The organism is Streptococcus sp. HMSC076H09 (assembly GCF_001811765.1).
Lineage (GTDB): Bacteria > Bacillota > Bacilli > Lactobacillales > Streptococcaceae > Streptococcus > Streptococcus agalactiae.
Map to the genome: position 1 here is coordinate 1 of NZ_KV806603.1, position 57,671 is coordinate 57,671.

Sequence of the window (57,671 nt, forward strand, 5' to 3'; positions counted from 1 at the left end):
TGAACTAGGATTTTAGTTTCGCAGGAAGTCTATTTTAGCAAGGAGAGTGACTAAATCGAATTATTATCATTTTCTTACTAGACAGCAACTGTACAAGGTTCTGAAAGTTAGTTGATTATTAATGATAGTTAGCATTTTTTAAGAATTGGAATACTTTTAAAAGGTGATTGTTTTAATTAGTTATAGTTGTTATTAAAAATCGTCTAACAGCAAGCATAGTTATCGGTGTAATTTACTGAATTTTTATTCAAAAAAACTTGACTTATGTATAAAGATGATTTATACTTGTTCCTATCATAATAAAAGGAAGATAGTTTATGTCAAAAAAAATAATATTAGGAATTTTATCTCTTTTATCTGTCGTTACTTTGGTGGCGTGTGGTTCATCAGACAAACAGCTACAAGATAAAGTTGAGAAAAAAGGGAAGTTAGTTTTAGCGGTGAGTCCAGATTATGCTCCCTTTGAGTTTAAAGCGCTTGTTAATGGGAAAGATAAAGTTGTCGGCGCAGATATTGAGTTAGCTCAAGCTATTGCTGATGAGCTTCATGTCAAACTAGAGGTATCTCCTATGAGTTTTGACAATGTTTTATCAAGTTTACAAACAGGTAAGGCTGATATGGCTATTTCTGGATTATCATATACTAAAGAGCGTGCTAAAGTCTATGATTTTTCAAAACCTTATTACACTACAGAAAATGCGGTTCTTGTTAGGAAGTCTGATTTAGGAAAATATACTTCAATCGAAAGCCTTAAAGGTAAAAAAATAGCAGTACAAAAAGGAAGTATCGAAGAGGGAGTTTCTAAGAAATCATTCAAAAATTCTCACGTCGTGTCACTGACAGCGATGGGAGAAGCGATTAGTGAGTTAAAATCAGGCAAGGTAGAAGCTGTTGATTTAGAAAAACCCGTAGCTGAAGGTTACTTGGCCCAGAATCCAGACCTTGTTCTTGCTAAGTTTGCCCTTAAAACAGGAGAAGGGGATGCTAAGGCTGTAGCTTTACCTAAAGACAGTGGAAAAATGTTGAAGACTGTTAACAAAGTGATAAAGAGACTTGAAAAAGAAGATAAATATAAAGTTTATATTTCAGATGCGGCTAAATTAACTGGCAATCAAGTTGAATAATATTAAAAAGCCTAGTCATAGGCTTTTTTGGATGTTATAATATGGCTTGACTAAGAATAATAGCATAAAGGCAGAGGAATATATGGTTCAGGGTTCAATTAATATTGAAAAATATAAAGATTTGGCGCTCCAAAAACAAGGCGAGCATCGTAAATTTTTAGCAAGTTTAAAAAAGAAAGCTCCTAAAAACTTAGATAAAATAGTCCAACAGATACATCAAGAGGTTTTTCAAGAAATTGATTGTACAGCATGTGCTAATTGTTGTAAAACTTTGGGTCCTCTATTTACAGAAGCTGATATTTCTAGGATTTCTAAACATTTCCGGATGAAGTTATCGGCTTTTGAAGATTTATTTTTAGAAGTAGATGAAGATGGAGATAAAGTATTTAAAGCGATGCCTTGTCCGTTTTTAGGCGATGATAACTTATGTAGTATATACGATGTCAGACCTAAAGCTTGTCGTGAATTTCCACATACTGATCGTAAGAAAATCTATCAAATTAATAACTTAACGATAAAAAATACTCTTACTTGTCCAGCGGCATACCTTTTTGTGGAAAAATTGAAATCACGTATAGGGAAATAATAACCCAGAGAAAGTATCATAAAAATATTGACAATCTGCTTTTATTTGGGTATCCTAGTAAGTGAACGTGAAAATGTTACAATATCTTGAGGAGGTGAAACATATGTCAAAAACAGTAGTACGTAAAAACGAATCACTTGACGATGCACTTCGTCGTTTCAAACGTTCTGTGACTAAAGCTGGTACTCTTCAAGAATCACGTAAACGTGAATTCTACGAAAAACCTTCTGTAAAACGTAAACGTAAATCAGAAGCAGCTCGCAAACGTAAAAAATTCTAATTAGATAGAATATGAAAAAACAGTTCAGAATTGAGCTGTTTTTTCATATATTATAACTATAAGTTAATAAAAAAACTCGGTAATCCGAGTCTTTTATTATTTGTTAGCGAGTAAGTCGCGGATTTCAGCAAGTAATTGCTCTTGTGTTGGTTCAACAACTTCAATAATTTCTTCTTCAGCAGGTTTCTTAGCCATAACCTTGTTAGCAGCTTTAACGATGAAGAATAAAGTAGTACCAACGATTAAGAAATTAATAACTGCACTTAAGAAATTACCGTAAGCAACACCATTCCATGAAAGCTGTGCGATATTTGAAACGCCAGCAGCTTTTAATACAGGATTAAGGATAAGCGGTGTAATAACGTCTTTAACAAGTGAAGTGATGATAGCATTAAAAGCTGCACCTAAAATAACAGCAACAGCAAGGTCTAAAACATTACCCTTAAATAAAAATTCTTTTAGTTCTTTAATCATGTGAACAAGCTCCTTAATATTATTTAATTCACGTTCATTATAGCAGATTTCTTTTGAGAAATCCAAGTAATAGGTTTCAAATTATCTGTAAATTTTTATATTAAATCAGTGAAGAAGAAATCCTTGAAAAAGCTTTTGAAAAAATTTACACAGAAAAGAAAAAATGATATAATCAAATGTAAAACTATAATGGGTTATTTCTGTGGAGGTCATGACTTGGCAATTGATAAAGAAAAAATTTCTGAAATCAAGAACAGTGTTAACATTGTTGATGTCATCGGTGAAGTTGTCGGTTTGACAAAAACAGGACGCAATCATCTTGGTTTATGCCCATTTCATAAAGAAAAAACGCCATCTTTTAATGTTATCGAAGATAGGCAGTTTTTTCATTGTTTTGGTTGTGGTCGCTCTGGTGATGTCTTTAAATTTGTGGAAGATTACCAACATATTAGTTTTTTAGATAGTGTACAAGTTCTAGCTGAACGTTCAGGAATACCTCTAGATACTAATTTTAAGGGGCAAGTTCCTAAAAAACCTAAAGCTAATCAGTCGCTTTTAGATATTCATAGAGTTGCTTCGGGATTTTACCATGCCTATTTAATGACAACTAATGATGGTGAACGCGCTAGACAATACCTTGCCGAGCGCGGAGTGACAGAGGACTTAATTAAACATTTTCAAATAGGATTATCGCCGGGAGGGCAGGATTTTCTATATCGTCGTCTGGCAAAAGAGTTTGATGAAAAAACTTTGATGTCTTCTGGTTTGTTCAATTATTCAGAAAATAGCAATCAGTTTTACGATTCATTTAATAATAGAATTATGTTTCCGTTAACTAATGATATTGGTGAAGTCATTGCGTTTTCAGGACGAGTTTGGACTCAAGAGGACATTGATAGAAAACAAGCTAAATATAAAAATTCTCGTGCCACCCCTATTTTTAATAAGTCTTACGAGCTTTACCATTTAGATAAAGCGCGTGCTGTAATTAATAAAGCACACGAAGTTTACCTAATGGAAGGCTTTATGGATGTTATTGCAGCTTATCGTGCAGGAATTGAGAATGTTGTTGCTTCTATGGGGACCGCTTTAACCAATGAACACGTTAGACACCTTAAAAGATTTACTAAGAAAGTTGTTCTGACTTATGATGGTGATAGAGCTGGTCAAAACGCAATTGACAAGTCTTTAGAACTGCTATCAGATATGACTGTTGATATCGTTAGGATACCTAATAAAATGGACCCTGATGAATTTCTACAAGCAAATTCAGCAGAAGATTTTAAACAACTCTTAGAAAATGGGCGCATCAGTAATACAGAGTTTTATATCCACTACTTAAAGCCTGAAAACACCGATAATTTACAATCTGAAATTGCTTATGTTGAAAAAATAGCGAAATTAATTGCTAAATCTCCATCGATAACAGCACAAAATTCATATATTACAAAAGTGGCTGAACTCTTGCCAGATTTTGATTATTTTCAAGTAGAACAATCGGTTAATAACGAACGATTGCATCATAGAAGTCAACAGCAAGCTTCATCTTCAGTACAAACAAGTGCTACAGTGCAATTACCACAGACAGGTAAGTTATCAGCTATCACTAAAACAGAAATGCAATTGTTTCATCGATTATTGAATCATCCCTACCTGTTAAATGAATTCCGTAATAGGGATAATTTTTATTTTGATACAACAGAAATACAAGTTTTATATGAGTTGCTAAAAGAAAGTGGTGAGATCACGTCTTATGATTTATCACAAGAAAGTGACAAAGTTAATCGTACTTATTATATAATTTTAGAGGAACAATTACCTGTAGAAGTATCTATTGGAGAGATTGAAGCCGTCGAAAAGGCACGTGACCGTTTATTGAAAGAACGTGATTTAAGAAAACAAAGCCAGTTAATTAGACAATCTAGTAATCAAGGTGATGAAGAAGGAGCCTTGGCTGCATTAGAAAATTTAATTGCTCAAAAAAGAAATATGGAATGAGGAACCTATGGCAGAGAAAAAAGGAAATACAACTTTTAATGTTCAAGTTGCGGATTTTATTCGCAATCATAAAAAACAAGGTACTGCAATTGATGATGAGGTAACAGAAAAACTTGTTATTCCTTTTGTTTTAGATGCAGATCAAATTGATGATTTGTTAGAACGATTGACAGACGGTGGCATTTCAATCACAGATAAAGAAGGCAATCCTTCAACAAAGTATGTGGTAGAAGGGCCAAAACCTGAAGAATTGACTGATGAAGAGCTCATAGGAAGTAATTCTGCTAAAGTCAATGACCCAGTACGTATGTACTTGAAGGAAATTGGTGTTGTTCCTCTTTTAACGAATGAAGAAGAAAAAGAATTGGCTGTTGCGGTTGCTGAGGGAGATTTAATGGCTAAACAACGTTTAGCTGAAGCAAACCTTCGTCTTGTTGTCTCAATTGCAAAACGTTATGTTGGACGTGGAATGCAATTTCTTGATTTAATTCAAGAGGGTAACATGGGGCTCATGAAAGCTGTTGATAAATTTGATTATTCAAAGGGATTCAAATTTTCAACTTATGCAACATGGTGGATTCGTCAAGCTATAACACGTGCAATTGCAGATCAAGCACGTACGATTCGTATTCCTGTTCATATGGTTGAAACGATTAATAAATTGGTCCGTGAACAACGTAATCTTCTTCAAGAACTTGGTCAAGATCCAACTCCTGAGCAAATCGCAGAACGCATGGATATGACACCAGATAAAGTACGTGAAATCCTAAAAATTGCTCAAGAGCCGGTATCGCTAGAAACGCCAATCGGTGAGGAAGATGATAGCCATTTGGGTGATTTCATTGAAGACGAAGTTATTGAAAATCCAGTAGATTATACTACACGTGTTGTTCTTCGTGAGCAATTAGATGAGGTTTTAGATACTCTTACTGACCGTGAAGAGAATGTTCTTCGTTTACGCTTTGGTCTTGACGATGGTAAAATGCGTACGTTAGAGGACGTAGGTAAAGTATTTAATGTTACTCGTGAGCGCATTCGTCAGATTGAAGCTAAAGCCCTTAGAAAACTTCGCCATCCTAGTCGTAGCAAGCAACTTAAAGATTTCATGGAAGATTGATTGCTTCTCGATAATCGTTTTTAGAATAGGAAGTTTAGTTTCTAATAAAAATGATTTGCAAAGGAGTTATCTTAAAGACGGTATTAATATTTTCAGAGAGGTATTATAATGTCAGAAGTAAAGCAATATAGCGAAGAAGAAGTTGGAAAAATAAAAGATCGTATCCTAGAAGCTTTGGAGATGGTTATCGATCCTGAATTGGGAATAGATATTGTTAACCTTGGGTTAATTTATGAGATTCGCTTTGAAGATAACGGTCGAACTGAAATTGATATGACTTTAACGACTATGGGATGCCCGTTAGCAGATTTATTGACAGATCAAATTCATGATGTTATGAAAACAGTCCCAGAGGTAACTGAAACCGAGGTGAAATTGGTATGGTACCCAGCCTGGTCTGTTGATAAGATGAGTCGTTATGCTCGTATCGCTTTGGGAATTCGTTCATAAGATAAAGAGTAAAGGGATGAAATATTCCCTTTTTTAGTGTACAATAAACGAAGAATTAAAAGTTAAACTTATTTTTAAAGGAGCAAGGAATGATTTTAATTACAGGGGCAAACGGGCAATTAGGTAGTGAATTACGTCACCTTTTAGACGAACGAACTCAAGAGTATGTTGCTGTTGATGTAGCTGAAATGGATATTACAAATGCCGAGATGGTGGACAAAGTCTTTGAAGAGGTGAAGCCATCTTTAGTTTACCATTGTGCAGCTTACACAGCTGTTGATGCGGCAGAAGATGAAGGAAAAGAGCTAGACTTTGCAATCAATGTCACTGGTACAGAGAATGTCGCTAAGGCTGCTGCTAAACATGATGCAACACTTGTTTACATTTCGACGGACTACGTGTTTGATGGTGAAAAACCAGTGGGGCAAGAATGGGAAGTAGATGATCTGCCTGATCCCAAAACAGAGTACGGTCGTACAAAACGTATGGGTGAAGAGTTAGTTGAAAAATATACTTCAAAATTCTATACCATTCGCACAGCGTGGGTATTTGGTAACTATGGTAAAAACTTTGTCTTTACGATGCAAAACCTTGCAAAAACACACAAAACTCTAACTGTTGTTAACGACCAACATGGACGACCAACATGGACACGTACTTTGGCTGAGTTTATGACTTATTTAGCTGAAAATCAAAAAGATTTTGGTTACTATCATTTATCAAATGATGCTAAAGAAGATACAACATGGTATGATTTTGCGGTTGAAATCTTAAAAGACACAGATGTGGAGGTTAAGCCTGTTGATTCTAGTCAATTCCCAGCAAAAGCAAAACGTCCTTTAAATTCAACTATGAGTTTGGAAAAAGCGAAAGCAACAGGATTTGTGATTCCTACTTGGCAAGATGCTTTAAAAGAGTTCTACAAGCAGGAAGTTAAAAAATAAGATCAAAACAAAGAGTAGTAAGGCTAGAGAATCCTTTTAGCTTACTGCTCTTTTTAGCTAACTTTTCTAATTTATGGTATAATTGTATGGATTGTTTAGCTAGAATGGAGAAGATGATGCAAGATGTTTTCATTATAGGAAGTAGAGGGTTGCCAGCTCGTTACGGTGGTTTTGAAACTTTTGTTTCAGAATTGATTAATCATCAAAAAAGTTTCGACATAAAATACCATGTTGCATGCCTTAGTGATAAAGAACATCATACTCATTTTAACTTTGCTGACGCTGATTGTTTTACTATAAATCCTCCCCAATTAGGGCCAGCACGTGTGATTGCTTATGATATTATGGCCATTAATTATGCCCTTGACTTGGTTAAGACACATGATTTAAAAGAGCCTATTTTTTATATTTTAGGAAATACAATTGGTGCCTTTATTTGGCATTTTGCCAATAAAATACATAAAGTCGGTGGCTTATTGTATGTTAATCCGGATGGTTTAGAGTGGAAGCGATCAAAGTGGTCTCGTCCCACACAGCGTTATTTAAAATACGCCGAAAAATGTATGACTAAAAATGCAGACCTAATTATTTCTGATAATATTGGTATTGAAAATTACATTCAATCTACCTACTCTAATGTGAAGACAAGGTTCATTGCTTACGGTACAGAGATTAATTCTAGGAAATTATCGTCAGATGATCCACGTGTCAAACAGTTGTTTAAAAAATGGAATATTAAGTCTAAGGGTTACTATCTAATCGTTGGTCGATTTGTCCCTGAAAACAATTATGAAACGGCTATTAGGGAGTTCATGGCTTCAGATACTAAGCGTGATTTAGTTATTATCTGTAACCATCAAAATAACCCCTACTTTGAAAAGTTGTCCTTAAAGACAAACCTTCAACAAGATAAAAGAGTTAAGTTTGTAGGTACGCTCTATGAAAAAGATCTGCTGGATTATGTTCGTCAACAAGCCTTTGCTTATATTCATGGGCATGAAGTTGGCGGTACTAATCCAGGACTGCTTGAGGCTTTAGCTAATACTGATTTGAATCTTGTTCTAGATGTTGATTTCAACAAATCAGTAGCAGGTCTCTCAAGTTTTTACTGGGCTAAAAAAGAGGGGGATTTAGCTAAGCTTATTAACGATAGTGATCAACAACAGGATTTATCTACTTACGGTGATCGAGCAAAAGCCATTATTCAAGAAAACTATACTTGGAAAAAAATTGTTGAAGAATATGAGGATTTGTTTTTAAATGAAAGTTAATATTTTAATGGCCACCTACAATGGAGAGAAGTTTCTGGCGCAGCAAATCGAAAGTATCCAAAAGCAAACCTTTAAAGAGTGGAACCTCCTAATCAGAGATGATGGTTCAAGTGACAAGACATGTGATATTATTAGAAACTTTACTGCTAAAGATTCTCGAATTCGTTTCATTAATGAAAATGAGCACCATAATTTAGGAGTTATTAAATCATTTTTTATGCTAGTTAATTACGAAGTTGCAGATTTCTATTTTTTTAGTGATCAAGATGATGTATGGTTGCCAGAAAAGTTATCTGTAAGTTTAGAGGCAGCAAAGCATAAAGCATCTGATGTACCATTACTTGTTTATACTGATTTGAAAGTTGTTAATCAAGAATTAAATATTTTACAAGACAGCATGATTCGGGCTCAATCGCACCATGCCAATACGACATTATTACCAGAACTAACTGAGAATACTGTTACTGGTGGGACTATGATGATAAATCATGCATTAGCTGAGAAGTGGTTTACTCCTAATGATATCTTAATGCATGATTGGTTTTTAGCACTCTTAGCAGCAAGTTTAGGAGAAATCATTTATTTGGATTTACCAACTCAACTATACCGTCAACATGACAATAATGTTTTGGGGGCGAGGACAATGGATAAGAGATTTAAGATACTTCGTGAAGGTCCTAAATCTATATTTACAAGGTATTGGAAACTTATCCATGACTCACAAAAGCAAGCTTCCTTAATTGTTGATAAGTATGGTGATATTATGACAGCTAATGATCTTGAGCTCATTAAATGTTTTATAAAAATTGACAAACAGCCTTTTATGACAAGATTAAGGTGGTTATGGAAATATGGTTATAGCAAAAATCAATTTAAGCATCAAGTTGTGTTTAAATGGTTGATTGCAACAAATTATTACAATAAGAGATAAGATGATGAAAAAAATTTTACTAGTGATACCTGCTTATAATGAAGAAGGTAGTATTGCAAAGACAGTCCAGACTATTGTAGATTTTAAGGCGTCTCGCTCACTACCTTTTGAGCTGGATTATATTGTTATTAACGATGGGTCAACCGATGGTACTCCAGAGTTATTAGATAGATTGGGTTTAAATCATATTGACCTTGTTCAAAATCTAGGTATTGGTGGCTGTGTGCAGACAGGATACTTATACGCTAATCGTAATCATTACGATGTTGCCGTTCAATTTGATGGTGATGGTCAACATGATATTAGAAGCATTGAAGATGTTGTTATGCCAATCTTAAATGACGAAGCAGATTTTGTTATTGGTTCTCGCTTTGTTGATAAAAAACATCAAAATTTTCAATCGACAGCAATGAGGCGTCTTGGCATAAATTTAATATCTGCTGCTATAAAATTAACGACGGGACACAAAGTCTATGATACAACAAGTGGTTATAGGGCAGCCAACGCGGCGCTAATAGCTTATTTATCGTGTCATTATCCAGTACAATACCCAGAGCCTGAATCAACTGCTCGGATTTTGAAAAAAGGCTATCGTTTGAAGGAAGTCACAGCTAATATGTTTGAACGTGAGGCAGGTACTTCAAGTATAAGTTCCCTAAAATCGATTTTTTATATGACGGATGTTTTAACATCAATTATTATTGCAGGGTTTATTAAGGAGGATGATAAATGAGTTTAGCATTGCAAATTGAAATGTTTATTTTAGCCATTGTCCTACTTTATATGATTATAAGAATGGTTAATAAAAACACATTTTCTGTTAAACGTTCTTTACCTTGGCTATTAGTTGGTTTAATTCTAGTCTTTATTAGTGTATTTCCTGGGGTGGTCTCATTTATCGCTCATCACCTTGGATTCGCTTTAACGATGAATTTCTTGTTATTTGGTGCTATTTTATTTCTGTTTTGTTTAGAATTATTTGATACTAGTAGCAATACCAAAAGAGATGAGCAAATTAAACGCCTGATTCAAGAGGTTTCTTTGTTGAAAAAAGAGATAGAGGATAGCACTTTAGATGAGTAAAAAACATATTTTTATTTGTCTGTTTTTCATGCTTTTTTTAGTAGGTTGCCAAAATAATAAAAAAGTAAAAACAGATAAAAAAGTAGATATTACAGCTTATTATTATCATAATAATACCCCGCAATACAGTGTTCAGATTAATGCTATTCATTTACAAACAGCATTGGATAAAGTGAGGACGGGGGAGTTTGAGAGCAAAGACTTTACACACTATACTTTTGATAGTATCAAGCGGAAGTACCAAGTTAGTGGTAAAAAAGTCCTTATGGATAATAACTATAGATTTGGTTCTGGTATAAAAAATACTAGACAGGATGCTATTGCTATTGTAAGGTTACTGCTTGAAAAGAATAAAGATTATTTAATTTACATGAATGGCTTAGAAGAGCCAAGTGTTTTATATAATCCAGAAAATAAACGTTATAAGTTCACAAATAACAAAGGAAAAGCAATTGGTAATATTCCAGTTGGTTTAACTGCTTTTGAAAACAGCGCAGAAACTCAAGAATATGTGTTGAAAAATATTCAGAAAAACGAAACGATTTATCTTGGTAATACCCGAGTAGATAATCCTCGAGTAACTGTTAATAACAAAAAAAGAGATACTATAGGAGTTGAATACGGTAAACGTATTACTTATAGGATTCCAATTTATTCAAAGCAGCTGACTGTCAGAGTTAGCCCTAATTTTGTAGTAGATAGTACTAATTATAATTACCGACTTTCTCAAGCGCCTATTATTGCGGAAGAAGGTAAAGAGGGACGTTTGTATCCAATAGATAGCAGTATTAGTGTCGATGGTGATAAAATTGTTTTAAATAGTAGTGGTGATGAAACAGAGCAAAAAGAATTATTACAAAATAGCCTGTATAAACTTCACTCTATTGATAAGTTAGACTTTGATTTGACAAATGCTGATATTAAAGAGTTAGAGATTACAGGACATGTTGCTTCAAAAAGAGATTATAATTTGTCTGTTGCTCAGGAAAAGAAAGGCGTCATAGAGACTAAACGGAGTCTAATTTCTGTTGATAATCAAAAACAAGATCAAGGGATTTTTGTCGAGGATTCTAAAGGCTATATAAAGACACCTAGTTTGAGCAGTTATGGTATAAATTTTGCCATGTATGACGACAATCAAAATAGATTATTGCAAGGTTCAGAGTATATTTTAGGAAGATTGAATGCAGATAAAAAAGTATCTCTATATCAACCTAATGGCTTTTGGATAAATACTCAAAAAACGATTAAGAGTTTAAATAAAGAATATCTTAACCAAAATGCTTACCATATTAGAGGAAATAACATTATAGGTATTGATGGCTATTCAAATGACATAGACTTGAATCCTAGGTTATGGGCTTATAACTATAAAAAACAAGTGAAAAGTAACCAATCATTATTTAAATTACGAGGTTTGTCTAATAAGTATAAGTATTTCTTAATACAGACAAAATCTCCAAAAGGCTACTTACAAAGCAATAAACCATTTTATTTTACAGTAAATAAAGATAGTGTTTCTAAAGCACAATTTGGTAACTATAATATAAATGGTTATATAATGGACATGCAGTACAACAAACAAGAATACAATGCACTTGCAAACACTCCAAAAGGTCAAAAAACAAAGAAAACTTTCAAACCCATGACCCTAGTGATTCTTTTTGCAGTAGCTTTATTTATTTTCTATATTACAGCTATAAGATTTGTATTTAAAAGAATGTGAGTTAACTGTTAGACAGAGGTAATTATGAAAGAAATGACGGTCTCAGAAATAAGAGAAGTTCAACTTGAAATGTTAGCTTATATTGATAAAGTTGCGCGTGATAATAAAATTGAATATTCTTTAGGCGGAGGCAGCCTACTGGGAGCAATGAGACATAAAGGATTCATTCCATGGGATGACGATATTGATTTGATGCTAGAAAGAAGCCAGTATGAGCGTTTGATGAAAGCATTAGCTGATGCTAATAATAGCGATTTTAAATTGCTACATCATTCTGTTGAAAAAAATCTATGGCCATTTGCCAAGCTGTATCACACAAAGTCAATGTACTTAAGTAAAACAGATAGAATTCATCCTTGGACAGGGATTTTTATTGATATCTTCCCACTTGACCGATTACCAGAGAGTGCAGAAGAACGTCAAAGATTCTTTAAAAAAGTTCACTCTGCTGCTGCAAATTTGATGTGTACGACTTACCCCAATTTTGCTAGCGGTTCCCGAAAGCTTTATGCAAATGCAAGGCTAATTTTGGGGCTACCCCGATTCATCGCTTATCACGGCCAAGCTAAAAAACGTGCTGAAATTGTTGATCAAGTGATGGAAACATATAATAATCAAGAGGTTCCTTACATGGGTTATACCGATTCAAGATATCGCTTGAAAGAATATTTTCCAAGAGAAATTTTTTCTGAGTATGAAGATGTTATGTTTGAAAACATTAAAACCCGAAAAATTAAAAATGAGCATGCTTATCTGAATCAATTATATGGGGGTAGTTATATGGAATTACCTCCAGAAAGTAAGAGAGAAAGTCATAGTTATTACACTTGGTACTGGAAAGAAGGTTAATGATGAATATTGGAGTTATTTTTGCAGGTGGTGTTGGTCGTCGCATGAATACCAAAGGTAAACCAAAGCAATTCCTAGAAGTGCATGGTAAACCCATTATTGTACACACAATTGATATTTTCCAAAATACAGAAGCTATTGATGCTGTAGTAGTTGTCTGTGTATCAGACTGGCTAGATTATATGAATAATCTGGTAGAGCGTTTCAACCTTACGAAAGTAAAAGCAGTTGTTGCAGGTGGAGAAACTGGCCAAATGTCAATTTTTAAGGGGCTTGAAGCCGCTGAACAGCTGGCTACAGATGATGCCGTTGTTTTAATTCATGACGGAGTACGTCCATTGATTAATGAAGAAGTTATTAATGCTAATATACAGTCAGTAAAAGAAACAGGAAGTGCGGTAACTTCAGTTCGTGCTAAAGAGACAGTTGTTCTAGTCAATGATTCTTCTAAAATATCTGAAGTTGTTGATCGTACTCGTTCCTTCATTGCTAAAGCGCCACAAAGTTTTTATCTATCAGATATCCTTTCTGTTGAACGTGATGCCATTAGCAAAGGGATTACTGATGCAATTGATTCTAGTACTTTGATGGGTATGTACAATCGTGAACTCACTATTGTTGAGGGACCATATGAAAATATCAAGATAACAACACCAGATGATTTTTATATGTTTAAAGCTTTGTATGATGCTAGAGAAAATGAACAAATTTATGGGATGTAATGATGATTAAATTTAGTAATAAAATTGTACAAGAAGATTTAGCACTTATTAGTAACCAAAATTATATTAATTGGGAAAGAATTGCTAATAAAGGCGTTTTAATAAGTGGTTCTAATAGTATGTTAGCGAGTTATATGGTATTTTTACTAGCCTATCTCAATGAGACAAGAAATTACCAAACGCAAATTATTGCGACAGCTAGAAACATTGAAAAAGCCCGTGATAAATTTTCAGATTTAGTTGGGAAAGATTATTTCACCTTAATTCCTTATGATGTAGAAGAACGCCTAGAGTATGATGGAAAAGTGGATTACATTATCCATGCAGCAAGCAATGCTAGTCCAACTGCTATTTTGAGTAATCCTGTTAGCATCATAAAAGCTAATACAATTGGTACATTGAATTTATTAGACTTTGCAAAGGAAAAAACAATTGAAAACTTCTTGTTCTTATCAACGCGTGAAGTATATGGAACATCTATTAAAGAAGTGATTGATGAAGAAGCTTATGGTGGATTTGATATTTTAGCTACTAGAGCTTGTTACCCAGAAAGCAAACGTATGGCTGAAACTCTACTGCAAAGTTACTATGATCAATATAAGGTACCCTTTACTATTGCTCGTATTGCACATTCATTTGGTCCTGGTATGGAGCTTGGTAACGATGGTCGTATTATGAATGATCTTTTATCGAATGTCATTGATGGCAAAGATATCGTTTTAAAAAGTAGTGGTACAGCAGAGCGTGCTTTCTGTTATTTAGCAGATGCTGTATCAGGGTTATTTACTATTTTATTAAATGGTGAAGTTGGTCAAGCTTACAATGTAGCAAATGAAGATCAACCCATTATGATTAAGGATTTGGCACAAAAGTTAGTTGATCTCTTTTCTGATAAAAATATTTCAGTAGTATTCGATATTCCTAAAACTATGAGTGCAGGTTATAGCAAAATGGGGAGAACACGTCTCACTATGGCCAAATTAGAAGCGTTGGGATGGAAGCGAGAAGTTTCTCTTGAATCTGGAATATTAAAAACAGTACAAGCATTTGAGGAGTAATATGGTAAAGACAGCAGTTTTAATGGCGACATACAATGGCGAAAAATTTATATCTGAACAACTTGATTCAATTCGCCAACAGACATTAAAACCAGATTATGTATTATTGAGGGATGATTGTTCAACGGATGAAACAGTCAATGTCGTCAATAACTATATCGCAAAACATGAGTTAGAAGGCTGGAAAATTGTTAAAAACGACAAAAACTTAGGCTGGCGTTTAAATTTTCGTCAATTACTTATTGATGTGTTAGCCTATGAGGTTGACTATGTCTTTTTTAGTGATCAAGATGATATTTGGTATCTTGATAAAAACGAACGACAGTTTGCCATTATGTCAGATAAACCTCAAATTGAGGTTTTGAGTGCAGACGTTGATATCAAAACGATGTCTACAGAAGCCAGTGTTCCACATTTTCTAACTTTTTCTTCTAGTGATAGAATCAGTCAGTATCCTAAAGTATATGATTATCAAACATTCCGTCCCGGATGGACCATTGCTATGAAGAGAGATTTTGCGCAAGCTATCGCTGATAATTGGACTTTTGGAGCTAATATTTCGCACGATAATCTTATCGAGACAACTGCCAGTATTATTGGAAATGGTTATAACCTTAACGAAAGCGTAGGAGTTCATATTCGATATGGAGGAAACGCAAGTGGTAATAGCAAATTTGTTTTGAATTGGAAGTCGCCTAAAACACAACATATCACAGGATTAAAAACATTTGTTGATTTTTACGAAACCATGCAGAAGGTTGTCAACAAATATCAAAATGATGTCGCTTTAAATCAACGCTTAGCCTTTGAAAAAGAAAGATTGGAAGCTTCTAAATTGTCATTAATTCATAATAGTGCTTTTGTGATTAAAAATTGGCGACTCTATAACTCTAATAGTGGACGTATGAGAGATTTATTATTTGCGTTTAAAAAGTAAGGAATAATATGGTAAAAACAGCAGTTTTGATGGCAACATATAATGGTCAAGGTTTCATCCACGATCAGCTAGATTCAATTAGAAATCAAACGTTGAGACCAGACTATGTCTTAATGAGGGACGATGGCTCTACTGATGATACTGTAAAGGTGGTTGAAGACTATATAAAAGAGCACCGTTTAGATGGTTGGTCAATAACTAGTAATGATAAAAATTTAGGTTGGCGTTTAAATTTTCGTCAATTACTTATTGATGTGTTAGCCTATGAGGTTGACTATGTCTTTTTTAGTGATCAAGATGACACATGGTATCATCATAAAAATAAGATGCAAGTTGATATTATGGAAGAACGCCAAGATATAAACCTTCTTAGCGCCGATATTGATATCAAAAAGTTATCAGAAGAGGCTACTATTCCCAATAATTTTAAGTTCAATGGTGAGGAAACAATTTCTAAGTATCCATTAGACTTTTCATATCATAACTATCGTCAAGGTTGGACTTTTTGTTTACGCAAGTCGTTTGTTGATCAAGTAATGACTTTTTACAGTGATAATTTAATTTTGTCACATGATAATCTTTTTGCAGGGGTATCTGGTGTCATTGGTTCAGGTTACAATTTAAACAGAAGTGTTGGTGAACATAAGCGACATGCTGAGAATGCAAGTGGGAATATCTTGAATATGAGCTCAAGTTACGAAAGGCATTTACAAGAACTGTATTTTGTTTTGAGTTACTATATCATCCTTGTACCATTTTTAGAAAAAAGTAGCTCTAGTCAATTAAGGGAAGCTAAAGCTTATCTGGATTTTAATCAGCAACGTTATAAAAATGCTCAAAATAAAGATTTTGTAGCAATACTTAAACAAATGATGACTAAAAAACGGTTCTATGATAGCTTTTCAAATCGCATTCGTGACTTGGTGTTTTTATTAAAAGATATAAAAAGGAGTTAATATGAACCTCAAAAAAGTTCGTCTATTTGAAAAGTTTTTTCTAGACAAGAACTTGCATAAAACATATTTTATATTAGGCTTAACGATTACTATTGTATTGAGCCTATTAATGCCATTTTTCAATGAACCTGATGGACAATACCATTTAGCTGTGTCTGGTCGTATTTCAAATAACATTATTGATACTTCTTACTATGGAGAATATAATATTGATTCAGGTATGAGACGACAATCGACCTCCTATAGAGATGGTACTAGATTTGAAAAATACTATTTAAATAAAGCCAATTTTGTTGATGGTAATCATTTGCCTCGTGAGATAAACTATTCTAAACATAACTTTGTTTTTTGGGGTCATCTTGTGCCAGCAGTTGGCTTATTTTTAGGCAAATTTGTGTATCCTTCTATGGGGGTAATGATTACAGTAGCAAGGTTATTTAGTTCCTTTGTCTCAATCACCTTGGTTGCCCTCATTATCCGGTATGTGAAAAAAGGAAAGTTAATCTACTTTGCTATTTTCCTCAGTCCCGTAGTTCTAAATTCATTTGCTAGTCTATCTTATGACTCGACTGGATATATTGTATTTGGAGCATTTTTATCGCTTTTGATAAATCTTTTAGTTGATAAATCGTTGACTAAAAATCGTAGTATTGCTCTTATAGGATTGATTCTTTTAGTCATTGTTGCATGTAAGCAGAATTACTGGCTGTTTTTATTGCTAGTAATACCGGTATTATTGCAGGTTAACAATCCTAAATTAATGGGCTATAATCAGAAGCTATCACATTTATTTCAAGGTCTTAAATCTAAAAAGCTATTTTGGCTATGTCTAACCTTTTTGTCACTTGCTATAGTTTATGTTCTGACCGCAAGACATGGTGGTGTCCTTGCTGTTTTAAGACGTTATGTAATGACATTTGGCTATAATTATGCTGGTATCAATATTTTAAGTAATGACATTACTTCCTGGCTTGCCTCTCCATATCCAAGTCAGAATTTTATTCCCACTTGGGTATCATCAGTATGGTATCTCATGGTCTTTCTAGTATGGTTTTCTGAAGAAAAATTTGTTAAGTCAAAAAATATGGGATTTCTTTTCTTAGCTAGTTTCTTTGTGGGAATTCTTGGTGTCTTTTTTATCATGTTAGAATATCGTGGAGCGCCAACAAGCTACATTGAAGGAGTTCAAGGACGTTACTTTACTGTTACATTGCTTTTGGTACAAGTTTTTGCATCAAGTATTCCAGCGCGTCTAAATGAGGCAGGAAGGAAAGTGGTGCCGTATGCGTTAACTGGCTTGGTAATTGTATCAAATGCCTTATTGTTATTTGATACTGTTATTAGTTTAATTATGAGGAGAAACTAATGAAACTTTTGAAAAATATGTTTTATAATACCTCATACCAGTTATTGACTTTGTTGTTACCTTTAGTAACAGTTCCTTATGTTTCCCGTGTACTATCTCCTCAAGGCATCGGTATTAATGCCTATACGAGCTCCATTGTCATGTACTTTACTTTATTTGGTGCTTTAGGGATATCTTTGTACGGTAATCGTGAGATAGCTTTTGTGCAGTCAAATAAGTATAAGAGAAGTAAGATATTTTGGGAATTAGTTGTATTAAAACTTGCCTCTGTATCTATAGCAACGTTATTATTCTTTGGATTTGTCTTACTTACAAACGAATGGCAATTATTCTATTTAATTCAAGGTATTAATTTATTAGCGACTGCAACTGATATTTCGTGGTATTTTATTGGAGTTGAAGACTTTAAGATAATTGTCATTCGTAATACCATTGTTAAGCTTATTACAGTTGTTTTGACCTTCTTAGTTGTGAAGACGCCAGATGACCTAGCACTTTATATGTTTTTAATTGCATTTGCATCATTACTCGGAAATTTAACAGTCTGGCATCATTTAAAGCATGAAATCATCAAGATACCATTTAGTAGATTAGATATCTTAATACATCTAAGACCAACTTTAATGTTATTTTTACCCCAAATCACCATGCAGATTTATCTCTCTCTTAACAAGAGTATGCTGGGAGCAATGGATAGTGTGGTCAGTGCTGGATATTTTGATCAATCTGATAAAATTATTCGTATTTTATTTACCATTGTTTCAGCAATCGGAGGAGTTTTCTTACCAAGGCTCTCCAGTCTATTTTCTTCAGGAAAAGAAAAGCAAGCTAAGGCTTTACTTTTGAAACTTGTTGATTTAAGCAATGCTATCTCAATGTTAATGATTGCGGGAGTGGTAGGAGTTTCGTCGACATTTGCTGTCTTCTTTTTTGGGAAAGGGTATGAAGCTGTCGGTCCGCTAATGGCTGTTGAGTCTTTGATGATCATTTGCATTTCTTATGGTAACGCTTTAGGGACACAGTATCTACTGGCTTCAAGACGTACAAAAGCTTACACAATGTCTGCAGTTATTGGACTTGTGGCAAATGTTGTGCTTAATATACTTTTAATACCAATTTTAGGTGCTATGGGAGCTATTATCTCTACAGTTATTACTGAATTTATTGTCTCCCTATATCAAGCTATCTCTTTAAGAGATGTATTTACTTTTAAAGAATTAACAAGAGGAATGCTGCGCTATTTAATTGCTGCTACTCTTAGTGGAGCTGTACTCTATTATATCAATACTCAAATGTCAGTATCATTGGTAAATTATGTCATTCAAAGTTTAGTAGCAGTAACTATCTATGTCGGTATCGTTTTTATAACCAAAGCACCAGTCATTCAGTTATTTAGAGATTTTAGAAAAGAGCATAGAACATGAAATATTTAGCGGGTATTGTCACCTTTAACCCCAATATTGAACGCTTAGATCAGAACATTCGAGCAATTTATCCTCAAGTAAGCCACATCTATATCGTAGATAATGGCTCGAAAAATAAGGAAGAAATTTCTCAATTAGTAGCCGATTATAATGAAGAGGGGCACCTAACTGTTGATTATTTAACAGAAAATAAAGGGATTGCATATGCTTTGAACTGTATCGGTCAATTTGCAGTAGCACAAGAATTTGATTGGTTCTTGACTTTAGATCAAGATTCGGTTGTCCTAGGTGATTTGATAGATAATTATGAAAATTACCTTCATTTACCTAAGGTCGGTATGTTATCTTGTTTGTATCAAGATATGAACCGTGAAAATTTAGTGATGCAAGAATTTGACTATAAAGAAATTGAAGAGTGTATTACTTCGGCTGCTTTAATGAAAACGAGCGTTTTCGAAGAAACATCTGGCTTTGCAGAAGAGATGTTTATTGATTTTGTTGACTCTGAAATGAATTATCGTCTGTCAGAGATGGGATATAAGACTTATCAGGTTAATTTTATTGGTCTGTTACACGAAATTGGACACTCTTCACGAGTTAAAAAATTTGGCCATGTTTTTCATGTATTGAATCATTCACCATTTCGAAAATATTACATGATACGCAATGCGATCTATATTATAAAAAAATATGGTAAGAAGAAGCGATACAAATATTTAGTATTTATGCGAAATGAATTTGTTCGAGTGTTGGTAGCAGAAGAGCAAAAGAGCAAAAAAATAGTTGCTATGATTAAAGGCTTAAAAGATGGCTTATTGATGAAAGTGGATAAATATGGAAAATAAGGTAAAAACAGTTGCTGTTTTCTCAGGATATTATCTACCCTTCCTCGGAGGTATTGAACGTTATACAGATAAAATGACAGCAGATTTGGTTAAGCGTGGCTACCGTGTTGTTATTGTAACAACTAATCATGGTGATTTACCGATTATAGATGAAGACAAGGGTAGAAAAATTTACCGTTTACCGACCAAAAATATTGTCAAGCAGCGCTATCCTATTATTAACAAAAATCGAGAATACAACACGCTGATGAAATATGTTTCAGATGAAAATATTGATTTTGTGATTTGTAATACACGTTTTCAGTTAACAACGTTAGAAGGGCTATCTTTTGCAAAGAAGCACCATTTACCTAGTATTGTTTTAGACCATGGGTCAAGTCATTTTTCTGTCAATAATCGTTTTTTAGATTTCTTTGGAGCTATCTATGAACATCTTCTCACAGCGCGTGTTAAGCATTATCGTCCAGATTTTTATGCGGTATCCAAGAGAAGCGTTGAATGGTTAAAACATTTTAATATAGAAGCTAAAGGAGTTATTTATAATTCGGTATCTGAAAGTCTAGGCTCTGATTTTGCTGACACGGCTTACCTTGAAAAATCTGCTGATGATATTTTCATCACTTATGCTGGTAGAATTATTAAAGAAAAAGGCATTGAATTGCTCTTAGAAGCATTTTTGATGTCACAGTACTCTGAAAATGTTTATTTACAGATTGCAGGAGACGGACCTGAATTAGCACATTTGAAAGAGAAATATCAGTCCAAACAGATTAACTTTTTGGGGAAATTAAACTTTGAACAGACTATGTCTTTAATGGCACAGACTGATATCTTTGTTTACCCATCAATGTATCCAGAGGGATTACCAACCTCTATTTTAGAAGCTGGTCTACTTTCAAGTGCTATTATTGCAACAGATCGCGGTGGAACAGTTGAAGTTATCGATAGCCCTGAGTTAGGAATCATCATGGAAGAAAATACTCAGTCACTCCATGAATCTCTTGATTTATTAGTAAAAGATAAGGCATTAAGAGAGAAACTACAACAGAATATTGCTAAAAGAATTAAAGAACATTTCACCTGGGAAAAAACAGTTGAAAAGTTGGATTATATTATTCAAAAAAATTAACATTAAAAAGCTAGAGCATTGTGTAATGCTCTAGCTTTTTAATGTTAATTTTTAAGAGTTATAGGAGCTACGGGTAGTTATTTCATTGTTCTTTGCAAAAAGTTTACAATATTTTTCTTCTTGTATTGATGAAATAATTTCTTGGATTTGATTGATCTGGTCTGGAGTATGAATCAAATCAATATATGTAATTAAACTCTCTGAAGAAATCTCATGTTTTATAAAGGAAGAAAGCTTTGGGTTGGTAATAATAATATCTGGATTAAGATTAGTAATATTGGAAAGATCATCAGTTAATAAATAGTAAGGGTGGAAATGAATCTGTTTAGAAGAAAACCTCTGTGATAAACATTCTGTTAAAATTTTGTTATTAATAAAGTCTGTAGTTAGTACGGCTATTTGTATCGGAGGAATATGATTTTTGATAATTCTTTCTAGGTGAGCACAAAGGAGAAGAAAATGTTGTTCCTTAAACGTGTATTCTCCAATTTCACTTAACCAATTTGTAATTATCGGTCGGAGAATAGTAGTTAATTTATCATGTCTATGATAGTTCCATGAAGGAAATGAAATTGTTTCAGGGATTAATTGATTTAATCCTAAAATAAATGTTCGGGAAAAAATGATAGCAACTTTTACCAACTCGTCATGATAGGAGTCAGATAAGGGAAGGGCATCTTTGAGTGGCTGTAATAATTTTTGGAATTTGGGATAATTTTCGAAAATAGCTATTACATTATCGATACGCTTCTCAGTCCAATTTGGATTAGAAAAAGAGTTATGGGAAGTAAGGTAAGCAAGAAAAATATAGTCTATATCGTCTTTTTTAAATTAATTTTAAAGGAATCTATAATAACATTTTTGACACAATATTGTAATGTATCATAGATAAATATATTTTGTAGTTCAATGAAAAGGGGTGAGTAAGGGACAACTACATTATAATTAATACGTTTCCATGATAGAGACAATAATGTATCAAATAAAAAGAAAAATCATTCAAAAATTGGGAAAAAACTTTAAAATTCCATACCTTATAATAAGAAATTATTGATATCATAATAAGTGATAGTTTTTATATTCTAGGATATTCTGTATCTGATCTTAGATTTAGAAACGACATTTCGGCACAATAGGAGTTGTAAAATGAGAAAATACCAAAAATTTTCTAAAATATTGACGTTAAGTCTTTTTTGTTTGTCGCAAATACCGCTTAATACCAATGTTTTAGGGGAAAGTACCGTACCGGAAAATGGTGCTAAAGGAAAGTTAGTTGTTAAAAAGACAGATGACCAGAACAAACCACTTTCAAAAGCTACCTTTGTTTTAAAAACTACTGCTCATCCAGAAAGTAAAATAGAAAAAGTAACTGCTGAGCTAACAGGTGAAGCTACTTTTGATAATCTCATACCTGGAGATTATACTTTATCAGAAGAAACAGCGCCCGAAGGTTATAAAAAGACTAACCAGACTTGGCAAGTTAAGGTTGAGAGTAATGGAAAAACTACGATACAAAATAGTGGTGATAAAAATTCCACAATTGGACAAAATCAGGAAGAACTAGATAAGCAGTATCCCCCCACAGGAATTTATGAAGATACAAAGGAATCTTATAAACTTGAGCATGTTAAAGGTTCAGTTCCAAATGGAAAGTCAGAGGCAAAAGCAGTTAACCCATATTCAAGTGAAGGTGAGCATATAAGAGAAATTCCAGAGGGAACATTATCTAAACGTATTTCAGAAGTAGGTGATTTAGCTCATAATAAATATAAAATTGAGTTAACTGTCAGTGGAAAAACCATAGTAAAACCAGTGGACAAACAAAAGCCGTTAGATGTTGTCTTCGTACTCGATAATTCTAACTCAATGAATAACGATGGCCCAAATTTTCAAAGGCATAATAAAGCCAAGAAAGCTGCCGAAGCTCTTGGGACCGCAGTAAAAGATATTTTAGGAGCAAACAGTGATAATAGGGTTGCATTAGTTACCTATGGTTCAGATATTTTTGATGGTAGGAGTGTAGATGTCGTAAAAGGATTTAAAGAAGATGATAAATATTATGGCCTTCAAACTAAGTTCACAATTCAGACAGAGAATTATAGTCATAAACAATTAACAAATAATGCTGAAGAGATTATAAAAAGGATTCCGACAGAAGCTCCTAAAGCTAAGTGGGGATCTACTACCAATGGATTAACTCCAGAGCAACAAAAGGAGTACTATCTTAGTAAAGTAGGAGAAACATTTACTATGAAAGCCTTCATGGAGGCAGATGATATTTTGAGTCAAGTAAATCGAAATAGTCAAAAAATTATTGTTCATGTAACTGATGGTGTTCCTACGAGATCATATGCTATTAATAATTTTAAACTGGGTGCATCATATGAAAGCCAATTTGAACAAATGAAAAAAAATGGATATCTAAATAAAAGTAATTTTCTACTTACTGATAAGCCCGATGATATAAAAGGAAATGGGGAGAGTTACTTTTTGTTTCCCTTAGATAGTTATCAAACACAGATAATCTCTGGAAACTTACAAAAACTTCATTATTTAGATTTAAATCTTAATTACCCTAAAGGTACAATTTATCGAAATGGACCAGTGAAAGAACATGGAACACCAACCAAACTTTATATAAATAGTTTAAAACAGAAAAATTATGACATTTTTAATTTTGGTATCGATATATCTGGTTTTAGACAAGTTTATAATGAGGAGTATAAGAAAAATCAAGATGGTACTTTTCAAAAATTGAAAGAGGAAGCTTTTAAACTTTCAGATGGAGAAATCACAGAACTAATGAGGTCGTTCTCTTCCAAACCTGAGTACTACACCCCTATCGTAACTTCAGCCGATACATCTAACAATGAAATTTTATCTAAAATTCAGCAACAATTTGAAACGATTTTAACAAAAGAAAACTCAATTGTTAATGGAACTATCGAAGATCCTATGGGTGATAAAATCAATTTACAGCTTGGTAATGGACAAATATTACAGCCAAGTGATTATACTTTACAGGGAAATGATGGAAGTGTAATGAAGGATGGTATTGCAACTGGTGGGCCTAATAATGATGGTGGAATACTTAAGGGGGTTAAATTAGAATACATCGGAAATAAACTCTATGTTAGAGGTTTGAATTTAGGAGAAGGTCAAAAAGTAACACTCACATATGATGTGAAACTAGATGACAGTTTTATAAGTAACAAATTCTATGACACTAATGGTAGAACAACATTGAATCCTAAGTCAGAGGATCCTAATACACTTAGAGATTTTCCAATCCCTAAAATTCGTGATGTGAGAGAATATCCTACAATAACGATTAAAAACGAGAAGAAGTTAGGTGAAATTGAATTTATAAAAGTTGATAAAGATAATAATAAGTTGCTCCTCAAAGGAGCTACGTTTGAACTTCAAGAATTTAATGAAGATTATAAACTTTATTTACCAATAAAAAATAATAATTCAAAAGTAGTGACGGGAGAAAACGGCAAAATTTCTTACAAAGATTTGAAAGATGGCAAATATCAGTTAATAGAAGCAGTTTCGCCGGAGGATTATCAAAAAATTACTAATAAACCAATTTTAACTTTTGAAGTGGTTAAAGGATCGATAAAAAATATAATAGCTGTTAATAAACAGATTTCTGAATATCATGAGGAAGGTGACAAGCATTTAATTACCAACACGCATATTCCACCAAAAGGAATTATTCCTAAGACAGGTGGGAAAGGAATTCTATCTTTCATTTTAATAGGTGGAGCTATGATGTCTATTGCAGGTGGAATTTATATTTGGAAAAGGTATAAGAAATCTAGTGATATGTCCATCAAAAAAGATTAAAAATTATGCGCTTTAGTATTCTTAATTAATTAACTAAAATTCCATGACTTGAAGGGAGTGGTGCTGCGGTGTATTAAAATCCGCATATTATTAATCATGTTGATTAACTAAAATAAGAAGGAGATAGAAATGAAAAAAATCAACAAATATTTTGCAGTCTTCTCGGCATTGCTACTGACCGTAACATCATTGTTCTCAGTTGCACCAGTGTTTGCGGAAGAAGCAAAAACTACTGACACAGTGACCTTGCACAAGATTGTCATGCCTCGAACTGCATTTGACGGTTTTACTGCTGGTACAAAGGGTAAGGATAATACTGACTACGTTGGTAAACAAATCGAAGACCTTAAAACTTACTTTGGCTCAGGCGAAGCGAAAGAAATCGCAGGTGCTTACTTTGCTTTCAAAAATGAAGCTGGTACTAAATACATCACTGAAAATGGTGAAGAAGTTGATACTTTGGATACAACAGATGCCAAAGGTTGTGCTGTTCTTAAAGGTTTAACAACAGACAATGGTTTCAAATTTAACACTTCTAAATTAACAGGAACTTACCAAATCGTTGAATTGAAAGAAAAATCTACATACAACAACGATGGTTCTATCTTGGCTGATTCAAAAGCAGTTCCAGTTAAAATCACTCTTCCATTGGTAAACGACAATGGTGTTGTTAAAGACGCTCACGTTTATCCAAAGAACACTGAAACAAAACCACAAGTAGATAAGAACTTCGCAGATAAAGAACTTGATTATGCGAACAACAAAAAAGACAAAGGGACTGTCTCAGCATCTGTTGGTGATGTTAAAAAATACCATGTTGGAACAAAAATCCTTAAAGGTTCAGACTATAAGAAATTAATCTGGACCGATAGCATGACCAAAGGTTTGACTTTCAACAACGATATTGCTGTAACATTGGATGGTGCAACTCTTGATGCTACAAATTACAAACTTGTAGCAGATGACCAAGGTTTCCGCCTTGTCTTGACTGACAAAGGTCTTGAAGCAGTGGCAAAAGCCGCAAAAACAAAAGATGTTGAAATCAAGATCACTTACTCAGCTACTTTGAACGGTTCTGCTGTCGTTGAAGTTCTAGAAACCAATGATGTTAAATTGGACTACGGCAACAACCCAACAATTGAAAATGAACCAAAAGAAGGTATTCCAGTTGATAAGAAAATCACTGTTAACAAAACATGGGCAGTAGATGGCAATGAAGTGAATAAAGCAGATGAAACAGTTGATGCTGTCTTCACCTTGCAAGTTAAAGATGGTGACAAATGGGTGAATGTTGATTCAGCTAAAGCAACAGCTGCAACTAGCTTCAAACACACTTTTGAAAACTTGGATAATGCTAAAACTTACCGCGTTATCGAACGTGTTAGCGGCTACGCTCCAGAATACGTCTCATTTGTAAATGGCGTTGTAACCATCAAGAACAACAAAGACTCAAATGAGCCAACTCCAATCAACCCATCAGAACCAAAAGTGGTGACTTATGGACGTAAATTTGTGAAAACAAATAAAGATGGAAAAGAACGCTTGGCAGGAGCTACCTTCCTTGTTAAGAAAGATGGCAAGTACTTGGCACGTAAATCAGGTGTTGCAACAGATGCAGAAAAAGCTGCTGTAGATTCAACTAAATCAGCATTGGATGCTGCTGTTAAAGCTTACAATGATTTGACTAAAGAAAAACAAGAAGGTCAAGATGGTAAATCAGCATTGGCTACCGTTAGTGAAAAACAAAAAGCTTACAATGATGCCTTTGTTAAAGCTAACTACTCATACGAATGGGTTGAAGATAAAAATGCTAAGAATGTTGTTAAATTGATTTCTAACGATAAAGGTCAATTTGAAATTACTGGCTTGACTGAAGGTCAATACTCATTGGAAGAAACACAAGCACCAACTGGTTATGCTAAATTATCAGGTGATGTTTCGTTTAATGTTAATGCTACTTCATACAGTAAAGGTTCTGCTCAAGATATTGAGTATACCCAAGGTTCTAAAACTAAAGATGCACAACAAGTTATCAATAAGAAGGTTACTATTCCACAAACAGGTGGTATTGGTACAATTTTTTTCACAATTATTGGATTAAGTATTATGCTTGGAGCGGTAGTTATCATGAAAAGACGTCAATCAGAGGAAGTTTAAGATTAGCTTTTGATGATGTGTAAGCACAGTTAAAGCTGTGCTTATGATCTAAGGGTATTTCAGTAGAAGTACTCTTAGATCATAAGCAAGAGCCATTATTTAGGAGATGACGTGAAGACTAAAAAAATTATCAAAAAAACAAAAAAAAAGAAATCAAATCTGCCTTTTATCATTCTTTTTCTAATAGGTCTATCTATCTTATTGTATCCAGTGGTATCACGATTTTACTATACGATAGAATCTAATAACCAAACACAAGATTTTGAGAGAGCTGCTAAAAAACTTAGTCAGAAAGAAATCAATCGGCGTATGGCTCTAGCACAAGCATATAATGATTCTTTAAATAATGTCCATCTTGAAGATCCTTATGAGAAAAAACGAATTCAAAAGGGGATAGCAGAGTACGCCCGTATGTTAGAGGTAAGTGAAAAAATCGGCATAATTTCAGTTCCTAAGATAGGTCAAAAACTCCCTATATTTGCAGGTTCAAGTCAAGAAGTTCTATCTAAAGGAGCAGGTCATTTAGAAGGTACCTCTCTTCCAATTGGAGGCAATAGCACCCATACCGTTATAACAGCGCACTCAGGAATTCCAGATAAAGAGCTCTTTTCTAACCTTAAAAAGTTAAAAAAAGGAGATAAGTTTTATATTCAAAACATAAAAGAAACGATAGCATATCAAGTAGATCAGATAAAAGTCGTTACACCCGATAACTTTTCAGATTTGTTGGTTGTTCCTGGACATGATTATGCAACCTTATTGACTTGCACCCCGATTATGGTCAATACACACAGACTTTTAGTAAGGGGTCATCGTATCCCTTATAAAGGTCCTATTGATGAAAAATTAATAAAAGACGGTCATTTAAACACGATTTATAGATATCTTTTCTATATATCTTTAGTTATTATTGCTTGGTTACTTTGGTTAATAAAACGTCAACGTCAAAAAAATCGTTTATCAAGTGTTAGAAAAGGAATTGAATCATAATGCGAGGAAAATTTCAGAAAAACCTTAAGAAATCGGTCGTTTTAAATCGATGGATGAATATAGGTTTGATATTATTATTCTTAGTAGGTCTTTTGATAACCTCATATCCTTTTATTTCAAATTGGTACTATAATATTAAAGCTAATAATCAAGTAACTAACTTTGATAATCAAACCCAAAAATTAAATGCTAAAGAGATTAATAGACGATTTGAGTTAGCAAAAGCTTATAATAGAACACTGGACCCAAGCCGCCTATCAGATCCCTATACTGAAAAAGAAAAAAAAGGTATTGCTGAATACGCCCATATGCTTGAGATTACTGAAATGATTGGATATATTGATATACCGTCTATCAAGCAAAAATTACCTATCTATGCGGGGACTACCAGTAGTGTTCTTGAAAAAGGAGCAGGACACCTTGAAGGAACTTCTTTGCCAATTGGTGGAAAAAGTTCACATACTGTTATCACAGCTCATCGCGGCTTACCTAAAGCTAAGTTATTTACAGATTTAGATAAACTTAAAAAAGGAAAAATTTTTTATATTCATAATATCAAAGAAGTTTTAGCCTATAAGGTTGATCAAATAAGTGTTGTAAAGCCAGATAATTTTTCTAAATTATTGGTTGTTAAAGGTAAGGATTATGCGACTTTGCTAACATGTACACCTTATTCGATTAATTCACATCGTTTACTAGTTAGAGGGCATCGAATCAAGTATGTACCTCCTGTTAAAGAAAAGAACTATTTAATGAAAGAATTGCAAACACACTATAAACTTTATTTCCTCTTATCAATCCTAGTTATTCTTATATTAGTCGCTTTACTATTATATTTAAAACGAAAATTTAAAGAGAGAAAGAGAAAGGGAAATCAAAAATGAAAAAGATTAGAAAAAGTTTAGGACTTCTACTATGTTGCTTTTTAGGATTGGTACAATTAGCGTTTTTTTCGGTAGCCAGTGTAAATGCTGATACCCCTAATCAACTAACAATCACACAGATAGGACTTCAGCCAAATACTACAGAGGAGGGGATTTCTTATCGTTTATGGACTGTGACTGACAACTTAAAAGTTGATTTATTGAGCCAAATGACAGATAGCGAATTGAACCAGAAGTATAAGAGTATCTTGACTTCTCCTACTGATACTAATGGTCAGACAAAGATAGCACTCCCAAATGGTTCGTACTTTGGTCGTGCTTATAAAGCTGATCAAAGCGTTTCAACAATAGTACCTTTTTATATTGAATTACCAGATGATAAGTTATCAAATCAATTACAGATAAATCCTAAGCGAAAAGTTGAAACAGGCCGATTAAAACTTATTAAATATACAAAAGAAGGAAAGATAAAGAAAAGGCTATCAGGAGTAATATTTGTATTATACGATAACCAGAATCAGCCAGTTCGCTTTAAAAATGGACGATTTACGACCGATCAAGATGGGATTACTTCATTAGTAACTGATGATAAGGGAGAAATTGAGGTTGAAGGTTTATTACCTGGTAAGTATATTTTTCGAGAAGTAAAAGCACTAACTGGTTACCGTATATCTATGAAGGATGCTGTAGTTGCTGTAGTTGCTAATAAAACACAGGAAGTAGAGGTAGAAAACGAAAAAGAAACTCCTCCACCAACAAATCCTAAACCATCACAACCGCTTTTTCCACAATCATTTCTTCCTAAAACAGGAATGATTATTGGTGGAGGACTGACAATTCTTGGTTGTATTATTTTGGGAATTTTGTTTATCTTTTTAAGAAAAACTAAAAATAGCAAATCTGAAAGAAACGATACAGTATAGTAATTTGGTATTAATATGATTTTTAATCACTACTACTAATTAGTAATTAAAAAACTTGCAATTGCAAGTTTTTTTTGTTATGCTATAGGTGTCTTCAGGGCAGGGTGTAATTCCCGACCGGCGGTAATCGCTTCCAACTTATTTGTCAGTTGTGAAGCATCAGTCCGCGAGCGAAAGCTGATGTGGTGAGATTCCACAACCGACAGTAAAGTCTGGATGGGAGAAGACAAAGGTTTTTTTCGCGTACCTACGCTTACCTTTGGAGCTTCTTTCAATTTATTTAAATTGGAGGAATTTTTTTATGACAAATACACGTAAAATGGTGACAATCGCCATTCTTTCTGCCTTATCTTTTGTATTGATGATGGTTTCATTTCCATTAATACCAGGAGCAGAATTTTTAAAGGTTGATTTTTCAATCCTTCCGATGTTAGTTACTTTTATTTTATTTGATTTGAAATCAAGTTATGGTGTACTCTTATTAAGATCACTTTTAAAAGTTATACTTGCTAATCGTGGTCCAGAAACCTTTATCGGTTTACCGATGAATATGGTTGCTCTAGCTTTATTTTTAGCAAGTTTCGCTATTTTCTGGAAAAATAGAGAGAGTGCAAAAGATTTTATTAAAGCTAGTCTATTTGGTACAGTTAGCTTGACTGTATCTATGGTAGCTCTCAACTATGTCTTTGCGATTCCTTTGTATGCTATATTTGCTAACTTTGATATCAGAACATTTATTGGTGTAGGCAATTACCTTTTAACAATGGTTATTCCATTTAATATCGTTGAGGGAATTTTAATTTCGATTGTTTTCTATCTAACTTACGTGGCTTGTTTGCCAATATTAGAAAGATATAAAAAGACTAATGTTATCTCGTCAAAATAGTAAACTTATTCAAGCATTTATTGCTATTATCTTATTTTTCAGTTTAGGATTGGTCATCAAATATTGGCCCGACACTGTAATTGCATTTGACCAAACTATTCAAGAAAGTGTTAGAGGACAGTTGCCAAATCTTTCTACAAGATTTTTCAAGTTAATCACTGTGATTGGTAATACTGTAAGCCAGATAGCTATTGCGATTATGAGCGTCACTTTCTGTTACCTTAAGAAGTGGTATCCTCAAGCTAGATTTATCGCAGTAAATGCTATTATCTCTGGTATATGTATACTTTCTTTAAAACTTATTTTTCAAAGAGTAAGACCAACTTTACCCCATTTAGTATTTGCAGGTGGCTATTCGTTTCCCAGTGGGCACTCGATGGGAACATTTATGATATTTGGGAGTATTATTATTTTATTGCAGTACTATATGCCTAATAGTATATGGAAACTGTTGTGCCAAGGTATTTTGGGTTTGCTCATTTTTTTAATTGGGTTATCTCGTATTTACCTAGGGGTTCATTTTCCGACAGATGTTTTAGCTGGTTTTATACTTGCTTATGGTATTTTGAATCTAACTGCGTATATCTTTTTAGCCAAGGATTGGTTAAAGAAAGTGAAGTAAATAAAAGATTGGGACTAACTGATGTTCCAATCTTTTTTAGTTTTATTGTAGTAGTGAGGTTATTTTAGTTAAAATTGTGATACAATTATCCTATGAAAAAACGTTATCGTGCGATTAATGATTATTATCGAGAACTCTTTGGAGAAAAAATATTTAAATTACCTATAGATGCTGGTTTTGACTGTCCTAACAGAGACGGAACAGTTGCTAGAGGAGGGTGCACTTTTTGCACAGTTTCTGGTTCAGGGGATGCTATAGTTGCTCCAGAAGCTCCTATTCGTGAACAATTCTATAAAGAAATTGATTTCATGCATAGAAAGTGGCCTGAAGTTAATAAATACTTAGTCTATTTTCAAAATTTTACCAATACCCATGCTAAGTTAGAGATAATTAAAGAGCGTTACGAACAGGCTATTAATGAGCCAGGAGTTATCGGGATCAACATCGGAACAAGGCCGGATTGCTTACCTGATGAAACTATATACTATCTCGCTGAACTTTCTGAAAGAATGCATGTGACTTTAGAATTAGGCCTTCAGACAACTTATGAAGCAACTTCTGCATTAATAAATAGAGCACATTCATATGACCTTTACAAAAAAACTGTTAAGAGAGTACGAGAATTAGCTCCTAAAGTAGAAATCGTTTCTCACCTAATAAATGGTCTCCCAGGGGAGACACATGATATGATGGTGGAAAATGTTCGTCGATGTGTTATGGATAATGATATTCAGGGTATAAAATTACACCTTCTGCATCTTATGACTAATACAAGAATGCAGAGAGATTACCATGAAGGTCGTTTACGTTTGTTAAGTCAAGAAGACTATATTTCGATTATTTGTGACCAACTGGAGATTATTCCAAAACATATTGTTATTCACCGAATTACTGGTGATGCGCCACGTCATATGTTAATTGGACCGATGTGGAGCCTTAATAAATGGGAAGTGCTTAATGCCATTGACAAAGAAATGGAGAAAAGACAGTCATATCAAGGATGTAAAGTTGAGGTAAAACATGATTAAAAGACCAATTCATCTTTCTCATGATTTTTTAGCAGAAGTTATTGATAAAGAAGCAATAACGCTTGATGCAACTATGGGAAATGGGAATGATACTGTTTTTTTAGCGAAAAGTTCTAAAAAAGTTTATGCATTTGATATTCAAGAAGAAGCAATAGCAAAAACGAAAGCAAAGCTCACGGGGCAAGGGATCTCTAACGTTGAACTTATCTTGGATGGGCATGAAAATTTGGAACAGTATGTTCATACACCTTTAAGAGCAGCTATATTTAATCTGGGATACTTACCCTCAGCGGATAAAACAGTTATTACAAAACCTCACACAACTATCAAGGCAATCAAAAACGTTTTAGATATTTTAGAAGTAGGTGGACGTCTATCGCTTATGGTTTATTATGGTCATGATGGTGGAAAAAGTGAGAAAGATGCGGTGATAGCATTCGTGGAACAATTACCACAGAATAATTTCGCTACAATGCTTTATCAACCACTCAATCAAGTTAATACGCCCCCCTTTTTAATTATGGTAGAAAAGTTACAATCATATGAAAATGAGGTGTAACTATCTTTAGGCAATTAGCAAAAATGATAATTGCTATAAAATGCCATAAACAATATTATCGACTATGCGCTCAGTGCTATTATATGATATAATGATAGCATTATCTAATAGAAGAACAGTTGGTAGAGTTAATCGCTATCAGCTAAATTCAAATAATTTTTATTTAGGAGTAATTTTCCATGGAAGACCCTGGCAGTCAGAGTTTGTTACTACAATTTGTTGTTTTATTAATATTAACCCTATTTAACGCCTTCTTTTCAGCATCTGAAATGGCTTTAGTATCGCTAAACCGCTCTAAAGTAGAACAGAAAGCTGAAGAAGGGGACAAAAGGTATCGACGTCTTTTGGACGTTCTTGAAAATCCCAATAATTTTTTATCAACAATTCAAGTTGGTATTACTTTTATTAGCCTTTTGCAAGGGGCTAGTTTATCCGCCTCATTAGGACATGTGATTTCAGGGTGGCTAGGAAATTCAGCAACAGCCCGTACAGCAGGGAGTATTATTGCGCTAATCTTTTTAACATATGTCTCTATTGTTCTAGGAGAATTATATCCTAAGCGTATTGCTATGAATTTGAAAGATCGTCTAGCAATTGTTTCAGCTCCCATTATTATCTTTCTGGGGAAAATCGTAAGCCCCTTTGTATGGTTGCTCTCAGCTTCAACTAACTTATTGAGTAGAATCACTCCGATGACTTTTGATGATGCTGACGAGAAGATGACACGTGATGAAATTGAATATATGTTGACGAATAGTGAAGAAACTTTGGATGCTGAAGAAATTGAGATGCTGCAAGGGATTTTCTCGCTAGATGAAATGATGGCGCGTGAAGTTATGGTTCCGCGCACTGATGCTTTCATGATTGACATCAACAATGATGCACAATCAAATATTGAAGGAATTTTATCACAAAACTTTTCTCGTGTCCCTGTTTATGATGACGATAAAGATAGAGTTGTTGGTGTTTTACATACCAAGCGCTTATTGGAAGTGGGCTTTAAAACTGGTTTTGATACTATCGACTTGCGAAAAATACTTCAGGAACCTCTTTTTGTTCCAGAAACGATTTTTGTAGATGACCTTTTAAAAGCATTACGCAACACTCAAAATCAAATGGCCATTTTACTAGATGAATATGGTGGCGTTGCTGGTTTAGTAACTCTAGAGGATTTATTGGAAGAAATTGTCGGCGAAATTGATGATGAAACAGATACAGCTGAACAATTTGTCAGGGAAATCGATGAGAATATCTATATTGTTCTAGGAACTATGACGCTTAATGAATTTAATGATTATTTTGAGACAGAGTTAGAAAGTGATGATGTTGATACAATTGCGGGTTATTATTTAACTGGTGTGGGTAGTATTCCAAACCAAGAGGAAAAAGTAGCTTACGAAGTAGACTGCAAAGATAAACACATCACTTTGATTAATGATAAAGTTAAAGATGGTCGTATAACAAAATTGAAGGTGCTATTGTCTGATATAGAACAGAATATTGAAAAAGACTAAGATTACTTAGTCTTTTTTTCATGAAAATGATATAATAAAGTCATAAAAACGGTTACAAGGTGATGAAATGGCAGAAATAGACTATAAAAAAGTAACAGGAATGATCCATTCTACAGAAAGTTTCGGCTCTGTGGATGGGCCAGGTATTCGTTTTATCATTTTTATGCAAGGATGTAAAATGCGTTGTCAATACTGTCATAATCCTGATACTTGGGAAATGGAAACTAACAATTCAAAGGAACGTACCGTTGAGGATGTTCTAAAGGAAGCTCTCCGTTATAAACATTTTTGGGGAAAAGATGGAGGTATCACAGTTTCAGGTGGTGAAGCAATGCTGCAAATTGCCTTTATTACAGCCCTCTTTATTGAGGCTAAGAAACTAGGTATTCATACGACGCTAGATACTTGTGGTTTTGCTTATCGAGCAACACCAGAATACCATGCTATCCTTGAAAAATTGTTAGATGTTACTGATTTGGTACTCCTTGACTTAAAAGAAATTGATCCAGAACAACATAAAATTGTAACTCGTCAGTCTAACAAAAATATTTTACAGTTTGCTAGATATTTATCTGATAGAGGTACTCCGGTATGGATTCGTCATGTTTTAGTTCCTGGATTGACTGATATTGATGACCATTTAAAACGTTTGGGTGAATTTGTCCAAACACTTGATAATGTCGATAAATTTGAAGTATTGCCTTATCATACTATGGGAGAGTTCAAATGGCGTGAATTAGGAATTCCGTATCCATTAGCTGGTGTGAAACCACCAACTCCAGAACGTGTTAAAAACGCTAAAGATATCATGAAAACAGAATCCTATACAGAATATCTAAAAAGGATTCAAAATTAGTTTTAAGTTGAATTTTATTCAACTTTTTTAGTTGCAAAGGGCTTCCTAGTAAGATTTTTTGCTAAGTTATTCAATTTTTGCTACAATAAGGTGAATATAAAAGAAGAGGTAAAAACATGTCTAAAATTTTAGTCTTTGGTCACCAAAATCCAGATTCAGATGCTATTGGATCATCAGTTGCTTTTGCATATCTAGCTAAAGAAGCTTGGGGGCTTGACACAGAGGCCGTTGCTTTAGGAACTCCAAATGAAGAAACAGCATATGTTTTAGATTATTTTGGTGTTCAAGCACCTCGAGTAGTAGAATCTGCAAAAGCAGAGGGTGTAGAGACAGTCATTTTAACTGACCATAACGAATTCCAACAATCTATTTCTGATATTAAAGATGTGACAGTTTATGGTGTTGTTGATCATCATCGTGTTGCTAACTTTGAGACTGCTAATCCGTTATATATGCGTTTGGAACCAGTTGGCTCAGCATCATCGATTGTTTACCGTATGTTTAAGGAAAATGGAGTATCAGTACCCAAAGAGTTGGCTGGTTTATTATTATCAGGTTTGATTTCAGATACTCTTCTTTTGAAATCACCAACAACTCATGCTTCAGATATTCCAGTTGCAAAAGAACTAGCAGAGATTGCAGGTGTAAACTTAGAAGAATATGGTTTAGAAATGCTTAAAGCAGGTACTAACCTCTCAAGTAAGACTGCAGCGGAGTTGATTGATATTGATGCTAAAACATTTGAATTAAATGGAGAAGCTGTTCGTGTTGCACAAGTTAATACTGTGGACATTAACGATATTTTAGCACGTCAAGAAGAGATTGAAGTTGCTATTCAAGAAGCAATTGTCACAGAAGGTTATTCTGATTTTGTATTGATGATTACTGACATTGTTAATTCAAATTCAGAGATTTTAGCTCTCGGTTCAAATATGGCTAAAGTTGAAGCAGCTTTTGAATTTACACTTGAAAATAACCACGCTTTTCTTGCTGGGGCAGTATCACGTAAAAAACAAGTTGTTCCTCAATTGACAGAAAGCTACAATGCTTAATTAATCATGTAAAACGGGCTACGTCCCGTTTTTTTAGTCATACATTTAGGAGCGCTTTTATGATATTAACGTTTAATCCAGGAAAGTTAGAAAGACAAGAGTTTTTTAAGGAGCTTATTAACTATCTTTGGATACATGATGATGTAACACTAAGACAAATAAAGTCCCACTTTACAGACTACTCTAAAATTGACCGTTTGTTAGAAGAATATATTAACCATGGATATATCCTTCGCCAAAATAAACGCTACAGCCTTAATCTTCCTTTTCTGAGTTCGCTAGATGGATTAGTATTAGATGATTTGGTTTTCATAGATTCTGATAGTCAAATCTATCAGTTATTACAGAAGCGAAAATTTGTGACAAATTTAGATAACCAAACCAATCACTTGGTATTTGTAGAAGAGACAGATTTTGAAAGAAACACTTTGACTCTTTCTAATTATTTCTATAAACTAACTAACGGTTATCCACTTTCAAGAGAACAAAAAAAGCTTTATCAACTTTTAGGAGATGTTAATTCGGAATATGCTTTAAAATATATGTCAAGCTTTATATTGAAATTTCTTCGCAAGGATAGTGTTAAGCAAAAACGTACAGATATTTTTATCCAAGCTTTAGAATTACTTGGATATATTAGCTTAAACCAAGATACTACCTATCGTTTAAATGCTAAACTTGATGTTGAAGCTTTAAAGATTTACTTAACATAAAAAAAGACTGGAAGTTTGTCCAGTCTTTTTTAGTCAACTTTTGTCATCAACCAGAGAAAATAGGGGGCACCAATTATTGATACAACCAATCCAGTGGGTATACCTGTACCAACTAAGAGGAGACGACCTATAGTATCTGATACCAATAGGATAATAGCACCAATAAGAAGACAGCTAGGTAGTATAATTTTATGGTTATTTCCTAATAGTCGTCTACTTAAGTGCCCAGCGAGTAAGCCTATAAAAGTAATATTACCAATTAAGACGACGCTAATAGCAGCAAGGCTACTTGCCAGCATCAAAGTATATATTCTTTCCTTTTTTAAATGAAGTCCTAGAGCGAGAGCAGTCTGCTCGTTTAGGTTCATAATATTAAGGTGGCGACTGCGACTATATGTTAATCCCCATAACAAAATGAGAATCGGGATAAAAGTGATAATGGTAGTCCAGGAACTAATTGTAATTTTTCCACTAAGCCATTCAACGATCATATCCATTTTTTGACTATTAGACTGACTAATAATAGAAATCATAATGCCTGAAATCATTGTAGATATTCCGATACCAGTGACGATTAATCGTGTAGGGCTAATATTGTGATTTCTTCTGTATGACATAAGATAGACAAGAAAAATAGTTACCAACCCTCCAAACATAGCAAATAGGGGTAAAAAGTATAATATAGTTGGATTGCTAACATTAAATGTTCCTATGGTTAGAGCGATTACTAATCCAGCTCCAGCATTGATACCAAGAATACCGGAATCAGCTAGTGGATTTTTGGTTAACGTCTGTAATAGCAACCCAGCAATTCCTAAAGAAGCTCCCCCAAAGATACAGACAATAATACGAGGTAAACGAATGTTAGTAATGATAAAAAGGAAGGCATCATCAGATTTTCCACTTATTAGTTTTAAAACGTTAATAACGGAAGTATTAGCATAGCCAAGTGAAATTGATACTAGTATTAATAATAGTAGGATAATGACAGATGATATTAAAACAAAAGGAGCTTTATTTTTTTGAATCATAGATTTTTCCCTTTTCTAATTAACCATAGGAAACATGGAAGCCCTACGATACTGATTATAGAACTAATTGGTGTCTCTGAAGGGGGATTTATAATACGAGATGATAAGTCTACCCAGATCATGAAAGTAGCCCCTGAAAATCCTATTAAAGGTAATAACAGACGATAATCTTTGGGAATAAAAAGCTTAATAAAATGTGGAATAATCAATCCAATGAAAGAAACGGTTCCTATCAACGCGACTGATGAAGCCGATAAAAACAAAACAATAAGTAATAGAAACGCAGTCATTAATTGAGTTTTTTGTCCCAATGCTTTGGCCACAGATTCATTAAGGCTCAAGATAGTTAATTGATGTGCTAGGAGTTGTGAAATAAGTAAACCTAAAATAATGATAGGTGCTATTATGATTAGCATTTTCCAGTTAATTTGGGATAAACCACCTGCTTGCCAACCGATAACAGTTCGATTGAGTTTAAAGTATAATGTAACCACTTGTCCAACAGACGTAAAAAGTGTGGAGATCATCGCTCCAGCTAAAATGAGTCGTAGTTGGTGGTAACCCTTTTGCTTTGTATAAGAGAGTGTGAAGACTAAAAGACAAGAAATGACAGACCCTAGTAAGCAGACAATGAGAATCGTACTATAGTGCATGCTCCCTAAAAAAGCATATGCAACAACAAGGGCTAACCCAGTTCCGGCGTTAATACCTAGTAGTCCAGGATCAGCAATGGCGTTTCGAGTGACTCCCTGCATAATAGCACCTGCTTGTGACATAGCTGCACCTACTAAGATAGCTGCAATTATGCGTGGTAGTCTAATGTCAAAAATAACATCCTGAGCATTAGAGTTTTTTAAGGGATTTTTTAAAACAGTTATTAAATCACTAGTCTTGAAATTGATAGCACCAAATCGTAAGCTGGCGTAACAACCAATAAGAAATAGTATAAGTGTTATGAAAAAAACAAGCCAAAAATGATTTGACTTATTTTTTTGAACGAGTTTTTTTGAAGCTTTAAACATAAGAGGAGCTTTCTTTTAATTTGTATTTTCTTTGATAGCCTTTGTAAATGATTTTAATTGAGCTTCTAAAGATAGAGGGTCAGAGAAATAAAACACGTCGTAGTTACTTTCTATGATGTGCCCTTTTTTGACAGCTGGTAAATTCTTCCAGACATCACTTTCTTTAAGTGATGAAGCTGCTTTTTTAGTCGTTTTGTTTATATTAACAAGGGCATAATCTCCAACGTAATCACCGATTGCTTCTTGCGAAACGGTAAACCACCCTTTTTTAAAGACATCTTTTTTGACTTTTTCTGGGGCAGCATAACCTAGTGAATCATAGATTAGTTCTCCACCGCGTCCAAAATTATTACCATATAAATAGATATTTTTATCATAAAAATCCATAATAGTAAAAGTAGTGTTAGGCTTTAAGATATGGTGTAAATCTTTTTTGGCAGCGAGAGTTTTAGTTTTCCATTGGCTAACCCACTGATTAGCTTCTTTTTCTTTACCGAATACTTTCCCCAAGGCTGGCATCATATCTAAATAATTTTGTGCACCATATTTAATAACTAAAGTTGGTGCAATTTTTTTCAGAGTATTGATGTTTGGATCTTGATCGAAAACCATGATTAAATCAGGTTTTTGTGCGGCAATAGCTTCTGTATCATCAGCAGTTAATTTTTTAGCTTCTTTCAGTTGCTTACCAAAAACGGGGCTATCTTTTTCTAAGTCTAAACTGTAACTTGAAACATTAACACCTAGTTTTAATAAATACCCAGTGTAAGAATATGTAAAATTAATTACTTTTTTCGGATTTTCAGGAATTTTTCCATAATAGGTGAAGCCTTCAATTTTAGGCATTTTAGAAATAGTTGTTTTAGTGCTTTCTTGTTTAGTTTGTTGTCCGCAAGATACCAAAAAGAAGGTCAGTAGTGTGAGGACAATAATTCCAATTTTTTTCATAAGATAACATCTCCTAAATAATATTAATTTTGATCAGTTGATAATTGATAAGATAACAAAACAGGTTGTTTACTAATAGGGTCCTGAATGATATGAGCATCAATCTTAAAAATATCTTTGATAATATCTTTAGTCATGATCTGACTAGGACTACCTTCATAGATAATTTTACCGGTTTTCATTGCAACTAGATAATCAGAATAGCGCGCAGACAGGTTTAGGTCGTGTAGGACCATAATAATTGTTTTTTGCGTTTCGTTATTAAGTTTTTTGAGCAATTCCAAGACTTCTAATTGATGATTCATGTCAAGATAAGTTGTAGGTTCGTCTAAAAAGATAGTATCTGTATCTTGTGCTAAAGCCATAGCAATCCATACTTTTTGCCTCTGACCTCCTGAAAGGTCATCAACATCTCTATTAGCAAATTGCGCTACGTTAGTCATTTCCATCGCCCAATGGATTTTACTGCGATCGTCATTTGTCAAATTGCCAAGGTATTTTTGGTGTGGGAACCGTCCATAAGATATTAGTTCATAAACTGTTATCCCTTCAGTTGCTTCTAACACCTGTGGGAGAAGTGCAATCTTCTTAGCAATTTCCTTTGTGGGTAAATGTGCAATATCATGACCATCAATAGTGATAGTACCATCTTTTATTTTATGGATGCGTGTGAGAGCCTTCAAAAGAGTAGACTTTCCACATCCATTGGCACCAATAATCGTTGTTATTTTTTGGTTAAGTATACTGAGGGAAAGATTATTGATGATTTCTTTCTGATCGTAAGATACGATAATGTTTTCTGCTTTTATGTGAGACATAGAGAACCTTTCTAGCAAAAAATTAAGTTCATTATAACATAGAAAAAAGGCTTACAAAAGCCTTTTTTAGCATTAATTAAGAAAAATGTGAACAAAATGATAATTATTTAGAATGATTCAAAATAGTATCAATAATCATTATTGTTTAGCTTTTTTATCGTTTAAGGTATTTTTTCGCAACTTCTAAATCTCCAGAGTAATTGTCACGATTTCCTTTGATAATTTGATAAGCATCTGCCCCTTTACCAGCGATAATAATTGCATCTAGTTTGCAATTAGTAAGAGTACTGGCATTAGCAATTGCTTCTTCTCGATCAATGATGATAGTAACTGGACGATTAATATGGCTTGCTATTTCTTGTGAGATAACTAAGGGATCTTCAAAATTAGGATCATCTGCAGTGAGTATCACTTGTAGATTAGGATGTTGATTAATGACATCTCCGAAGTCTTTACGACGGCTTTGACCTTTATTACCAGGAGCTCCGAGCACTAATATAATATCCCCTTTTTGGTGTTCCTCAACAACAGCTAATAATTTCTTCAAACTGTCTCCGTTGTGGGCATAGTCAACGAAAATCTTTGCGCCGTTGGTTTGTGTTAGGACTTCCATGCGGCCAGGGACGGTAGTTTGTGCAATTCCGTTTTTTATATCTTCAATTGAAACACCAAGTCGGAGACAAGCAAGTCCAGCTGCGATAGCATTTTCTTGATTGAATTTTCCAATCAGCTTGATATCGTAGGTGTTCTCCAACTTTCCTTTGACATGGAAAGAAAAGGCCTGTGATTCTGTGATAACATTTTCAGAATAATCTCCATAGAAATCATGAGGAATATATTCTACCTGTTCTTTGACAATATTAAAATGATCCATCTGACTATTTACAACAACAGCATTGCTATTCTCCATCAAGAGCCGTTTGTGGAAAAAATAATCTTCGAATGTAGGGTGCTCGATAGGACCAATATGATCGGGACTAATATTTAAGAAAACGCCAACGTCAAAGGTTAAACCATAAACACGTTTGGTTAGGTATGCTTGGCTTGATACTTCCATAACTAAGTGTGTCATTTGATTCTCAACAGCTGTAGCCATCATCCGAAATAAATCAAGACTCTCGGGGGTTGTGAGATGTGATTTAAAGAAAGATTTACCATCTAATGTTGTGTTCATAGTTGAGAGCATAGCAGGACGATGGTTTACTTTTAACATATGATAAGCAAAGTAAGCCGCAGTTGTTTTTCCTTTTGTTCCAGTAAAAGCTAGAAGTTTAAGTTTGTTTTGTGGGTTATTATAGAAAGACATAGATATCAAACTCATGGCTTTTTTGATATCATTGACTAATATCACTGGAATATCGGCGCCGTAATCTATCTCAGAAACGTAAAAAGAAAGGCCTGCTGTGATTGCAGAATCTAGATATTCTTTTTTAAAAGTAGCACCCTTAGCGAAAAATAAAGTATCAGATGAAATTTGACGACTATCATATGATAAGGCATTAAAAGTTACATTTTGTGTCCAGTTATAATAATAATGCTCATGAAACAAAATCTCTCTGAAATTATGGTCATTTTTTAAAATTTCTAAAATTTTATCTATTGTAATCATACTCCTTATTTTAGACTTTATGTTCTCGTTTTACAAGTCTAAGGTAAAAGTTTATAATAAAGTGATATTTCTGAGATTTTTGTCTTTTAAATGCTAAATAATATTGAAAATAGAAAGTTTACCATGTCACAAAAAACAACAAAAGTTAGTCAGCAAGAACAAATGGTCAAAGGGACGGCTTGGTTAACAGCAGGGAATTTCATTAGTCGGTTGCTGGGAGCCATCTATATTATCCCTTGGTATGCTTGGATGGGAAAGCATGCTGCCGAAGCAAATGCTTTATTTGGGATGGGATATGAAATCTATGCTTTATTTCTTTTGATATCAACTGTTGGAATTCCAGTAGCAGTTGCAAAACAGGTATCTAAGTATAACACTTTAGGTAAAGAAGAGATGAGCATTTACCTGGTTCGGAAAATCTTGCAGTTTATGCTGATTTTAGGTGGAGTTTTTGCATTAATTATGTATATTGGTTCACCTCTATTTGCTTCACTTAGTAAAGGAGGGCAAGAACTCGTTCCAATATTGCGTAGTCTAACTCTAGCTGTTTTAGTTTTTCCTTCAATGAGTGTTTTACGTGGTTTTTTTCAAGGTTTTAATAATTTAAAACCGTATGCCATTAGTCAAGTCGCTGAGCAGATTATACGTGTCATATGGATGCTATTAACTGCTTTCTATATTATGCGTCTAGGATCAGGAGATTATATTGCCGCTGTGACACAGTCAACATTCGCCGCCTTTGTCGGTATGTTTGCTAGTATAGCTGTGCTGCTTTATTTCTTATGGCGTTATAATATGCTATCTGCTTTGATTGGTAAAACTCCAGAGCACATTAAATTAGATACTAAAGAAATACTAATTGAGACTGTTAAGGAAGCAATCCCTTTTATTATTACTGGTGCAGCAATTCAAATTTTCAAATTGATTGATCAGTTTTCATTTGGGAATACGATGGCGCTCTTTACGAATTATTCAAGTGAAGAATTACGGGTTATGTTTGCTTACTTTTCAAGCAACCCTGGTAAAGTTACGATGATTCTAATTGCTGTTGCTACCGCAATTGCTGGAGTTGGTATTCCATTGTTAACAGAGAATTTTGTTAAGAATGATAAAAAAGCCGCCGCTCGTTTGGTTGTTAATAATTTACAAATGTTACTAATGTTTTTACTGCCAGCTGTTGCAGGATCCGTTATTTTAGCAAAACCTTTGTATACAGTCTTTTATGGGTTACCGCAGGGACAAGCTTTAGGGCTTTTTGTCATATCTCTTATTCAAACAATTATTTTATCTATTTATACTGTTTTAGCACCAATGCTACAAGCATTGTTTGAAAATCGTAAAGCTATTATTTACTTCCTATATGGTCTGGTGGCAAAAGTTATTTTACAAGTTCCCTCCATTTTCCTTTTCCATGCCTATGGACCACTTTTCTCAACGACAGTAGCTCTTTGTATCCCAGTAATTCTTATGTATTTGAAAATACATGAAATTACAGGATTTAAACGCCAAGCTATTCGTCGTACAAGTGCTTTAGTCCTTATTCTAACGCTATTGATGAGCTTTATTATTTCTATGATAATATGGTTAATGAACCTGGTTATTGTACCCGATAGTAGACTGGTAAGTCTAGTTTACATTATCGTTATCGGTGCAATAGGTTTAGGGGTATATGGCTTTATGGCACTGGCCACCCATCTACTTGATAAGATGATTGGCAGTCGTGCTCAAGACTTACGCCGAAAGTTGCACCTTAACTAATGAAAAAACTAGGTTAGACAGAGTTGTTTAACCTAGTTTTTTGACGACCAAAATTATTTGTGAAATTTTAAGGTAGTCACAATATAGTGAGCTTATTTTTATGTTATAATTAAATGGAGAAATATGAGGTGAAAGATGTCTTACGAAAAGCTTTTAGAACGATTTTTAACATACGTCAAAATAAATACAAGAAGTAATCCTAATAGTACACAAACGCCAACAACTCAAAGTCAAGTTGACTTTGCTTTAACAGTTTTAAAACCAGAAATGGAAGCAATTGGTTTAAAAGATGTTCATTATTTACCTTCTAATGGGTATTTGGTTGGAACCTTACCTGCTACAAGCGACCGCTTATGCCATAAAATAGGTTTTATATCCCATATGGATACAGCTGATTTCAATGCTGAAAATATTACTCCACAAATTGTTGACTATAAAGGTGGAGATATTGAACTTGGAGACTCAGGTTACATTTTAAGTCCAAAAGATTTTCCAAATTTAAATAATTACCATGGGCAAACATTGATTACAACAGATGGTAAAACCTTACTGGGAGCAGACGATAAGTCTGGTATAGCAGAAATCATGACAGCTATGGAATATTTGGCTTCGCATCCAGAAATTGAGCACTGTGAAATTAGAGTTGGCTTTGGACCAGACGAAGAAATTGGTATAGGTGCAGATAAATTTGATGTTAAAGATTTTGATGTTGATTTTGCCTATACAGTGGATGGTGGACCACTAGGAGAATTACAGTATGAAACCTTTAGTGCAGCTGGTTTGGAGCTTACATTTGAAGGACGAAACGTTCACCCTGGAACTGCAAAAAATCAAATGATTAATGCTTTACAGCTTGCTATGGATTTTCATAGTCAATTACCAGAAAATGAACGTCCTGAACAAACAGATGGCTATCAAGGATTTTATCACTTATATGATTTAAGTGGAACAGTTGATCAAGCTAAAAGTTCATATATCATTCGAGATTTTGAGGAAGTTAATTTCTTAAAACGTAAGCACTTGGCTCAAGATATCGCTGATAATATGAATGAAGCATTACAATCTGAACGTGTAAAGGTTAAACTATACGATCAATATTACAACATGAAGAAAGTTATTGAAAAAGACATGACACCTATCAACATTGCTAAAGAAGTAATGGAAGAGTTAGACATCAAGCCAATCATAGAACCGATTCGTGGTGGTACAGATGGCTCTAAAATTTCCTTTATGGGAATCCCTACTCCTAATCTTTTTGCAGGTGGTGAAAACATGCATGGACGTTTTGAATTCGTTAGTCTACAAACAATGGAAAAAGCAGTTGATGTTATTTTAGGCATCGTTGCTAAGGATTAGTAAAGAAATATCAGATTGGAGTGGTTAAATGATAAAATTATTTGGGAAGATACGTTATCACTGGCAACCTGAACTTTCTTGGGCTATTATTTATTGGTCAATAGCCATTGCACCAATTTTTATTGGTTTATCTCTGCTATATGAAAGAACTGAGATTCCGAGTCAGGTATTTGTTCTATTTGCCATCTTTATTGTTTTAGTAGGCATTGGATTTCATCGCTATTTTGTTATTGAAGAAGATGGATATCTTAGGATTGTATCTTTTAACTTTTTAAGACGATCTAAATTTCCAATTGAAGATATTGCTAAAATTGAAGTCACTAAATCAAGTGTCACTATCAAATTTAATAATAACCATGAGCGTATTTTTTACATGCGAAAATGGCCTAAAAAATATTTTTTAGATGCACTAGCTATTGAACCTAAATTTAAGGGAGAAGTGGAGCTTCTCGATAATTTGATTAAAATGGATTATTTTGAATGTTATCGCTACGATAAAAAAGCTCTTACAAAATCGTAAGAGCTTTGGTGGGACATGATTTAACTGCTAAAACAGTATCTTGATCAGAATTTGGAACCTCTTTTTCTAGGTTATCTGTATCGGAAAATTTAACGATACCATCATCTTGATAATCAAAAATATTTGAATATGTTTGGCAAAGCCCGCAGGCAATACATTTTTCTGGAATTAGTGCAACTTTCATAGTATTATTGTAATACTTATTGATACGATTAACAAGGGGGAAGTCATGGCGAAAAAACCATGGGAAAAAAAAGTTGTGGAAAACAATAGTCATAGAAAAGACAAAATTACAAGAACGAGTAGAGGTGTGGTGTCAAGTACTCCTTGGCTTACCGCTTTCTTGAGTGCATTCTTTGTTATTGTCGTTGCTATTTTATTTATAGTATTTTATACTTCAAATAGAGGAGAAGACAGAGCAAAAGAAACTTCTGGTTTTTATGGTGCTTCAAGTCAAAAAGTTAATAGTTCTAAAACGAAAAAAGCATCTACAAGTAAGAAAACAACGTCATCATCAAAAACTAAAACTAGTGATAAATCAACAACATCTTCTAGTACAGTAGCAAGTTCGAGTGAGACATCGACATCATCTTCAGTAAACGGTGGAACAATCGTAGTTCAACCAGGTGAGGGAGCAGCCTCCATAGCTGCTCGTGCAGGTATCTCAGTTGCTCGTTTACAAGAACTTAATCCTGGTCATATGACCTCAGGGTATTGGTATGCTAATCCAGGCGATCCTGTGGTTGTAAATTAAGGGGAGGATTATGAACTCAATTAATATTGCTATTGATGGACCAGCATCAAGTGGGAAAAGTACTGTCGCTAAGATTATTGCTAAAAATTTGAATTACACTTACCTTGATACAGGTGCTATGTATCGTTGTGCTACTTATCTGGCTTTACAGCATGGATATGAAGCACAAGATGTTTCGAAAATTTTAGGACTCCTAGCTGAAAGACCGATTTCTTTTGGTAAAGCAGAAGATGGCAGCCAGACAGTCTTTATTGGCACAGAAGAAGTTACTTTAGCTATCCGTCAAAACGATGTTACTAACAATGTCTCGTGGGTTTCTGCTATCCCAGAGATTCGAGAAGAGTTAGTAAACCAGCAGCGTCGTATAGCCAAAGATGGTGCTATTATAATGGATGGTCGTGACATAGGAACAGTTGTTTTGCCAGATGCAGAATTAAAGATTTTTTTAGTTGCTTCTGTTGATGAAAGAGCTGAGCGTCGCTTTAAAGAAAATCAAGAAAAAGGCATTGAGAGTGATTTTGAAACACTGAAATCAGAAATTGCTGCTCGTGATTATAAAGATAGCCATCGAGAAGTTTCACCATTAAAGGCAGCAGAAGATGCTATTGAATTTGATACTACAGGAGTATCAATTGAAGGTGTTGTAACTTTTATTCAAGAAAAAGCAGAAAAAATAATTGACATGAAGAATTAGTCATGATATACTAGTTGCAATGAGAAAAGCAGAAGTGAGAACTTCTCGCCTTGCGACTTAGGTTGTCTGGCCCAACATGTCAAGATTCCATCTAGGAAGATTATATGTGCGGGCTTGATTTATCAAGTCCGCTTTCGTTTTTCTCTAAAAAAATAAAGAGGTGAAGATCATAGCTAAAAAAGATCTATTCATTAACGATGAAATTCGCGTTCGTGAAGTTCGTCTGGTTGGTCTCGAGGGTGAACAATTAGGTATTAAACCATTGTCTGAAGCTCAAGCAATTGCAGATGATGCTAATGTTGATTTGGTTTTAATTCAGCCACAAGCTACACCACCTGTTGCGAAAATTATGGACTATGGTAAGTTCAAATTTGAGTATCAAAAGAAACAAAAAGAACAACGTAAAAAACAAAGCGTTGTTACTGTTAAGGAAGTTCGTCTTAGCCCAGTTATTGATAAAGGGGATTTTGAAACAAAACTTCGTAACGGTCGTAAGTTCCTTGAAAAAGGTAACAAAGTTAAAGTTTCTATCCGATTCAAAGGACGTATGATTACTCATAAAGAAATTGGAGCAAAGGTATTGGCGGAATTTGCTGAAGCGACACAAGATATCGCTATTATTGAGCAAAGAGCTAAGATGGATGGTCGCCAAATGTTTATGCAGCTTGCACCAATTCCAGACAAGAAATAATTGTCGACTTTATAGTATTATTTAAGAGGAGAATTTAAAATGCCAAAACAAAAAACACACCGCGCATCAGCTAAACGCTTTAAACGCACAGGTTCAGGTGGATTGAAACGCTTCCGCGCGTTTACTTCACACCGTTTCCACGGTAAAACTAAAAAACAACGTCGTCATCTTCGTAAAGCTACTATGGTTTCATCAGGAGATTTCAAACGTATTAAAGCAATGCTTACTCGCCTTAAATAATAAGGTCTCTGTAAACATTTACTACATATTATAAAGGATTATTTGGAGGAAATATAAATGGCTCGTGTTAAAGGTGGAGTTGTTTCACGTAAACGTCGTAAACGCGTACTTAAATTAGCTAAAGGTTACTATGGTGCAAAACATATCTTGTTCCGTACTGCAAAAGAACAAGTAATGAATTCTTACTACTATGCATACCGTGACCGTCGTCAGAAAAAACGTGACTTCCGTAAATTATGGATCACTCGTATCAATGCGGCTGCTCGTATGAATGGTTTATCATATTCGCAATTGATGCACGGTTTGAAATTAGCTGAAATCGAAGTTAACCGTAAAATGCTTGCTGATTTAGCAGTTAACGATGCAGCAGCTTTCACAGCTCTTGCAGATGCAGCTAAAGCTAAACTTGGTAAATAAGAATTAAAAAAGTTGGGTCTACCTAACTTTTTTAATTACTAGAAAGAAAGTACCTATATTATAATTTAAGTGAAAAGTTTCGTTCTATATATGTAGAATGAAACTTTTTTGTTTTAATTCGATATCTTTATTATTGTTATAATTTTCCTTTTTGATTTTTATTGTTTTATAGTATTATTCCGTATAAAAAGCACCTCAATCGTTGGATTGAGGTGTGGATTAAACTTTAAATGGCAAGGATTATTTTTTAGATGTTTTATGTGTCTTATTAGGATCTTGCAATTCCAAGTAACTTGGAGCGTGGAAGAGATCAACTGTTGATTTGTTGTTATGTTTGCTGTATATGCTTGTTGAACGATCTTTCAATTTACGTTCTTTAGCTTTGAGTGCTTTAAGAGAATGTGTGTAATTGAATTTTTCAACTTCTACAGTTTTCAAACCATTGTTTTCATCAAATCGTAGTAAATCTCCAGTTTGAATCGAATCACTTGTAGATAATTGTTTATTAGTAGCATCTCGAATAGCTTTTATTTCAGCTTTAGTTGTTTCATCAGGATTTGTGATTTCTTGTCCTGAATCAGTGTAATAGAGATGTCCACTATAGTTAGTGTATTTAGGAGTAATATACTGACCAGTTGTTCTCATAGCGACCATTTGTTTATTATCTTTAGATAATAAGTCTTGTCCTAACTGAGTATATTTAGACGTGTCTATCCCTAGAATATGAAGTAAAGTTGGTAAATTATCTACCTCACCACCGTATGTATTACTGATAAAACCTTTTGAATAGCCAGGAATGTGGATCATATATGGAACACGTTGTAACATAGCGTTGTCGTATTCAGACCATGTTTCAGGGTCTTTACCTAATAATTCAGCTAAGCTAGGATTGCGTGTATTAGAAATACCGTAGTGATCCCCATACATTACAATAATAGAATTATCATACACACCAGCAGCTTTTAGATATTCAAAAAATGATTTAAGAGCTGTATCAAGGTAGTTTGCTGTGGCGAAATAACCGTTAATCGTTTCATCGTTAGTCTTTGCAAGTGGGAATCCCTCTTCGTCAGACTCTCCCTTCAAACTTGTGTAAGGGTAATGGTTACTTACTGTAATAAATTTAGTATAAAACGGTTGTTGCATGTGCTCTAGATATTTGATAGAGTCAGCAAACATATATTTATCATTCAAACCGTATTGGAATGAATTATCTTTGGTTTGTTTTGAGAAGTAGCTAGAGTCAAAGAAGTAGTCATAACCCCACTGTTTGTAAGCATTATTTCTATTCCAAAATGTTCCGACGTTTCCGTGGAAGACCGCACTACTGTAACCTCCATTTTGAGCTAAGATATGTGGAGCAGCAAATTGTGTATTTTCACCACCATAATTAACCATGAATGAACCACTACTTAGACCAAAAAGTGAGTTTTCCATGAGTGTCTCAGCATCGGATGTCTTACCAGCTTTGACTTGATGGAAGAAGTTAGAGAAGGAAATAGTCTCTTTCGAATGATAAAGGCTGTTAATAAATGGAGTAACCACATGTTCTTTACCATCAACATTTAATTTATAGTCAATCAAGAATTGTTGAAAACTCTCCAAGTGAATCATGATAACGTTTCGCCCTTTTCCGATACCATAATATTCTGGATTGGGTTTGGCATAATGCTCTGCTACATATTTTTTGGCAGTCGCCAATTCTTGTGCAGTGGCACCATTTCTTTCTTTCTGTGCTTGATAAGTTTGATTACCACTATAAATCGAAAATGATGGCAAGCCAAGAGCTTTAACAATATAGGTGTTTGAAAAACCACGACTTAGTAGTTCTGGACGATCAATTTCAGCTAAGAATAAGTTAATTGAAAAGAGTAAACCAGACAAAGCTGTGATAGAAAAACTAGCACGTTTATTAAATGGACGATCATCTAAGTGGATTTTCTTGGTTGCAAACAAGAAAATAAGGATAATGAAATCGAAAACGTAGACAAGATCCCAAATTCTCAATAGATTAAGAGCAGAGTCTCCAAGGCCAGCCGAAGTTTTACTACTAGCCAAGACGGCGCTAACTGTAATGAAATCGGAAAACTCTCTATAGTAGATTGCGTTTGCAATTAGAAGGATATTTACGATAGCATAGGTGATAAAAGCGGTAATATAAAAAGCTTTGGTTCGCTTAACATATAAGGCCAAACCTATTATTAAGAGTCCTAAGGGGATGGGGTTTATAATGGTCAAAAACAACTGATAGGAATTTTCTAAACCTAAATTAAAATCAGTATGGTAAGCCCAAATTGTCTTTAACCAATATATAACTACTAACAATAAAATAAAGCCGAGTCGTGTATTGATCGCACGGCTAGCAAAATCTTTAATTTTTTTCACAGTAGGAACTTCCTTTAATTTTTTTCCTAAAGATAAAATCTCAGATTAAATTATAACATAAAATTTTGTAACATACGGTAAAGAAAGGTCGAATTCAGTATGAAAAAAGATAAAAATTTGTTATAATACTGTTTATGAATAAACTTAAAGTGAATTCTGTCGTTGAAAGAAAAATCAAATCAGGTGCTCAGTTACTGGAAAAAAAAGATTTTGATACCAGTTTAGTTAACCAGTTGGTTCAACTTTTTTCACAGTCAAATCAATTCTTAGGGATGGCCTATCTTTCACCACAAAATAAAGGTATTGGTTGGTTACTATCAAGACAAGTTTTTGATTTTAACCATGATTACTTTGTATCGCTATTCGAAAAATCTAGAGAGAAGCGTCAAAAATTTGAAAAATCTAGCCAAACAACAGCCTACCGCTTGTTTAATCAGGATGGAGATAACTTTGGTGGCCTAACTATAGATTTTTATAGTGACTATGCTCTTTTTTCGTGGTACAATGAATTTGTTTATACTAATCGACAAATGATTGTTGCAGCCTTTAAGCAGGTCTATCCTAATATTAAAGGGGCATATGAAAAAATTCGTTTCAAAGGTTTAGACTTTGAAAGTGCTCATTTGTACGGTCAAGAGGCTCCTGAATCATTTTTGATTTTAGAAAATAATATCAAATATAGTGTCTTTTTGAATGATGGATTAATGACAGGTATTTTCCTTGACCAACATGATGTCAGAAAAGCCTTAGCAACTAATCTATCAGAAGGTAAAAAAGTTCTAAATATGTTTTCATACACTGCGGCTTTTTCTGTAGCTGCAGCTGTTGGAGGGGCATTAGAGACAACTTCTGTTGATTTAGCAAAACGCTCGCGTGAACTTTCAAAAGCACACTTTGATGCTAATCAGATTGTCACAGATAACCATCGATTTATCGTTATGGATGTTTTTGAATATTATAAGTATGCCAAAAGAAAACATCTATCATATGATGTGATTGTTATTGATCCACCAAGTTTTGCTCGAAATAAAAAACAAACTTTTTCGGTTACTAAAGATTACTATAAATTAATTGAACAAGCTTTAGATATTTTAACCCCTGGTGGAACTATCATTGCATCAACTAACGCAGCTAATCTAACCGTATCACAATTTAAGAAACAATTGGAAAAGGGGTTTGGTAAAGCTTCACATAATTACATTAGCTTACAGCAGTTGCCTGAAGATTTCACTGTAAATGATAAGGACCAACAAAGTAATTATTTAAAAGTATTTACAATAAAGGTAAAATAATGAAAATAGTAGTACCAGTAATGCCTCGCAGTCTTGAAGAGGCTCAAGAAATAGATTTATCAAAATTTGATAGTGTTGATATTATTGAATGGCGAGCTGATGCCTTACCAAAGGATGACATTATTAATGTAGCTCCAGCTATTTTTGAGAAATTCGCAGGTCATGAAATTATTTTTACTCTTCGTACAACGCGTGAAGGTGGTAATATTGTCTTATCTGATGCTGAGTATGTTGAGTTAATCCAGAAAATTAATTCTATCTACAATCCAGATTATATTGATTTTGAGTATTTTTCACATAAAGAAGTTTTTCAAGAAATGCTAGAATTTCCAAATTTAGTCCTGTCTTATCACAATTTTCAAGAGACACCGGAGAATATTATGGAGATATTTTCAGAATTAACAGCCCTAGCACCACGAGTTGTGAAAATCGCAGTAATGCCAAAGAATGAACAAGATGTCTTAGACGTTATGAATTACACTCGCGGTTTCAAGACTATTAATCCTGATCAAGTTTATGCGACGGTATCTATGAGTAAAATTGGACGTATTTCTCGTTTTGCTGGTGATGTAACTGGATCTAGTTGGACATTTGCATATTTAGATTCATCTATCGCACCCGGACAAATTACTATTTCAGAGATGAAGCGTGTCAAAGCATTGCTTGACGCTGACTGATACGAGATAACAAAATGTTAAATATACTGATGAGATCCCTAGCAATTGCTTAGGGTTTTTGTCTTATTAAAACAAACATGAGAGGACATTAGAATGCAGGTTGAAGTTGACTTACCGAATCACTCTTATCATATCAAAATTGAAGAAGGATGTTTTTCTGAGGCTGGTGACTGGGTATCACATTTATGGCAGAAACAAATGATAACTATTATTACAGATAGTAATGTAGAGATATTATACGGGGAGTCGCTTGTCAACCAGTTAAAAAAACAAGGTTTTACAGTACATGTTTTTAGTTTTGCTGCGGGTGAAGCTAGTAAAACTTTGGAAGTTGCTAATCGTATTTATGGTTTTTTAGCAAAGCATCATATGACCAGAAGCGATGGGATCATTGCACTTGGTGGAGGCGTCGTCGGAGATTTAGCGGCGTTTGTTGCTTCTACTTATATGCGGGGAATCCATTTTCTTCAAATTCCAACTAGTTTAACAGCACAGGTTGATTCTTCCATTGGCGGAAAAACAGGAGTCAACACTTCATTCGCTAAAAATATGGTAGGTACTTTTGCACAACCTGATGGTGTACTGATAGATCCTGTTACTCTAAAAACATTGGGCAATCGTGAATTAGTTGAAGGTATGGGAGAAGTCATCAAATATGGCTTGATTGATGATATAAAACTCTGGCATATTTTAGAAGAGATGGATGGGACTATTGATAGTATCCTTGATAGTGCATTAGCTATTATTTATCACTCTTGTCAAGTTAAACGAAAGCATGTTTTAGCTGATCAATATGATAAAGGGTTAAGGATGCATTTGAATTTTGGCCACACTATCGGTCATGCTATCGAAGTACATGCTGGCTATGGAGAAATAATGCATGGAGAAGCTGTTGCAATTGGAATGATCCAGCTTTCTCGTGTGGCTGAGCGTAAAAATCTTATGCCAAGAGGTATCAGTCAAGATATTTATAATATGTGTTTAAAATTTGGCCTTCCGGTCCACTATGCGGAATGGGATAAGGACGTCTTATTTGACATATTGAGTCATGATAAAAAAGCAAGTGGACAATTTATTAAAATTGTTATACTGCCTCAATTAGGTAGTGCAACAGTCCACCAAATACCTTTAGAAGAAATGAGAGATTATTTGGAGAAATAGATGAGATATTTAACTGCTGGTGAGTCACATGGACCGAGTTTAACAGCTATTATCGAAGGGATTCCTGCGGGACTGAAATTATCTGCTAAAGATATTAATGAAGATTTAAAACGCCGCCAAGGTGGTTATGGTCGTGGGAACCGAATGAAAATTGAAACTGATCAAGTGATCATTAGTTCTGGTGTGCGCCATGGAAAAACCTTGGGTTCACCTATTACACTGACAGTAACTAATAAGGATCATAGCAAATGGCTGGACATCATGTCAGTCGAAGACATTGAAGAGCGTCTAAAGCAAAAACGTCGTATTAAGCATCCTAGACCTGGGCACGCAGATTTAGTAGGTGGAATCAAATACCGATTTGATGATTTGAGAAATGCTTTAGAGCGTTCTTCGGCTCGTGAGACCACAATGCGAGTAGCTATTGGTGCGATTGCTAAACGTATTTTGAAAGAAATTGGTATCGAAATTGCCAACCATATTGTAGTGTTCGGTGGCAAGGAGATTACTGTCCCTGATAAGCTAACAGTTCAACAAATCAAAGTGTTATCTAGTCAATCGCAAGTAGCTATCGTCAATCCATCATTTGAACAAGAAATTAAGGATTATATTGACAGTGTGAAAAAGGCTGGAGATACTATCGGAGGAGTGATTGAAACTATCGTTGGAGGAGTTCCCGTTGGTTTAGGCTCTTATGTACACTGGGATAGAAAGTTAGATGCTAAGATAGCGCAAGCAGTTGTATCTATCAATGCTTTTAAAGGTGTTGAATTTGGCCTAGGTTTTAAGTCAGGGTTTTTAAAAGGAAGTCAAGTAATGGACTCCATATCATGGACAAAGGACCAAGGTTACATACGTCAGTCAAATAATTTAGGCGGTTTTGAAGGCGGTATGACTAATGGAGAGCCTATTATCGTTAGGGGAGTAATGAAACCAATTCCTACGCTTTACAAGCCACTAATGTCAGTTGATATTGATACTCACGAGCCTTATAGAGCTACAGTGGAACGTTCTGATCCCACGGCACTTCCGGCTGCAGGTGTCGTTATGGAAGCTGTAGTAGCCACCGTCCTGGTGACAGAAGTGCTAGAAAAATTTTCTTCAGACAACATGTATGAACTAAAAGAAGCTGTAAAACTATATCGCAATTATGTTAATCATTTTTAAATGAAAACTAGTAGTATTCAATTGCAAAAAAAGGTATAAAAGTCTAAAATAGTGGTAAGTTCAAGTAGAAAAAGGAGTAACTTATGGCTAATGTATATGATTTAGCAAATGAATTAGAACGTGCTGTTCGTGCTTTACCAGAATACCAAGCAGTTTTAACTGCAAAAGCAGCTATTGAAAATGATGCAGATGCACAAGTGCTTTGGCAAGACTTTTTGGCTGCCCAATCAAAAGTTCAAGAAATGATGCAATCTGGCCAAATGCCAAGTCAAGAAGAACAAGATGAAATGTCTAAACTTGGGGAAAAAATTGAATCCAATGACCTTTTAAAAGTTTATTTTGACCACCAACAACGGTTGTCTGTCTATATGTCTGATATCGAAAAAATTGTCTTTGCACCCATGCAGGACTTAATGTAATAGTATAAAAGAGAGAGCTCCTTGAGTTTTCTCTTTTGTAATATTTCAATTTATGATAGTCTACTGAACTAGCATTGCCCACATTATATTGGTTTTGCATTCTACGTAGCAGAAAATTGTGACTGTAAACACTTTGTGATAGAGTATAGTTATCAATGATTCAAGGAGAGAGTAATGTCAAAACAATATGATTATATCGTTATTGGTGGAGGTAGTGCAGGCAGTGGTACCGCTAATAGGGCAGCCATGTATGGAGCAAAAGTCCTGTTAATTGAAGGTGGACAAGTAGGTGGAACTTGTGTTAACTTAGGTTGTGTACCGAAGAAAATCATGTGGTATGGTGCACAAGTTTCTGAGACACTCCATAAGTATAGTTCAGGTTATGGTTTTGAAGTCAATAATCTTAATTTTGATTTTACTACTCTAAAAGCTAATCGCGATGCTTACGTGCAGCGGTCTAGACAGTCGTATGCCGCTAATTTTGAGCGTAATGGGGTCGAAAAGATTGATGGATTTGCTCGTTTTATTGATAACCATACTATTGAAGTGAATGGTCAGCAATATAAAGCTCCTCACATTACTATTGCAACAGGTGGACATCCTCTTTACCCTGATATTATTGGAAGTGAACTTGGTGAGACTTCTGATGATTTTTTTGGATGGGAGACCTTACCAGATTCTATATTGATTGTTGGGGCGGGCTATATCGCGGCAGAACTTGCTGGAGTGGTTAATGAATTAGGCGTTGAAACCCATCTTGCATTTAGAAAAGACCATATTCTACGCGGATTTGATGATATGGTAACAAGTGAGGTTATGGCTGAAATGGAGAAATCAGGTATCTCTTTACATGCTAACCATGTACCTAAATCTCTTAAACGCGATGAAGGTGGTAAGTTGATCTTTGAAGCTGAAAATGGGAAAACGCTTGTCGTTGATCGTGTAATATGGGCTATCGGCCGTGGACCAAATGTAGACATGGGACTTGAAAATACCGATATTGTTTTAAATGATAAAGGTTATATCAAAACAGATGAATTTGAGAATACTTCTGTAGATGGCGTGTATGCTATTGGAGATGTTAATGGGAAAATTGCCTTGACACCGGTAGCAATTGAAGCAGGTCGTCGCTTATCAGAAAGACTTTTTAATCATAAAGATAACGAAAAATTAGATTACCATAACGTACCTTCAGTTATTTTTACTCACCCTGTAATTGGGACGGTAGGACTTTCAGAAGCAGCAGCTATCGAGCAATTTGGAGAAGATAATATCAAAGTCTATACATCAACTTTTACCTCTATGTATACGGCTGTTACCACTAATCGCCAAGCAGCTAAGATGAAGCTCATAACCCTAGGAAAAGAGGAAAAAGTTATTGGGCTTCATGGTGTTGGTTATGGTAT

General features: G+C 34.3%; 57 protein-coding genes, 1 riboswitch and 1 other annotated feature (1 of these 59 running past the window's edge). Of the genes, 48 read left to right on the plus strand and 9 right to left on the minus strand.

Features of this window, described 5'->3' with window-relative positions:
• Positions 1–317 precede the first annotated feature (317 nt).
• From HMPREF2818_RS04690 to rpsU, 3 genes are all read left to right on the plus strand, one after another.
• Complete coding sequence (locus HMPREF2818_RS04690; protein ID WP_000037656.1) at positions 318–1,124, plus strand: transporter substrate-binding domain-containing protein; 807 nt, start codon at positions 318–320, stop codon at positions 1,122–1,124.
• Positions 1,125–1,206: 82 nt separating this feature from the next.
• Positions 1,207–1,710 (plus strand): YkgJ family cysteine cluster protein, encoded by a 504-nt coding sequence (locus tag HMPREF2818_RS04695; RefSeq protein ID WP_000249815.1) that lies wholly within the window; start codon positions 1,207–1,209, stop codon positions 1,708–1,710.
• Positions 1,711–1,813: 103 nt separating this feature from the next.
• Positions 1,814–1,990: a 30S ribosomal protein S21 gene (rpsU, locus tag HMPREF2818_RS04700; RefSeq protein WP_000048058.1), complete on the plus strand. Its 177-nt coding sequence runs from the start codon at positions 1,814–1,816 to the stop codon at positions 1,988–1,990.
• A 96-nt stretch (positions 1,991–2,086) separates the two neighbouring features.
• On the opposite strand, the gene mscL is transcribed toward rpsU, so the two are convergent.
• Positions 2,087–2,464, minus strand: coding sequence for a large conductance mechanosensitive channel protein MscL (gene mscL, locus HMPREF2818_RS04705; protein WP_000588846.1), 378 nt, complete (start codon positions 2,462–2,464; stop codon positions 2,087–2,089).
• 189 nt (positions 2,465–2,653) lie between these two features.
• On the opposite strand from mscL, the gene dnaG reads away from it, so the two are divergent.
• The 18 genes from dnaG (at position 2,654) to HMPREF2818_RS04795 (ending at position 21,270) form a co-directional block, all read left to right on the plus strand.
• Positions 2,654–4,462: a DNA primase gene (dnaG, locus tag HMPREF2818_RS04710; protein ID WP_000540259.1), complete on the plus strand. Its 1,809-nt coding sequence runs from the start codon at positions 2,654–2,656 to the stop codon at positions 4,460–4,462.
• A 7-nt stretch (positions 4,463–4,469) separates the two neighbouring features.
• Positions 4,470–5,579, plus strand: a complete 1,110-nt coding sequence (rpoD, locus tag HMPREF2818_RS04715) for an RNA polymerase sigma factor RpoD (protein ID WP_000818341.1) — start codon at positions 4,470–4,472, stop codon at positions 5,577–5,579.
• A gap of 108 nt (positions 5,580–5,687) precedes the next feature.
• A complete protein-coding gene (locus tag HMPREF2818_RS04720; protein ID WP_000005640.1) occupies positions 5,688–6,029 on the plus strand; it encodes a metal-sulfur cluster assembly factor in 342 nt (113 codons plus the stop codon).
• An 89-nt stretch (positions 6,030–6,118) separates the two neighbouring features.
• Complete coding sequence (rfbD, locus tag HMPREF2818_RS04725; protein WP_000600896.1) at positions 6,119–6,973, plus strand: dTDP-4-dehydrorhamnose reductase; 855 nt, start codon at positions 6,119–6,121, stop codon at positions 6,971–6,973.
• A gap of 116 nt (positions 6,974–7,089) precedes the next feature.
• A complete protein-coding gene (gene cps2T / locus HMPREF2818_RS04730) occupies positions 7,090–8,244 on the plus strand; it encodes a beta 1-4 rhamnosyltransferase Cps2T (RefSeq protein WP_001154382.1) in 1,155 nt (384 codons plus the stop codon).
• Positions 8,234–9,175, plus strand: coding sequence for a glycosyltransferase family 2 protein (locus HMPREF2818_RS04735; protein ID WP_000867336.1), 942 nt, complete (start codon positions 8,234–8,236; stop codon positions 9,173–9,175). The genes cps2T and HMPREF2818_RS04735 overlap by 11 nt, the downstream gene beginning before the upstream one ends.
• Position 9,176: 1 nt before the next feature.
• On the plus strand, positions 9,177–9,908 hold the full coding sequence (locus HMPREF2818_RS04740; protein WP_000976127.1) for a glycosyltransferase family 2 protein: 732 nt from the start codon (positions 9,177–9,179) through the stop codon (positions 9,906–9,908).
• On the plus strand, positions 9,905–10,258 hold the full coding sequence (locus HMPREF2818_RS04745) for a DUF2304 domain-containing protein (protein ID WP_000050394.1): 354 nt from the start codon (positions 9,905–9,907) through the stop codon (positions 10,256–10,258). The genes HMPREF2818_RS04740 and HMPREF2818_RS04745 overlap by 4 nt, the downstream gene beginning before the upstream one ends.
• Positions 10,251–11,984, plus strand: coding sequence for a SpaA isopeptide-forming pilin-related protein (locus tag HMPREF2818_RS04750; protein WP_000037459.1), 1,734 nt, complete (start codon positions 10,251–10,253; stop codon positions 11,982–11,984). The genes HMPREF2818_RS04745 and HMPREF2818_RS04750 overlap by 8 nt, the downstream gene beginning before the upstream one ends.
• Before the next feature lie 24 nt (positions 11,985–12,008).
• On the plus strand, positions 12,009–12,833 hold the full coding sequence (locus HMPREF2818_RS04755) for a LicD family protein (protein WP_000661823.1): 825 nt from the start codon (positions 12,009–12,011) through the stop codon (positions 12,831–12,833).
• Entirely contained in the window at positions 12,833–13,555 is a 723-nt protein-coding gene (locus tag HMPREF2818_RS04760; RefSeq protein ID WP_000981011.1) for an IspD/TarI family cytidylyltransferase, read from the plus strand. The genes HMPREF2818_RS04755 and HMPREF2818_RS04760 overlap by 1 nt, the downstream gene beginning before the upstream one ends.
• Entirely contained in the window at positions 13,555–14,613 is a 1,059-nt protein-coding gene (locus tag HMPREF2818_RS04765) for an NAD-dependent epimerase/dehydratase family protein (protein WP_000972791.1), read from the plus strand. The genes HMPREF2818_RS04760 and HMPREF2818_RS04765 overlap by 1 nt, the downstream gene beginning before the upstream one ends.
• 1 nt (position 14,614) lies before the next feature.
• The gene (locus tag HMPREF2818_RS04770) at positions 14,615–15,550 is read left to right on the plus strand and encodes a glycosyltransferase family 2 protein (protein WP_000241096.1); all 936 of its coding nucleotides are present in this window, start codon (positions 14,615–14,617) and stop codon (positions 15,548–15,550) included.
• Positions 15,551–15,558: 8 nt separating this feature from the next.
• Positions 15,559–16,506: a glycosyltransferase gene (locus HMPREF2818_RS04775; protein WP_000241104.1), complete on the plus strand. Its 948-nt coding sequence runs from the start codon at positions 15,559–15,561 to the stop codon at positions 16,504–16,506.
• 1 nt (position 16,507) lies between these two features.
• Positions 16,508–17,872 (plus strand): DUF2142 domain-containing protein, encoded by a 1,365-nt coding sequence (locus HMPREF2818_RS04780; RefSeq protein ID WP_001049710.1) that lies wholly within the window; start codon positions 16,508–16,510, stop codon positions 17,870–17,872.
• Positions 17,872–19,296, plus strand: coding sequence for an oligosaccharide flippase family protein (locus HMPREF2818_RS04785; protein ID WP_000771251.1), 1,425 nt, complete (start codon positions 17,872–17,874; stop codon positions 19,294–19,296). Before HMPREF2818_RS04780 ends, HMPREF2818_RS04785 begins: the two co-directional genes overlap by 1 nt.
• Positions 19,293–20,141, plus strand: a complete 849-nt coding sequence (locus HMPREF2818_RS04790) for a glycosyltransferase (protein WP_000875981.1) — start codon at positions 19,293–19,295, stop codon at positions 20,139–20,141. The genes HMPREF2818_RS04785 and HMPREF2818_RS04790 overlap by 4 nt, the downstream gene beginning before the upstream one ends.
• Positions 20,131–21,270 (plus strand): glycosyltransferase family 4 protein, encoded by a 1,140-nt coding sequence (locus HMPREF2818_RS04795; protein WP_000428965.1) that lies wholly within the window; start codon positions 20,131–20,133, stop codon positions 21,268–21,270. The genes HMPREF2818_RS04790 and HMPREF2818_RS04795 overlap by 11 nt, the downstream gene beginning before the upstream one ends.
• A gap of 51 nt (positions 21,271–21,321) precedes the next feature.
• Here the strand turns inward: HMPREF2818_RS04795 and HMPREF2818_RS10325 are convergent, their stop codons facing one another.
• Positions 21,322–21,912, minus strand: coding sequence for a hypothetical protein (locus HMPREF2818_RS10325; RefSeq protein ID WP_000241339.1), 591 nt, complete (start codon positions 21,910–21,912; stop codon positions 21,322–21,324).
• A 504-nt stretch (positions 21,913–22,416) separates the two neighbouring features.
• On the opposite strand from HMPREF2818_RS10325, the gene pilA reads away from it, so the two are divergent.
• The 13 genes from pilA (at position 22,417) to HMPREF2818_RS04865 (ending at position 37,306) form a co-directional block, all read left to right on the plus strand.
• Positions 22,417–25,122, plus strand: coding sequence for a PI-2a pilus adhesin PilA (gene pilA / locus HMPREF2818_RS04805; RefSeq protein WP_001233993.1), 2,706 nt, complete (start codon positions 22,417–22,419; stop codon positions 25,120–25,122).
• A 129-nt stretch (positions 25,123–25,251) separates the two neighbouring features.
• The gene (locus tag HMPREF2818_RS04810) at positions 25,252–27,279 is read left to right on the plus strand and encodes an isopeptide-forming domain-containing fimbrial protein (RefSeq protein WP_000723558.1); all 2,028 of its coding nucleotides are present in this window, start codon (positions 25,252–25,254) and stop codon (positions 27,277–27,279) included.
• A gap of 111 nt (positions 27,280–27,390) precedes the next feature.
• Positions 27,391–28,269 (plus strand): class C sortase, encoded by an 879-nt coding sequence (locus HMPREF2818_RS04815; protein ID WP_000850400.1) that lies wholly within the window; start codon positions 27,391–27,393, stop codon positions 28,267–28,269.
• On the plus strand, positions 28,269–29,153 hold the full coding sequence (gene srtC4 / locus HMPREF2818_RS04820) for a PI-2a pilus assembly sortase SrtC4 (RefSeq protein ID WP_001214178.1): 885 nt from the start codon (positions 28,269–28,271) through the stop codon (positions 29,151–29,153). The genes HMPREF2818_RS04815 and srtC4 overlap by 1 nt, the downstream gene beginning before the upstream one ends.
• Positions 29,150–30,076 (plus strand): PI-2a pilus subunit PilC, encoded by a 927-nt coding sequence (pilC, locus tag HMPREF2818_RS04825; RefSeq protein WP_000723818.1) that lies wholly within the window; start codon positions 29,150–29,152, stop codon positions 30,074–30,076. The genes srtC4 and pilC overlap by 4 nt, the downstream gene beginning before the upstream one ends.
• An 86-nt stretch (positions 30,077–30,162) precedes the next feature.
• Positions 30,163–30,308, plus strand: a riboswitch (FMN riboswitch).
• A 69-nt stretch (positions 30,309–30,377) separates the two neighbouring features.
• The gene (locus HMPREF2818_RS04830; protein ID WP_000185810.1) at positions 30,378–30,962 is read left to right on the plus strand and encodes an ECF transporter S component; all 585 of its coding nucleotides are present in this window, start codon (positions 30,378–30,380) and stop codon (positions 30,960–30,962) included.
• Positions 30,943–31,584 carry a phosphatase PAP2 family protein gene (locus tag HMPREF2818_RS04835; protein WP_000952711.1) on the plus strand — a complete coding sequence of 214 codons (642 nt, stop codon included), beginning with the start codon at positions 30,943–30,945 and terminating at the stop codon, positions 31,582–31,584. Before HMPREF2818_RS04830 ends, HMPREF2818_RS04835 begins: the two co-directional genes overlap by 20 nt.
• 92 nt (positions 31,585–31,676) lie before the next feature.
• Entirely contained in the window at positions 31,677–32,612 is a 936-nt protein-coding gene (locus HMPREF2818_RS04840) for a tRNA modification radical SAM protein MnmL/YtqA (RefSeq protein ID WP_000747787.1), read from the plus strand.
• The gene (locus HMPREF2818_RS04845) at positions 32,605–33,171 is read left to right on the plus strand and encodes a tRNA 5-(aminomethyl)-2-thiouridylate-methyltransferase MnmM (protein WP_000596039.1); all 567 of its coding nucleotides are present in this window, start codon (positions 32,605–32,607) and stop codon (positions 33,169–33,171) included. Before HMPREF2818_RS04840 ends, HMPREF2818_RS04845 begins: the two co-directional genes overlap by 8 nt.
• Positions 33,172–33,350: 179 nt before the next feature.
• Positions 33,351–34,685, plus strand: a complete 1,335-nt coding sequence (locus tag HMPREF2818_RS04850; RefSeq protein ID WP_000389990.1) for a hemolysin family protein — start codon at positions 33,351–33,353, stop codon at positions 34,683–34,685.
• 67 nt (positions 34,686–34,752) lie between these two features.
• Positions 34,753–35,541 (plus strand): pyruvate formate-lyase-activating protein, encoded by a 789-nt coding sequence (gene pflA / locus HMPREF2818_RS04855; RefSeq protein WP_000807695.1) that lies wholly within the window; start codon positions 34,753–34,755, stop codon positions 35,539–35,541.
• Positions 35,542–35,657: 116 nt separating this feature from the next.
• Positions 35,658–36,593 (plus strand): manganese-dependent inorganic pyrophosphatase, encoded by a 936-nt coding sequence (locus HMPREF2818_RS04860; protein WP_000036015.1) that lies wholly within the window; start codon positions 35,658–35,660, stop codon positions 36,591–36,593.
• Positions 36,594–36,652: 59 nt separating this feature from the next.
• Positions 36,653–37,306 carry a DUF1803 domain-containing protein gene (locus HMPREF2818_RS04865; RefSeq protein WP_000604063.1) on the plus strand — a complete coding sequence of 218 codons (654 nt, stop codon included), beginning with the start codon at positions 36,653–36,655 and terminating at the stop codon, positions 37,304–37,306.
• 29 nt (positions 37,307–37,335) lie between these two features.
• On the opposite strand, the gene HMPREF2818_RS04870 is transcribed toward HMPREF2818_RS04865, so the two are convergent.
• From HMPREF2818_RS04870 to HMPREF2818_RS04890, 5 genes are all read right to left on the minus strand, one after another.
• Positions 37,336–38,337 carry a FecCD family ABC transporter permease gene (locus HMPREF2818_RS04870; RefSeq protein ID WP_000615154.1) on the minus strand — a complete coding sequence of 334 codons (1,002 nt, stop codon included), beginning with the start codon at positions 38,335–38,337 and terminating at the stop codon, positions 37,336–37,338.
• Entirely contained in the window at positions 38,334–39,359 is a 1,026-nt protein-coding gene (locus HMPREF2818_RS04875) for a FecCD family ABC transporter permease (RefSeq protein WP_000471522.1), read from the minus strand. Before HMPREF2818_RS04875 ends, HMPREF2818_RS04870 begins: the two co-directional genes overlap by 4 nt.
• A 15-nt stretch (positions 39,360–39,374) precedes the next feature.
• Positions 39,375–40,307 carry an ABC transporter substrate-binding protein gene (locus HMPREF2818_RS04880; RefSeq protein WP_000719459.1) on the minus strand — a complete coding sequence of 311 codons (933 nt, stop codon included), beginning with the start codon at positions 40,305–40,307 and terminating at the stop codon, positions 39,375–39,377.
• Between the two features lie 23 nt (positions 40,308–40,330).
• Positions 40,331–41,125 carry an ABC transporter ATP-binding protein gene (locus HMPREF2818_RS04885; RefSeq protein ID WP_000018233.1) on the minus strand — a complete coding sequence of 265 codons (795 nt, stop codon included), beginning with the start codon at positions 41,123–41,125 and terminating at the stop codon, positions 40,331–40,333.
• Between the two features lie 154 nt (positions 41,126–41,279).
• Positions 41,280–42,734: a UDP-N-acetylmuramoyl-L-alanyl-D-glutamate--L-lysine ligase gene (locus HMPREF2818_RS04890; protein ID WP_000628273.1), complete on the minus strand. Its 1,455-nt coding sequence runs from the start codon at positions 42,732–42,734 to the stop codon at positions 41,280–41,282.
• Positions 42,735–42,857: 123 nt separating this feature from the next.
• Here HMPREF2818_RS04890 and HMPREF2818_RS04895 point away from each other — a divergent pair, with 123 nt between their 5' ends.
• The 3 genes from HMPREF2818_RS04895 to HMPREF2818_RS04905 all read left to right on the plus strand — a co-directional run bounded on the left by HMPREF2818_RS04895 (position 42,858) and on the right by HMPREF2818_RS04905 (position 46,368).
• Entirely contained in the window at positions 42,858–44,492 is a 1,635-nt protein-coding gene (locus HMPREF2818_RS04895; RefSeq protein WP_000080011.1) for a putative polysaccharide biosynthesis protein, read from the plus strand.
• Between the two features lie 135 nt (positions 44,493–44,627).
• Positions 44,628–45,848: a peptidase T gene (gene pepT / locus HMPREF2818_RS04900; protein WP_000119581.1), complete on the plus strand. Its 1,221-nt coding sequence runs from the start codon at positions 44,628–44,630 to the stop codon at positions 45,846–45,848.
• A 28-nt stretch (positions 45,849–45,876) separates the two neighbouring features.
• Positions 45,877–46,368 carry an EbsA family protein gene (locus HMPREF2818_RS04905; RefSeq protein WP_000593175.1) on the plus strand — a complete coding sequence of 164 codons (492 nt, stop codon included), beginning with the start codon at positions 45,877–45,879 and terminating at the stop codon, positions 46,366–46,368.
• Here the strand turns inward: HMPREF2818_RS04905 and HMPREF2818_RS04910 are convergent.
• On the minus strand, positions 46,355–46,552 hold the full coding sequence (locus HMPREF2818_RS04910) for a ferredoxin (protein ID WP_000861360.1): 198 nt from the start codon (positions 46,550–46,552) through the stop codon (positions 46,355–46,357). The two genes, HMPREF2818_RS04905 and HMPREF2818_RS04910, sit on opposite strands and share 14 nt — an antisense overlap.
• Positions 46,553–46,597: 45 nt before the next feature.
• Between HMPREF2818_RS04910 and HMPREF2818_RS04915 the strand changes: the two genes are divergently transcribed.
• The 5 genes from HMPREF2818_RS04915 to rplT all read left to right on the plus strand — a co-directional run bounded on the left by HMPREF2818_RS04915 (position 46,598) and on the right by rplT (position 49,164).
• Positions 46,598–47,122 (plus strand): SAG1386/EF1546 family surface-associated protein, encoded by a 525-nt coding sequence (locus HMPREF2818_RS04915; RefSeq protein WP_001085537.1) that lies wholly within the window; start codon positions 46,598–46,600, stop codon positions 47,120–47,122.
• A 10-nt stretch (positions 47,123–47,132) separates the two neighbouring features.
• Positions 47,133–47,816: a (d)CMP kinase gene (gene cmk / locus HMPREF2818_RS04920; RefSeq protein ID WP_001084715.1), complete on the plus strand. Its 684-nt coding sequence runs from the start codon at positions 47,133–47,135 to the stop codon at positions 47,814–47,816.
• A 20-nt stretch (positions 47,817–47,836) separates the two neighbouring features.
• Positions 47,837–47,962, plus strand: a sequence feature (ribosomal protein L20 leader region).
• Between the two features lie 14 nt (positions 47,963–47,976).
• Complete coding sequence (gene infC / locus HMPREF2818_RS04925; RefSeq protein WP_000691023.1) at positions 47,977–48,507, plus strand: translation initiation factor IF-3; 531 nt, start codon at positions 47,977–47,979, stop codon at positions 48,505–48,507.
• Between the two features lie 39 nt (positions 48,508–48,546).
• A complete protein-coding gene (gene rpmI / locus HMPREF2818_RS04930) occupies positions 48,547–48,747 on the plus strand; it encodes a 50S ribosomal protein L35 (protein ID WP_001125940.1) in 201 nt (66 codons plus the stop codon).
• A 57-nt stretch (positions 48,748–48,804) separates the two neighbouring features.
• The gene (gene rplT, locus HMPREF2818_RS04935; protein WP_000124839.1) at positions 48,805–49,164 is read left to right on the plus strand and encodes a 50S ribosomal protein L20; all 360 of its coding nucleotides are present in this window, start codon (positions 48,805–48,807) and stop codon (positions 49,162–49,164) included.
• 240 nt (positions 49,165–49,404) lie between these two features.
• Here the strand turns inward: rplT and HMPREF2818_RS04940 are convergent, their stop codons facing one another.
• A complete protein-coding gene (locus tag HMPREF2818_RS04940) occupies positions 49,405–51,549 on the minus strand; it encodes an LTA synthase family protein (RefSeq protein WP_000721261.1) in 2,145 nt (714 codons plus the stop codon).
• 134 nt (positions 51,550–51,683) lie between these two features.
• On the opposite strand from HMPREF2818_RS04940, the gene HMPREF2818_RS04945 reads away from it, so the two are divergent.
• The 6 genes from HMPREF2818_RS04945 to gorA form a co-directional block, all read left to right on the plus strand.
• Positions 51,684–52,841 (plus strand): class I SAM-dependent rRNA methyltransferase, encoded by a 1,158-nt coding sequence (locus HMPREF2818_RS04945; RefSeq protein WP_001037600.1) that lies wholly within the window; start codon positions 51,684–51,686, stop codon positions 52,839–52,841.
• The gene (aroD, locus tag HMPREF2818_RS04950; protein ID WP_000707048.1) at positions 52,841–53,518 is read left to right on the plus strand and encodes a type I 3-dehydroquinate dehydratase; all 678 of its coding nucleotides are present in this window, start codon (positions 52,841–52,843) and stop codon (positions 53,516–53,518) included. The genes HMPREF2818_RS04945 and aroD overlap by 1 nt, the downstream gene beginning before the upstream one ends.
• Positions 53,519–53,611: 93 nt before the next feature.
• The gene (gene aroB, locus HMPREF2818_RS04955; protein WP_001195736.1) at positions 53,612–54,679 is read left to right on the plus strand and encodes a 3-dehydroquinate synthase; all 1,068 of its coding nucleotides are present in this window, start codon (positions 53,612–53,614) and stop codon (positions 54,677–54,679) included.
• A complete protein-coding gene (aroC, locus tag HMPREF2818_RS04960; protein ID WP_001269901.1) occupies positions 54,680–55,846 on the plus strand; it encodes a chorismate synthase in 1,167 nt (388 codons plus the stop codon).
• 83 nt (positions 55,847–55,929) lie between these two features.
• Complete coding sequence (locus HMPREF2818_RS04965) at positions 55,930–56,265, plus strand: YlbF/YmcA family competence regulator (RefSeq protein ID WP_000024620.1); 336 nt, start codon at positions 55,930–55,932, stop codon at positions 56,263–56,265.
• A 174-nt stretch (positions 56,266–56,439) separates the two neighbouring features.
• On the plus strand, positions 56,440–57,671 hold the 5' portion of the coding sequence (gorA, locus tag HMPREF2818_RS04970) for a glutathione-disulfide reductase (protein ID WP_000043888.1). Its footprint extends 118 nt past the window's final position; 1,232 of the gene's 1,350 nt are visible here — the first part of the coding sequence; its start codon is at positions 56,440–56,442; its stop codon lies off the right edge, out of view.

Excerpts from the sequence above, each read along its gene's own strand:
- HMPREF2818_RS04890 (WP_000628273.1), bottom strand. The coding sequence starts at position 42,734 with ATGATTACAATAGATAAAATTTTAGAAATTTTAAAAAATGACCATAAT.
- HMPREF2818_RS04860 (WP_000036015.1), top strand. The coding sequence starts at position 35,658 with ATGTCTAAAATTTTAGTCTTTGGTCACCAAAATCCAGATTCAGATGCT.
- HMPREF2818_RS04750 (WP_000037459.1), top strand. The coding sequence starts at position 10,251 with ATGAGTAAAAAACATATTTTTATTTGTCTGTTTTTCATGCTTTTTTTA.
- HMPREF2818_RS04845 (WP_000596039.1), top strand. The coding sequence starts at position 32,605 with ATGATTAAAAGACCAATTCATCTTTCTCATGATTTTTTAGCAGAAGTT.
- pilA (WP_001233993.1), top strand. The coding sequence starts at position 22,417 with ATGAGAAAATACCAAAAATTTTCTAAAATATTGACGTTAAGTCTTTTT.
- rpmI (WP_001125940.1), top strand. The coding sequence starts at position 48,547 with ATGCCAAAACAAAAAACACACCGCGCATCAGCTAAACGCTTTAAACGC.
- HMPREF2818_RS04910 (WP_000861360.1), bottom strand. The coding sequence starts at position 46,552 with ATGAAAGTTGCACTAATTCCAGAAAAATGTATTGCCTGCGGGCTTTGC.
- srtC4 (WP_001214178.1), top strand. The coding sequence starts at position 28,269 with ATGCGAGGAAAATTTCAGAAAAACCTTAAGAAATCGGTCGTTTTAAAT.
- aroC (WP_001269901.1), top strand. The coding sequence starts at position 54,680 with ATGAGATATTTAACTGCTGGTGAGTCACATGGACCGAGTTTAACAGCT.
- HMPREF2818_RS04690 (WP_000037656.1), top strand. The coding sequence starts at position 318 with ATGTCAAAAAAAATAATATTAGGAATTTTATCTCTTTTATCTGTCGTT.
- HMPREF2818_RS04885 (WP_000018233.1), bottom strand. The coding sequence starts at position 41,125 with ATGTCTCACATAAAAGCAGAAAACATTATCGTATCTTACGATCAGAAA.
- HMPREF2818_RS04755 (WP_000661823.1), top strand. The coding sequence starts at position 12,009 with ATGAAAGAAATGACGGTCTCAGAAATAAGAGAAGTTCAACTTGAAATG.
- pilC (WP_000723818.1), top strand. The coding sequence starts at position 29,150 with ATGAAAAAGATTAGAAAAAGTTTAGGACTTCTACTATGTTGCTTTTTA.
- cps2T (WP_001154382.1), top strand. The coding sequence starts at position 7,090 with ATGCAAGATGTTTTCATTATAGGAAGTAGAGGGTTGCCAGCTCGTTAC.
- aroD (WP_000707048.1), top strand. The coding sequence starts at position 52,841 with ATGAAAATAGTAGTACCAGTAATGCCTCGCAGTCTTGAAGAGGCTCAA.
- cmk (WP_001084715.1), top strand. The coding sequence starts at position 47,133 with ATGAACTCAATTAATATTGCTATTGATGGACCAGCATCAAGTGGGAAA.
- pflA (WP_000807695.1), top strand. The coding sequence starts at position 34,753 with ATGGCAGAAATAGACTATAAAAAAGTAACAGGAATGATCCATTCTACA.
- HMPREF2818_RS04790 (WP_000875981.1), top strand. The coding sequence starts at position 19,293 with ATGAAATATTTAGCGGGTATTGTCACCTTTAACCCCAATATTGAACGC.
- HMPREF2818_RS04760 (WP_000981011.1), top strand. The coding sequence starts at position 12,833 with ATGATGAATATTGGAGTTATTTTTGCAGGTGGTGTTGGTCGTCGCATG.
- HMPREF2818_RS04830 (WP_000185810.1), top strand. The coding sequence starts at position 30,378 with ATGACAAATACACGTAAAATGGTGACAATCGCCATTCTTTCTGCCTTA.
- HMPREF2818_RS04895 (WP_000080011.1), top strand. The coding sequence starts at position 42,858 with ATGTCACAAAAAACAACAAAAGTTAGTCAGCAAGAACAAATGGTCAAA.
- dnaG (WP_000540259.1), top strand. The coding sequence starts at position 2,654 with ATGGGTTATTTCTGTGGAGGTCATGACTTGGCAATTGATAAAGAAAAA.
- HMPREF2818_RS04840 (WP_000747787.1), top strand. The coding sequence starts at position 31,677 with ATGAAAAAACGTTATCGTGCGATTAATGATTATTATCGAGAACTCTTT.
- rfbD (WP_000600896.1), top strand. The coding sequence starts at position 6,119 with ATGATTTTAATTACAGGGGCAAACGGGCAATTAGGTAGTGAATTACGT.
- HMPREF2818_RS04745 (WP_000050394.1), top strand. The coding sequence starts at position 9,905 with ATGAGTTTAGCATTGCAAATTGAAATGTTTATTTTAGCCATTGTCCTA.
- HMPREF2818_RS04780 (WP_001049710.1), top strand. The coding sequence starts at position 16,508 with ATGAACCTCAAAAAAGTTCGTCTATTTGAAAAGTTTTTTCTAGACAAG.
- HMPREF2818_RS04905 (WP_000593175.1), top strand. The coding sequence starts at position 45,877 with ATGATAAAATTATTTGGGAAGATACGTTATCACTGGCAACCTGAACTT.
- HMPREF2818_RS04965 (WP_000024620.1), top strand. The coding sequence starts at position 55,930 with ATGGCTAATGTATATGATTTAGCAAATGAATTAGAACGTGCTGTTCGT.
- rplT (WP_000124839.1), top strand. The coding sequence starts at position 48,805 with ATGGCTCGTGTTAAAGGTGGAGTTGTTTCACGTAAACGTCGTAAACGC.
- HMPREF2818_RS04740 (WP_000976127.1), top strand. The coding sequence starts at position 9,177 with ATGATGAAAAAAATTTTACTAGTGATACCTGCTTATAATGAAGAAGGT.
- HMPREF2818_RS04880 (WP_000719459.1), bottom strand. The coding sequence starts at position 40,307 with ATGAAAAAAATTGGAATTATTGTCCTCACACTACTGACCTTCTTTTTG.
- HMPREF2818_RS04850 (WP_000389990.1), top strand. The coding sequence starts at position 33,351 with ATGGAAGACCCTGGCAGTCAGAGTTTGTTACTACAATTTGTTGTTTTA.
- HMPREF2818_RS04875 (WP_000471522.1), bottom strand. The coding sequence starts at position 39,359 with ATGTTTAAAGCTTCAAAAAAACTCGTTCAAAAAAATAAGTCAAATCAT.
- rpsU (WP_000048058.1), top strand. The coding sequence starts at position 1,814 with ATGTCAAAAACAGTAGTACGTAAAAACGAATCACTTGACGATGCACTT.
- pepT (WP_000119581.1), top strand. The coding sequence starts at position 44,628 with ATGTCTTACGAAAAGCTTTTAGAACGATTTTTAACATACGTCAAAATA.
- HMPREF2818_RS04720 (WP_000005640.1), top strand. The coding sequence starts at position 5,688 with ATGTCAGAAGTAAAGCAATATAGCGAAGAAGAAGTTGGAAAAATAAAA.
- HMPREF2818_RS04785 (WP_000771251.1), top strand. The coding sequence starts at position 17,872 with ATGAAACTTTTGAAAAATATGTTTTATAATACCTCATACCAGTTATTG.
- HMPREF2818_RS04870 (WP_000615154.1), bottom strand. The coding sequence starts at position 38,337 with ATGATTCAAAAAAATAAAGCTCCTTTTGTTTTAATATCATCTGTCATT.
- HMPREF2818_RS04915 (WP_001085537.1), top strand. The coding sequence starts at position 46,598 with ATGGCGAAAAAACCATGGGAAAAAAAAGTTGTGGAAAACAATAGTCAT.
- HMPREF2818_RS04810 (WP_000723558.1), top strand. The coding sequence starts at position 25,252 with ATGAAAAAAATCAACAAATATTTTGCAGTCTTCTCGGCATTGCTACTG.
- HMPREF2818_RS04835 (WP_000952711.1), top strand. The coding sequence starts at position 30,943 with ATGTTATCTCGTCAAAATAGTAAACTTATTCAAGCATTTATTGCTATT.
- HMPREF2818_RS04695 (WP_000249815.1), top strand. The coding sequence starts at position 1,207 with ATGGTTCAGGGTTCAATTAATATTGAAAAATATAAAGATTTGGCGCTC.
- HMPREF2818_RS04775 (WP_000241104.1), top strand. The coding sequence starts at position 15,559 with ATGGTAAAAACAGCAGTTTTGATGGCAACATATAATGGTCAAGGTTTC.
- rpoD (WP_000818341.1), top strand. The coding sequence starts at position 4,470 with ATGGCAGAGAAAAAAGGAAATACAACTTTTAATGTTCAAGTTGCGGAT.
- HMPREF2818_RS04765 (WP_000972791.1), top strand. The coding sequence starts at position 13,555 with ATGATGATTAAATTTAGTAATAAAATTGTACAAGAAGATTTAGCACTT.
- mscL (WP_000588846.1), bottom strand. The coding sequence starts at position 2,464 with ATGATTAAAGAACTAAAAGAATTTTTATTTAAGGGTAATGTTTTAGAC.
- HMPREF2818_RS04795 (WP_000428965.1), top strand. The coding sequence starts at position 20,131 with ATGGAAAATAAGGTAAAAACAGTTGCTGTTTTCTCAGGATATTATCTA.
- HMPREF2818_RS04770 (WP_000241096.1), top strand. The coding sequence starts at position 14,615 with ATGGTAAAGACAGCAGTTTTAATGGCGACATACAATGGCGAAAAATTT.
- aroB (WP_001195736.1), top strand. The coding sequence starts at position 53,612 with ATGCAGGTTGAAGTTGACTTACCGAATCACTCTTATCATATCAAAATT.
- HMPREF2818_RS04865 (WP_000604063.1), top strand. The coding sequence starts at position 36,653 with ATGATATTAACGTTTAATCCAGGAAAGTTAGAAAGACAAGAGTTTTTT.
- HMPREF2818_RS04735 (WP_000867336.1), top strand. The coding sequence starts at position 8,234 with ATGAAAGTTAATATTTTAATGGCCACCTACAATGGAGAGAAGTTTCTG.
- HMPREF2818_RS04945 (WP_001037600.1), top strand. The coding sequence starts at position 51,684 with ATGAATAAACTTAAAGTGAATTCTGTCGTTGAAAGAAAAATCAAATCA.